Raw genomic sequence first — 57,671 nt, forward strand, 5'->3', positions numbered from 1 at the left:
TTGGCATCCACGGCAACGCCATTACCACCCGCGCCACGCCAATGTCCCCAGTTCTCGGAAAATGCCGTTGCTTCAACAACGACAACGGTCAGGAGCGTGACAACGAAGAGCAAATACTTAGGAATGAAAGGGCGAATGAGCATGGGCATGGGTTGATTGAAAAAAGGGATTCGAGCGGCTCGTACCCCGTCTGTCTGAACTGACGGGAACTATAAGCACCACCGCATAAGTCAATCAGCAAAGCACGTAGGCGAGCCTCTCCGAGGCTCGCAATATTCAACGTCTCGGAGAGACGCTGCTACGTGCGTTTAGCCAAAAAATTCATGATGGGATGCGATACCGTAAGCTACTCGCCTCGTTCGGGCGATCCGCCTGGGCGACGTCCGCGACCGCCGTCTTCAGGTCCGCCACGTCCTTCTGGGCCTCCACGCCCTTCTGGGCCCCCACGCCCCCCGAATCCGCCGCGACCTTCGGGACCACCACGACCTTCGGGTCCGCCACGACCTTCGGGACCGCCACGACCTTCGGGACCGCCACGTCCTTCGGGCGGACGGATCGAGCTGAAGTCGAAGGGCTTGCCCTTCATCTCTTCGAATTTTTCTTTTTGCTTGGGGTCGAGTTGGTCGAGTACCTTCGCTTCGACTTCTTTACGCATTTCCGTCATCTTGTCGCGGATGCCTTCGCGATCGCCCGATTGCCAAATTTCGCGCATCGAATCACGCATTTTCGTTTCTTGCTCGCTGCGAATTTGCTTTAGCTTTTCGACCTGAGTCGTCGTCAGCCCGATGCGTTCTTGAACTTCAGGTTCACCCAAGGCCATGATGCCTCTCATTTGGAGCATCAGTTGTTCGAGACGCTCCATTTGTTCTGGGAACAAAACTTCTTTGAGCATCACTTTCTGTTCTTTGGAGGCTTCTTCACGCATCGCCTGCATTTTTTTGAACATCTCGGCCCGTTCATCTTCGCTAGCGTTGCGGAAATCAAATCCTTCGGCGGGACCGCGAGGCCGTTCTTCGCCGCGTTTAGCTAGTTTTTGCAACGCCTCTTCTTGGTCAGGCATGATTTCGAGTTCTTCGCGAACTTCGGCGGAGCGGAGCAGCGCCAATTCAGGCGCACCGCCGGCACCGCCCGGACCACCCCGCATGCCGCCAGGGCCACCGGGTCCGCCTGGGCCACCGGGACCGCCGCCGAAACCGCCTCGGCCGCCAAACCCGCGATCACCACCACGACCTTCGGGCGCCGATTGGGCTCCGTCGTCACCGCGTTGTGGCCGCTGGGCGAAAGTGGAGTCGGCCTGGATCCCCGTCGCGACGCCGATCAAACACGTCAACAGGAAGGATAATTTGTTCATTGTGAAAAGCCTCAACATGCGAAAAGAGTGGGTCAGTTAGGGGTTCAAACCCAATCCAAGCCCAAAGTAGCGTCGATCGTGGAGACTTTCAGTATTTTCGAGCAACTTCGTAAACCGTATCGCTCGTGCCTCACCTTTTCGGAAAGGCTCTTAGTATCCCCAACCGCCTCGGAACATGAAGGCTTCGTTGAGGTCGCGGTCGTGGGGGGAGACTTCATAATTAAGTTCGCGGTCGAACACGACCCCTGCTTCCAAGAATGCACGCCGCTGGCCGGTGCGGATCAAGTCGCTGCGGCCCCATTCGAACCCGAAAGTCACGCCGATTTGATTGATGTCGACTCGTTCTTCGAGATTGCTCGCCCGCGTCACCGTCCAAGAATCCCCACCGTATTCGCCCGCCAAATACCACCAAACGTCTTGCGTGCCGATGGTTCGCCAATACTTTGCAAACTTGGGCTCGGGGAAGAAAATGTCGAATCGAGTGTAGGGGTCAGGCTGCCAAAGCAGGCCGCCGGCCGGCAGTAGCTTGATGCTCTGACGATCCAGGTAATAGACACCGGCTTTGAGCGTCGAAGCAGGCGTCAAACGAAACGACACCAAGCCTTTGCCCATCACGCGGATACTGTCATCGTTGAAGGTGTCGAAATCCGTGTAAGCACCGACACGAACGCCGAGTTCCCCGCCGATGATTTGATTCGGATCGGTCTGCCAACCGAAATCGATGAAGCCGGCATAGGCGTTTCCGGGCAAGTCCGCAGGACTACCGGCCGTCGTGACCGGCCCGTCGAATAGATAGAGCGAAAAAGAGGGGACGACGTACAGCGGGCGATTGCTGTAAAAAAAGTTTCCGAACGCAAACCCGATCGATGCGTCGGTTTGGTTCAGCCCGACTTCATCGTCCCCGTCCCCGCCGCTGATGTAAGTGTGTCGTAACCGCGGCCCGTGCAATAATTGGTAGCCGCCAATGCCCCCGCTCGGGAAAAGGCCGCCTGGAAAGAGGGCCCCGCCGCTGCCGAAACCACCCGCGCCGCTGATCCCGCCGGGGAACAGCGACGTGGGAGATCCCGAAGGGTAAGCCGAAGCGGGAAACGGATCGCCAACGCCGCCGCCGAACGCGTCGCCGGCATACGGACTGCCGTACGTCGCGTTTCCCACAGGAGCCCCGAAAAACCCTCCCTGGGGAGGCGCGGAACCGTAGATTGATGGTGCCGAATAGGTAGATGCCGAGGCGGACGGCGTGCCGAAGGGGACCAACGCCCCGGTCGGATAACCTGCACCTTGGTACACACCGGTCGGGTTGGAATTGCCGCGAAACCAGTTGCCCGAAAACAGCCCTCCCAAAAGGCTCCCGTTAGGATACGACGGGTTCCCGCCTACCGGCGAGCCCAAGGAAGCGGTTCCCGGTGATCCGAAATTGGATCCGGAGGGAGCGAACGTGGTCGGCCCCGAAGCATAAGGCGATGGCGCCAATGGATTGATGGACGCTCCGCCGAACATCGAACCGCCGGGCTGGACGGCGTAGGGATCGAAGGACGGATTCGTCGTCTGAGCCAAGCCGGACGGGGCCAAGCCGGACGGGGCTGTCGAGGGAAATGGGGATGCCGAGGGAAATCCGGATGCCGGATTCGAAAAACCGCCTGAATTGAACGGCGCCCCCTGATTCGTCGGACCGATCGGGGATAAGTTCGTTTGCGGGGCGGTACCATAACCGGATTGTCCCCATGTCGGTTGGGGCGTCGGAATCCAATAAAAAAACCCGACGATCCCGAAGGCGAACGCTGCGATTGACCGGCTTCCCCGACCGATCGGCAGACCGGTGGCCCGCCGACGTTGGGAAGTTCGATCTTTCGATCTGGTTGGCAAGCAATTCGCTCCGGCTCGGGAAAAGGGACCGATGATCGCCGCATCGTCGACTTGCAGACGCATCGACGTCGGACGATCGGCATCGTAACTTGAATCGATTTACTGATTTTCCCAAACTTCCGTCAAGACAAACCCAACCTTTAAATCCTCGACCGACCCAATCCCATGGAAGATCTCGACATTTCCCAGTTGGCGACGTACCTGCACGTAACGCCCGAGCAGATCAAAAAAATGGTCGACCGGGGAACCTTGCCGGGCCGCAAAGTTGGCGGTCAATGGCGGTTCAACGAAGCCGAGATCCATCATTGGCTCGAAGAGCGGATCGGATTGAGCGATGCCCAAGAGCTCGATGAAGTCCGCGCGGTATTGCACCGGCAAAGCGACACGCAGCCGCGTCCGCTGGCCGAACTGTGTACCGTCGATACGATCGCCATCCCGCTTTCGGCTCGCACCCGAGGCAGCGTGATCCGCAACATGGCTTCGCTGGCGTCGCAAACCGGGATGCTGTGGGACGCCCCGGCGATGGCCGAAGCCGTGGCCGAACGTGAGAAACTGCATCCGACGGCGCTGGATAACGGCGTCGCGCTATTGCACCCGCGTCGTCCTCAAACTTCCATCTTGGCCGATTCGGTGTTGGCCTTGGGCATTTGCCAAGCCGGTTTGCCGTTCGCCGATCGTGGCCAATTGACGGACATCTTCTTTTTAATCTGCTCTTATGACGACACGAGCCACCTGCGTATCCTTGCAAAACTCAGTCGGCTCGTGGCCAACGAAGATTTCCTCGCCGGTCTACGGGCAAGCGATTCGCCCGGAGATGCCTGGGCGATATTGAACGAAGCGGAACAGGCGATTGATGAAAACCAATCCTTCTGAACAGCCACCTCAACGAGAATCATCCGTGTTGTGGATCGGAGCGACCGATCACCCGGAAACCCTATCGGTATGGAAATGGTGCCAAGATCATGTCGACATGATTGCCGTCCGCTCGAGCATCCAAGACGCGGTGCACTCGCCGCCCCGGTCTGCGGTCGACCGAGTGTTGATCCTTTCAACGAATCGTTTCGACGTGGCTACCATGCCGACCGCAGGCAATCGCATCACTGAACTGCGACGGCAACACTCCGGCGCATCGTTTTTGTTAATCCGGGGACCATTGGTCGCACCAACGGTGGCATTGCCGCCGACCGATTCTTTTCTCTCGAGTGAATGGATCGAATCCATCTCGAGCGACGAAGCACTCGTCTATCTTGAATCATGCCGCCGCCGTCGCGAGCAGTCTTTCAGAACGAATCATCCGCCAGTGTTTCCGGTCGTGATCATCGCATCGCATTACTCGATCGCCGAAGCCTACATGGATTCGATCTGCATGTTCGATACACCGCAACCACGCTGGACAACTTGGCAGCGAAAGCTAAGCCCACAGACCTCACGTGGCGAGGCGACGATACTATGGGACGACTCGGTCGCGACGCCGGCGACCGGCGACCAATGGCGACGTCGTCTCGGTGCGTCAGGTCACCTACGTCATCTATGGGCAACCGGCATCGCCACGTCAGCGCAGCGAAGGGTCGCTAAAGAAAACGGCATTGACGAGATCATTGAAAAACCAGGGCGTTTGGAATGCTTGATCGAAGCACTCGAATCGCCGCGATAATTCAAGAGCCGAACATCCGGCGAAGGGCTTGTTCGGCGGCATCTTGAGAATCGATCGGCCCTTTGGGACGCAAGTGGCTTGGCAATTTGGCAGGTTCCCGCTTCGCTCCGTCTTCGAGTTGCTCTTCTGCGGCGTGCTCGGCGGCGGCATGCTCGAAATCGGCCCTCTCGCCTGCCGGATCTTCCTTGGGGAGTTTCAACTCGGACGACAAATTGTCCTGGCCTGATTTCGCTTCGGTCGGTGCAGCGGCGGAATTCTTGTCAACGGCTATCGCAGCCTCGGCCGCTTCCTTTAAAAGCGCGGCGTCGACGTCGCGAACGGTCATGGCCGTACGTGTGAGTGGGCTATCCTCGATGTTGATATGCAACGACGCGGCGATCGCGTCGAGTTCATCAAGCAGGTCACCTTGCAACGGGCTGTCATCATTGAAGCCGGAGTTTGCTTCGGACCGACCAACCGAATCGAGACCTGAGACGGGCGAAACGCTCGTGCCCGCTGAGTTCGTTCCACCTAAGCTTTCGGCAGATTGGCTCGGCTGCAAAAGGCTCGAGCCGGAATGTTCGATCATCCGAAACTTCCATTTCCCTACCTGCAGCTTGTCCCGATGTTTGAGTTTGACCGCCTTTTCGTTAGCGATATCGACCCCGTTGACCTTGGTGCCGTTTCGACTACCCAAGTCGCGAATGTAAATGCCTTCGGAATTGCGGACGATCATGCAGTGCTTACGGCTCACGTCGGGCGTTTGAAGCACCAGATCGCAGTCTGCACTGCGTCCGATGACGAGTCGCTTGTCACCCACCGACACCGTTTCACCACGCTGCTTACCGTTTCGATAAATCAGTTCGTAGCTAATCAAAAGATCACTTCATCGAGAGGAGTTGCTGTGGCCGCTGTTGAATTGCTCCATCGGCTCGCCGACATACGATAACCAACTGGGCGACTGTTTCTCGACATCCAGATGATTCAGTTTTCGTTGGATTTTGATGAAGATGTGGCCGTTATGGGGTCATCCGACGTATTCCGTTGCGACTTGATGAAGAGATGATGTAATCCGCTGTTTTGCTCTAGCGAACCATCCTCGCTCCTGTGAAGTTGTTATCCAAATTTGGACAGCACCTCGATGTGAGTGACAATCGAATATGGCATCTCGCGAATCGGAATCGCCCCTCTATCTGCCGCCGATTGACGGTTTGCGAATGCCGCCGGTGACGGAGGAATTGATTGAAGTTGTCGCGTTACTGTTGTGTGGAATCTCGCCGGAAGTCCGCCAACAGCCGATGAGCCAGTCGCGGACGCTATTTGAACTGCGCCAAGATCCGATGTCCCCGAAGGTGGGGCCGAGTTCTTCTCTCTTGCAGGATCATCGCTACATTCTTTCTCCGATCGTCGGAAAATCGGGTAAGCGACTCACCGAACAAGAATTTGAAGAGAAGTGGCAACAGTCCAAGAGCATCGCCGGCTCTCAACAATCGACTCAGTTGCTCAAGCTTGTTCATTGGCTCGGACGACTCGAACTGGATGATGAAGGACAAGACTTGTCCCATCCCAAATGGCAGTCACAAATGGCCGAGGCTGTGCAGCACGCGATGCCGATTCAATTTTATTTGTTTCATTCGGCGAGTCGGCGGATCGATCGCGAAGCATCTCATCGAAGAGTCGTAGAGAATGATCGTTCATTCTGGTCGAAGCTCACAGCGGCCCTCGGAATGAAGGGTGGACAGGGATCCCCCCGTGTTATTTTTCCGGAAAACGTCTCGGAGGAGGCGGAATCCTATTTAGTTGCGACACTGAATTTAGGTCGTATTCTTCGTAAGTTGAAGCAAAATTCACGTCAGAAACGAGCGTGAAACCATCTCGAAGTCCTCATTTGAGTGGTTCCCTTCGAGACGGTTTTGGCTAGTCTGTCAGGTGACAACCCAAGTTCATGATCCCGGTTTCGCGCATCGCGTGCTCTCACGACGGTGCAACGTATTTGACGAGCGATTTCTATGAATCATCCGGTGGCTCGACCTGTTCGAACGCTGCTATTGAGCGACGTGCATCTCGGATCCAAGCACACCCAAACGGCCCAGTGCTTGGATTTCTTGAAATCCTATCAACCCGAACAAGTTTATCTTGTCGGTGATTTCATCGATGGATGGCGGACAGCTCACGGGTGGCATTGGACTCCTTTATGCGATGAAGTGATGGATTACTTCGAGGACCTGATGGCCAAGGGGACCAAGGTCTTTTACACGCCTGGAAACCATGACGCGTTCTTGCGAGACATCGATGGTCACAATTTGATCATGGAGAAGTTCGCCGGCAAGTTCGCGGATGTCGAGATTGCCGACCAATTCGTTTTCGAGACCGTCCGAGGTTGGCGACTGTTGGTCACCCACGGCGATTTGTTCGACGTCGTTGAAACGCAAGCCCAGTGGGTCTCTAAAATCACTTCGATCGCGTATGACGTGATCTTAAGTTGCAATCGATTGGTGAATCATTGCGTCGGTCGACGTCACCGAAATCCTTACGGTGCCTGCGCGTGGTTGAAGTCGCAAGTCAAACGTGCGATCCGATTCTGCAGCGGGTTCGAACCCAACTTGATGCAGCACGCAAGAGCGGAAGGTTGCGAAGGGGTCATCTGCGGCCATGTTCATACGCCCAACATGATTCACCGGCCTCACCTGCTTTATTGCAACACAGGTGATTGGGTCGAGAACTGTACAGGATTGGTCGAGCACCACGATGGCCGAATCAGTTTAGATTCGATCTACGGCAAGACACGGACACTCGAGCTACCGCAGCATCATCGCGCCGGTGACTTCGGCCATGGGCCCAATGATTGGTCGGCCGATTCGAGCGAGATTTCGGCCGGTCAGCTTGTCGGTTGAATGTCTGCTTACAGATAATCGAGCAAACTTAAACTCGCGGTTTGTCCGACGAACCGCATCGAGGCTTCTAAGGCAGCTTGTCGCGCCTGCAATTCGCTGATCACGGTCGCCAAGTCGGCATCCAACTCGTCACTGAGTTGGGATTGCATCAAGACCGATTCGTCTTGGACAGCCGATTTGAGATCTTGCAAGTTGGCGCTCCACACGCCGACGCGTCCACGGGTCCGGCTGCTCGTGTCGAGGTCCTTATCCAATTTGGCTTGCAAGCGTCCGATCTCGGAAATGTCGTTGGCACGGACGGCTTTTTCCAGACGCAGCAACGTATCGATCGCGCCCCCCGCATCCCGGGGGCGATAGTCAACGCCGGTCAAGATGGCCGAACCACCGACGACGGTGCTCGTCGATTCGGTTTCGCCGAGCGGGATGAGTCCGAGTTGCGTGCCAACGTCGCTGGCACCGGGCTGTGTCACGCGGATGGGGCTCAGTCCGACCGGAGATGTCAGTTCCAATCCATTTCCGACATCATTGAGGGTCAGACGCACGCGACGCGTATCCCGATTGAGCGGATGATTGGCCACCAAATCGATCACATCTTGGATCGTTTCGGCCCCGCTCAGTTCGAGATCCAACACGACCCCGTCGGGGCGAGTGATCACCAGGTCGGGGCCGCTCGAGTTCAAAAAGATGCCGCGATCACGGTTCAAGTCGTCGAGCAACGTGTTTTCATCTGCGGTCCGGATGCCTAGCTGTGCCGCTGCATCGCCACCGTTCTCGCCGACACTATAGTCCACCCCCGAAATCAAACCACGCAGTTTGATTCGGCCGGCGGCCTCATCTAATTCCGCCTTGACTCCCGCGCCGCTGCGGTTGATCGAAATCAACACGTCGCCGATCGTTTCGGCTTCGCTTAAGTCGATGGTGAATCGCTCGTCGCCCTGATCGATCACAATACCCGCGGAGAGGTCCAAGCCGTTGCCATCGTCCAGCTCGTCGAGTGGTGTGGCGAGCGTCACCCGCGGGGACAGCCGGTCGCCAATGATCGGCGGTGCACGAAACCCCTGCGGATTGGAAATGTTCAAATCCTTGGCCATCGAACTGCCTTGCAGGTCCGCGATCGCGAGCGTTCCCGGCAAAGTGTCGGCGTACTGAATCGTGATCGAATCGTTATCCAAACGGACGCCCAAGGCGCGGCCTCCGAGCGTCACACCTCGCAAAACATCCACGACGTCACCGATGCTCGCGGTGTTGCGAAGATCAAGCTCCACGCGTTCATCGCCGTCGGACAAACTGATCACGCCGCCTCGGACACCGGCGCCCTGTCGCAAATCGACCAATCGCGTGTCTTCGTTCAGTGCCGCCTTCAGCGAAGATCCTGTATGAAAGACCGACGCGACCCCGATGGCGTCCGCACCGGTCACGGTGAAGCGTGAGTTCGTGCCACTGCCGACCTTGGTTTGCCCGACCGCGTCGGTTCCGTCAAATCGAACGGTTCCGTCTGCATGGGTCAACGCTTCGCTTGGTTGCAGTACTCCGCCGAGCAATTGATGGTCGATGAACATCGAGTTTCCCGCGGCAACGATCGAATCCATGTTTTGGCGGATTGTGATCGCCAGAGCCTCCAGTTCATCTTCCGATAGAACGCTTTGGGCTGCCTCGACCGCCACACCTCGGGCCGTGATGAGCGCCGCGTCGACCCGGTTGAGGGCCACGTCGGTGGACTGATAAAAACCTGCGGTCAGATTCGCATTACGGACGAGTTGTTCGCTGTGAGCGATCCCGCGTTGCAATCCCAAGGCCCGGGCCGCCGCAGCCGGATCGTCGCTGAGCCGCAGTACCTTCCTGCCGGTACTGAGCTGATCGTACTGCCGCTGAATCGCCAGCTGGTCGTTGTTGAGCTGAAACAACAACCGCTGATTATTCAACGGCGCACTGGTGCGATTCGTGGAGATGGGAAGAAGCGGCATCGGCCTAGTTCGTCGAAACGTTGAACGCTGAAAGCACGCCTGGGTGGAGAAATGCTGGTTTCGAGCGTGGGATTGGCGGGAGCGGACCCTCTCAGGCTGTTCAACCGGAACCCCGCTTTCACTTCTTTCGGCACAATCGTCGTTTCAACTCAAGTCATTTCGTATCCGTACTGCCCAAGCCCGCTTTTCGATCACGAATCAATAGGCTCGTCAAGTCGCTACGACGCACCGTCGCGACCAGACGATGGGGTGCCTCGTCGGTAACCACCGGAACACAATCGTCACTCGTGCGGCGAAATAGCTGCACGGCATCGCGAACGGGTTGAGACGGATGCAGCAGGACTTCAGGAGGCGTGGCCAAATCGCCCGCACAAATCAACTGGTCCGAATGCGGGTCAAAGAACGCTTGATTGAGCAAATCGAACCGGATCAACCCCACGACGCAGCGATCGTCGTCGATGACAGGATAGGTATTGTCGTGAGAATGTTCGACAAAATGAACGACTTCGTTAAAGTCCGCACTCTCGGCGATTCCCTCAACGGTCCGCCGCATCACCTGCTCGACGCGCATCCGCTCGGATAACGCCACTTTCTTGTCGAGCAAACCGGCCGATCCGGCCAGACGCGTGAACACATTTTGCAGCGCGCTGAGCGGTGTACCGAAAGTATGGTGAATCGAGTTCGCGATCGGCATTTCGCCGCTGCGAAGAACGGCAGCGCGGGTCAACAATGGTCCCAAAATTTCAAACACCACGACGGTGCCCAAGATGATCGTCTGGACTTGGCCTACGATCTCAGCGTTGCGAGATGTTGCCGTGGCGCTGAGCGAAATCGCCACACCCGCTTGCGCCAACATTGCCGGCCCCAACCACGTGCGTATTTCCGGCGAAGCTTCTGTCCGCGACGCGACGACCCAAATGCCGAGCACTTTTCCTACGCTGCGCAAGACAACGTAGGCCGTTCCCACCAATCCCACATCCATCAGTAACGCGACATTCAGTTCCGATCCGTGAACGGAAAAGAACATCACCGTGAGCAATCCGCCGATCGAATCCAATTGTGCAGTAATCTTTTGAGTGCCGCTGGATGAGTTCACCACCACCACACCCACGACGAGGAACACCAACATGTAGGGCAATTGCCATTGCTCGCTGAGCCCTAGCAACAGCGCCGCCATCCCCACCAAAAGCACCAACCATCGACGCGTGTGCATGATCTCACACGCGTAGCTCATCACCAAACCACCGACCAATCCAAGGACAAACGCACCGCCGAGGGATTGGACCAAGCGAAACAGTGTCGCAGAAATCGACAGACTATCGCCGCCGGACCCACCCGTCGCTGTGGCCAATTCGATGCCCAACCAAACCAATTCAAATACGATCACCGCGACTAAATTATTGAGCGTCACCAACGTGCCCGTCAGGCTAGTGACGGGGCCCTCCGCGTTGGTTTCTCGCAAGACGAACATCGTCGTCGCTGGAGCCGTCGCCAAGGCCAGCGTTCCTAATAGGGCCGACTGCGCCAGAGTCATTCCACATAGATAAGTACCTACCGTGACGAGTGTGGCCGTGACGGTCAATTCGCCGATCGACAGCGGAATCGCCCGTCGTGCGATTCGGCGAATTTGATCAAACGGAAACAGCGTCCCCAAATAGAACAGCACCAACGCCATCGCGAGCTTGGTCAGCGGTTCGAGAAACCGATAGTGATCGTGTGGAATCACGTCGAACGCGCTCTGTCCGAGCAACATGCCCGCGATCAAATACGCCGTCACTTTGGGTAGCCGCAACATTTCGCTGGCCAGACCCGCAAAAAGACTCGCCGCCAACAACAAACCCACCGTCGTTGCGATGTGAATCGAATCGACCGGCACCAGGTGCCCAGAATTCGCGGAGATGGACTCAGACAGTGTTTCGAGTGTGCCCGAAGCGATCGCAACCGCTTCCTCAACCGAAGTTTCAGCGAACAGGTTCATGGGCGGCGGCAATGCAAACGGGAAGGTTAAACGAAAATCAATTTCCACCGCGAGCAAGACGGCACGTTAGTCTAACCGATCGCGACGTCCACCCCCAGATGAGTCAATATCAGTTATCCCTCGCTGACGGGCGTGTTGATTTAATCGTAACCCGAAGCGTGAGCGAGGGATTCATCGCCATAAAGTCCTTTGTATGTATCCCTCGCTCACGCTTCGGGTTTCGATGAGGACTAAATCAACAGCCCGTGACGCATCAGTTACGATTGAATCAACTGCCCGTTGGCAGGAGGCGCGGACTTCAAAAGTTGCCTGCATTGCCCTCATTCCCTACGATAGGGGGACTCTGCATCCTCGTTCGCAAATGGTAGGAGTTACCGATGTGTTGTTTTGCCGGCCCCGTGCGTTCGGTCGATTCGACTCGAATCTTTGCTCGCTTGACCGACCGTGGAACACAGTGGATCGCGTACCAGATGCGATACGACTCGGCCGAACCGAACGCGATGATCTTACCGCTGCCGGTTCGCATGTCGTCCCAAGTTCGTCAGAACGACCCCGAAAGTGCGATTCGATTTGTGGACCTTTCGGGGTACGAGGATCTCTTCGCCGACTTGGATCGAGGGTTTCCTCGGCTCGAATCACCAGCCGAGGATTCGTTATCGGTTGAATCCATACCCTTGCCGATGGCCAACATTGAGGTCCACTCTGTGGGAAGCTTTGACGCCTCTTTTGTCCCTTCGATCGACCAGTTCGAACGCCTCGATCCGCGGTTCGTGATCCCTGAGAAAACTTGGGCTGCGATCCCGGAGTACCAAGATTACAGCTTCGCAGTGTTTCAGCTAAAAGAACTCCGAGGAGAAGCCCATCCGATGGCGTTTGAGTTCCAGACCCGTCTGCCCGATACCTTATTTTTTCCGACCGTGCACATTCACGACGGGGAGGTTCACGAGGTAGAGGAGTTCGATCACTCGCTCTACGGTCAACACCCCAACCTCGACGCGGCGGCGGGCGACTACACTGATAAGACTGTTGAGGCGACGGGGATGGTTCGGTCCAACCGGCCCGCTGCGGCGTTTGTCGATGTCAAGAAAAGTCAAGCAATGGTCGATGGAAATCTTTTGGTCCATCGTCGCAAACTAGGCGGCCGCTTGCCCAATCAAGATACTTGGGTTTCCACTCAACCACCACAACGTCCGACCGTTGGTACGTTCGGTTGGACGTTTCGCGGTTCGGCGGCTCTCGCAGCAATGAGTGCGGCGACCACATGGATCGTTCGTCGACGCCAAACGATCAGCCAAAAAACGTGATTGCTTGTCTTGCCAAAGAGCAGCTCTCCCACAACGAAATCCATCATGGCGGACACGCCCGTGTCCGCCGAAGGTGCGTTGCCGTCGGAATTGAACCCGGTCACTTTGGGCCGGTACGAGCTTGTCGGTGAAATCGGTCGAGGCGGGTATGGGATCGTCTTTCGGGCCGTCGACACCGCATTGGGTCGAGAGGTCGCTCTTAAAATCGCTCGTCCCGAAGTGGTCAACGATGCGGCCGGATTAGAACGTTTCAAGAAGGAAGCTCGCGCCGCCGCGACCCTCAACCACCCGGGGATCGTGCCCGTCTTTGATTGTGGCGAGATCGACTCGTTTCACTTCTATGTCATGCCGCTAATCGACGGTGAGCATTTGGGACGCTGGTTTCAAAATCAAGCACTGCCGTTGTCCGAAGACTTGGTTGCCGAATTGATCCGCGACCTGGCCGTATCGCTGCATCACGGTCATGTCAACGGAGTGGTCCATCGCGACGTTAAGCCGCCAAACATTCTGATGACGCGTCAATCGGAGACGGATCGTTGGACTCCGTTGTTGTTGGACTTTGGTTTATGTGGTGACCTGGATCGTTCGATGTGTACAACCAGCTTTCTAGCCGGAACGCCGAAATACATGTCGCCAGAGCAGGCCAGATTCGGCAAGCGTCGCATCTCGGCGGCATCGGACATCTATTCCCTCGGCGTCGTGTTGTATGAGTTATTGACCGGAACGACACCACATCAGCCGACCTCGGTTCCTGACGCGGTCATGATGTTGCACACCCGCCGCGTCACGACACCCCGGGATTATCGATCCGATCTCAGCGAAGGACTCGAGACGATCTGCCTGAAATGTCTTCGCAAGGACCCCGATCGACGGTATGAATCCGCGAAACAGCTTGCCGACGATTTATCGGGCTTTCTAGAGAATCGCCCGATCAAGGCACGTCACGAAACTTGGTGGGAACGGCTCGATTTTGAGATTCGCTACGGCGATTGGGAACCAAGGCTGGGATGGGGAGTGATCGCCTTGAATGTCACCACGTTCGCGTGGGCGGCGATCGGAGCCGCCGCGATCGCTTGGCGGTTTCCCGATTCTCAGGGTGTGACTAACGGAATCCGAGAACTCGCGACATTCTTAACTGCCGTCGCATTGCCCCTGCATCTCGGTGGCATCTACTGCGGCACGCGGATGGTCCGTCGCGCAATCGGGTTTCGTCGCCTCGCGGGGTTCGCGGCACTATCGGCCGTTTGGGCGGCCATGCAATGGAGCCAATTTTTTAGTAACCAGTCGCCGCTACAAATCTATTCCGGACAGGCGTTCGCTCAAGTGATGGTGTTCTTGATGATTTCGTCCTCGTTTACCCTGCAAACAATGATGCTCGCTTTCGGAGCACGAGCGGCATGGTGCCGCGAACAAATCACCGAGGATCCTTGATGCGTTAATTTGCGGTGTTCAATTCACTGACAGCCGCCACACCGAGGAGATCGCCACGTTGCGAACAGAACTGTTCTAGTTGATTGGCAATCTCCACGTCACCGCCGGCGACGGCGCGGCGAGCCATCACCATCATCTCTGGCATCACGCGACCGACGGGAACATCGTCCGGAAATAGCTCCATCGCCGCTCGCAAGGCTTCCCCCGGACGACCGATGCGGTCGAGCAAGTCGATATACGTTTCGATCGCACCGCTGCCGGCAACGTTGACGTCGACGGTGCGGGCTCGTTGTTCGAATAACCGCAATGCGGACTCCACATTTTGTCCGGCCAAAGCCGCGAAGAACGCGGCATGGGCCGGATAGAAATCGACAAACGGCTCTTCGCCGGGGTACTGGAAATCCGCCGGTAATTTGCGACCGTATTGGCATAACTGGATCGCCTTGTCGATCGATTCGGCATCGTCGAGCACGGTCGCGAATCGCACCGTCGAGGCAAGATGAGTCGTGTCGAGATGGTAGCCGCCACCCCCAAGAATCCATTTGTATTTCGCAATCAGATCGCCCAGCGACAAATCTCTTTCATCACGAATGATGTCGTCAGCGCTCACGCCGTTGTCGTTGGCACGGCCGGCGAAATCATTTCGCACGAGCGATGTCAACTCTGCATAAAAATGATTCAACAACACGCGTGAGGCGATCTGTCGTTGCACTCGCGGACGTTGGGCGATGGCTTGATCGTATAGCGTGATCGAATTGCAAGTGCCTTGATGCTCGATGACGGCTTGGTAACCACGTCCCAAATCAATGCCTTCGTGCAAGAGCACGTGGACCATCTCGTCGTAGTTCTCGTCGGTGATCGGGACATCGGCGAGCAGGCGTCGGACGAGTTGATTGTCGCCGACGGGCCGCAAGTACATGTAGCCTTCGCCGACCTTGCCGTTCTCGATCAACATCGCGCCGGCTTGTCGACACGCATCGAGCAATCCTTCTTCGAGCGACCGCTGCAATTCCGGGTCACCACCGGTTTGCGAATCGAGGGACTCGTCGGGCAACGCCATCATGGGCAACCCGTGTGCGAGCCGACTTTTCATCTTCAAAGCCTCGAACAATTCGACGGGCCGTTTCTCGCGGCGGAAATAAGCGATGACCTCGTCAATCCGTTTGGCCGGATCGGTACTGAGTCGTTGCAGTAAATCAGGGTCGAGTGAAGCGGATTCCACAGGCATTTTCAAAGCGAGTCTTTCAAAGGAAGTGACAGTGCCCTTTCAACATACCCCAAAACCATCGCTTTCGTAGGTAGGTAGTAGGTAGGCTGGGTGGAGAAGGCTCGGCGACGAACACCCGGCAGTTGGCAGTTGGCAGTTGGCAGTTGGCTTTTGGCTTTTGGCTGAGATGTGCTTTTGCCGGGTCTCCGCTATCGCTTCGACTCAGCCTACTTTGGGTGCGTGGGTTGTTAGCTTCGCTGCGATTTTGATGGCGTGGATGCTGGCTTGTTCTCCCGTAGGCTGGGTGAAGGCGCTTCGCCGCACACCCGGCATGCTGTTTCAATCGTCGCGTTCACGTTGGAGCTGCCGGGTCTCCGCCGAAGCGGCTGCGACCCAGCCTACGTTTGCGGAAGATGGATTTGACGGATTTTTTCGACCTCTTTTGGTGTTAGCTTGCGAATGAGTCCTCGATCCATCATCCAATCGAATCGACCTTGGCTGAGCGCATCGTATCGCTTGAGGGCATTTTCTCTTCGCACGGTTTCGAGTTGGCGTCCTTCGAGTCGGTGCAAATGCTGCTTAACCACTCGCTTTACCGGGATCGAATCGGCCAGGAACGCGGCATCGACAAACTGAGGGGCAAAGATATCAGCCAACGGCAAGTTTTCGCGCGGCGTCACGGCAGTCATGACCTCAGTGAAATCTTGGTACGGGGAGACGTTGCCGGCACCGCACGAACCCGCAACACCCGACGGATCGGCGACGAGCGAGTTCAATTCCAACAAATTGCGTTCTTCGATGCCCGACGTTCCAGGCATCTGAAACCATTCCAACAGCGCGAACGTTGTCCCGTCACCATCGAACAGCAAAACCGATGCGGATTCTTTGGCACCGATGTGATCTCCGACGGAAAATCGCAGGGGAGTGAATCCGAGATCACTCAGGTCTTCCAAGCGCGCCGCCCACCGAGACATCGGTCGCGCCGGCATGTCGGCACGAGCCAAAACGGTACTACTGCCGACCGGGCCGAAACCGGAATTCGGCAAGATGCCGCCGCCGAAAAAGCTTTTGACCCGCCAACAGGCAACGAATGTCCAAGCGATCGGCCGCGGAAGTTGTTGCGACAGAAAATTCACCATCGAGCCGAACGGAACCGCATCGAGGCACTCGCCGTAATAGGTCGGTTGCGTCGGGCTGTCTTTCGCATCCATGGACTACATCAAACCGTCAAATGTATTATCGGGGTCGACATGGTTGGCGATGACCGCAAGCGGGGGCAAACCGGCGGCGGCCAGCAGTTGATCAAGCTTCTTCGAACGTTCGTTTTCATCGAGCGGCCCGGCGACCGTCGCGCGGCCCCCGCGTTGTTTGTCACGATCCGTCATTTCACCGATCGGGCCATCGGTGAACTTCTTTTTGAAACGACGCTCGATCACTTTGAATGCGATGGTTAAACCAACGCAGACGATCGCGATCGTGATCAACGCGGCTTTCAGTTGCCCCGCGATCAGTCCGAACAGGACAACCGGAGCGGATAACAACATCGCCAAGCAACCGGTGGCCTTGATCGCGGTTCTCTTGATCGAACTTCCGACGGCACCAAAGATCGTGCTGAGATCGAATCGCTTGGTCGACAAAATCTTAGGGGTCAAGCTGGCGAGAGCTTCGGCGTCGCTCATCGGGATCCCCGACGGACCGCTCGCGGCACACTGATCGGCGTAACCACCGGTGGCCCAAGCGACTTCCCATCCCTTCCAATTACGCTGCAGCATGGGCAACAACGTATGCAATTTGGGGCCGCCCCAAACACCGATCTTTCGCTTGCCGAAATCAAACCAGATGCCTTCCCGCACGACTTTCTCGGCGGGAACCTCGGCGGAGTCGAGCTTGAGCAATCCTTCAATGGATTGCTTGCCGCCGCCGAAAAGGTCTTGAGAAATCTCGCTGAGATGTCGATGACGCACCGCGCCCCTCTCGTTGATCAAGGTGATCCAAGCACGCAGTTCGTCATTTCCGAAAAAGGCAACGTCGTCGTCGTCCCCGTCGTCGTACTCTTCCTCTTCCTCGTCCTCGTCCCCATTTTCATCCTCTTCGTCATCGTCCTCGTATCGACCGGACGCGTGGAGCACTGTCTCGGGGCGGTCGTCGAGTAGGTCCGCTAGTAAGTCTGAATCCTCGACCGTCAATGCGTGAGCGAGTTTCGTTTCGCCGGCCGCAATCACGAGATCTTGGACGCCTCGGGCAGCGTAGCGGATCTCGTAACCAGGCCAACTCACCGCCATCAATTGACGAAGCACGTTGGCGACCCGGGGGACTTCCAATGATTGATCGTCGCCGTCCCAAACCAAACGGCGCTGATCAAAGTCGACGACGACCCCGCCGCAAACGTCGTCGCTCCAGTGCTCGTCTTCGGATTCTTGATCTGGCGATTCCTGTCGCAACCATCGGTCGAGTTCCTCCGGTCCCCAAACCAAGTTGCGGTACATGAACACGTGCGCCCATGAATCGAAATAGGTTCGTCGCTCACCGTCGCGAATGATAACGAAGGAAGCGGGTTCACTCATGATCGGTTTCCGGGTTTTGAGAAGTGGGTTGTTGTTTCAAGCGGGATCGCTCTCGTCGATATTCGGCGTGAGCTCGTTCATACTCGTGCGCTTTGTTCGCGGCGCTAATCGCGTTGTAGATTCCTCCCCCGACGAAGAGCAAACCGAACAGTGGAAACAAAAACGTGCCGGGAAAGGGACTCGACGCGGTTATCCCGAACGCCATCACCGTCCAGATCAATCCGAATGCGGCGACGATCACGCCACCAACCATCGCTCCCCCTTTGGTGGGCAGACTCTTGTGACCGTGCTGGCCGGTAACCATGAAGTCCTCCTTACGTTGTTCCCACTGACGATCCAGATCCGACATTTGTTGTTGAGCCGTCAGCCGGTCGACGTGCTGCTGGAGTGCTTTGGCGGTTTGATTGAGTTGTTCGATCGACTCGGTAAACGTGACACCTTCGTCACGACGAATGTGCAATTGCGTGTGACAGTGATTGCACTTGATGTAGTTGGCAGCTTGAGGCACTTTCAGCGGAGCACCGCATGAATTGCACAGCAAAGATTCCAATGACGTCATGATGGGAAACGGCCAGAAGAGAACAGAAGCGATTCGAAGAAGTCGGCGAGCATCCGAAGCCCGACGCGAATTCTAAACGATCCACCGGCATCTTGGGGAAGGGGACGGTCGTTCGGCATCTTGTTTGCTGATGCCAGGGTTTTAGTGCTTCGTCAACATCGAATTTTGCGGTAGCGAAACTCGGTAAGAGTTTCGGCTCAGACCACCAACCACCGAAAGTCTCGGCGACTCTCGCTACGTCCCACCGTCGCGTCCCGGTGTCCAATTTGGCTGACGCAAGCTTTTCGATAGAACCAACTTCTGACTCAGTGGACATATTCCGATGGACTTGCAAGTCACCGATCGCGTTGCCGTCATTACCGGAGCCTCCTCGGGTATCGGGTTGCATACCGCTAAACAACTTCAGTTCGAGGGCGTGAAACTGTTGCTGACGGACATGCCCGGCGTGAATTGGTCCGATGCGGAATCGGTGCTCGGCGATTTTGAACTAGTCGAAGCCGATCTGACCCAACAAGATGAATGTCAATCCGTCGTCGATCGCGCCATCCATCACTTCGGTGGCTGCCACATTCTCGTTCATAGTGCTGGCATCACCGGAGAAAAAGGGCATCCACTGGAAATGTCTGACGAAGCTTGGCGAGAGGCCTGGGACATTGACTTCCTTTCCGCCGTTCGCATTAGCCGGGCAGCCATCCCAGAAATGCGAAAGGCCCAGTGGGGACGTGCCGTTTTCATCACCAGTGAAAACGCGGTTCAGCCCTATGCGGACGAAGCGGTCTACAACACGGCCAAGGCTGCACTGGGGTGCTTCGTCAAGAATCTATCCAAAGTCGAAGGAAAACACGGGGTGCTCATCAACTCGGTCGCTCCCGCGTTCATCGAGACGCCGATGACCAATTCCATGATGGAACAGCGGGCCGAAGAAATGGGGATCGATGTTGAGGAAGCGGTCGCGTCGTTCTTGGATCAAGAACGACCTGGTATCACCGCGAAGCGACGCGGTAAACCAGAAGAGGTTGCCGCCATCATCACAATGCTGTGTTCCGAGCGAGCCAGTTTCGTCAATGGCAGCAACTATCGCGTTGATTGCGGCAGCGTGATGACTGCGGATTATTGACCACCGCTCAATCGAATCCGAACAATCGTCGAATCTTCGTTTCACGATTGAAATGCCGAGCGTCATCGGGGTCGCTAACGACCGGCAAACGAACCGGCTGGGGCAAATTGCCGCGACTGATATCGGCCTGGGGCGGGGGAGCCAACGAGGCTTCGACTTCACCGGGTTCGGCTCGGATCAATTCGGACGCCGATCCCATGCCCTCGACCGCAGGGGCCAACGCGGACGTTTCCTTAAGTAATTCATTCGAAAGCGAGGCATCGACGGTGCGTTCTTGGGTCGATAGGCGTGATATCCAATCGTTTAAAGTCGCGATTAATTGAGACTCGTATTGGGCGATCGGCGGCTTGTCGGTGTTGTCATCGTGAGCCGTCGTTGCCATCCGCAACAATTCGCTGCCATCGCCGTCGCCCGGCCGACAGTACCGCAGCGTGCTTTTCAAGTTTTCAACCGTTCCCGATTGTCCGACTCGTGATCCTGGGTGAGGCATCTTCAGTTGCCAAGATCTTGATGATTTTTCGTCGTGGCATTGTCCGCATCGTGAGATCAAGATCGGTTGAATGCGAGAGGTGAATGAATGCAACTCCTGGGGGGCCGTCGTTCCATTGAGATGGGCCAGGCCGAATTCGTCGGATCGACCGCTCTCTTGATCGGCTTGTCGATCGAAACTGGCTTTACGAACATGCGTGGTTGAATCCGTCGCCTCGTTCGTTTGGATCGTACGTCGAAGTCGAGATTCCAATTGCGCTGCGACGGGGTGGTCGGGGGCGAGCTGATAAATCTGCAGCAGTAGTTTGGTGGCCTGGTCAGGCATTTGTTGATCGACGCACCATCGGGCATCGTCCAATAACTCACTAACGCTCGATTGCCAACGGCGACGTTTCATGGATTGCCGAACGTCAAACAACGATTGCAAATCATCGCGAATCGCAAACACTTGGTCGTTTCGAAGGGTGAGTTCCGACCCCGACCCCCGGCGGATCACGACCGACGATCCATGAGTCGTTACCTCGCCTCGCAGAACATGGTCGTTTCGCAACAAAACGAAGCGAGTCGCCGATTCCGGCGTCCGGTCACCGGCGTCCACGCCGGTTGGATTCACCCAGCCGATTGAAGCGGACTGCCAAAGGGTAAACAGTGCGAACAAGAGACAACCACGCTTCAGTCGACCGACCGAAACGCAGCGAATTGGAGAACGAAGATAGTTGGTGGTTCCGCCCATGCTGCCGAGGGCTACCAAAACAGGCCCCCTTGAGTCAAGGAAGCTTTGAAAACCCCGGATTGCCCTTCCGATCTCGCCCCTCCATCGGACAGACTACCTTCCTCGCTCCCGCCAAGACGCGTCCAGACCGACGTCATGTCGTATGTCGGAAGGATCACGGCGTCGTCCTTTCTCGGGAGTCCAAGACCGTCTCGTCGAAGCCCACTGTTGTCTATGAATTTCCTTCGTTCACCTCGCCCATCTAGGATTTGGCTCGTATTGGCGTTGACGCTTGGCGGCGTTGGCCTTTGGTTGACTCCCCACGCGAACGCGCAGAACGGGACCGAACCCAACAAGTCCGTTGGAGACGAACAACCGGCCAGCGGCGCGGAAACCGAAACAACCCCGCCGTCGGTCATCCCGCTGACCAACGCCGAAGCGGTCGCGACCGAGATCAAACGCGTCACCGACGACGTCACGCTGGATGAGAACATGCGTGAACGGATGCTGTCGGCCCTGAAAGAAATCGACGCGATGCTGGCAAATCAACGCCAAGCCGCCAACGAATTGGCGGCCTACAAAAAGTCTTTATCGCGAATCGCAATCGACAAAGAAATCGCTTCACGTAATGCCAACCGCGAAATCAGCCAACCGCCGGAGATCAATGGCCGGGCGTTATCGATCGAAGAACTGAAGCAATACGAGATCAAAGCCGGAGCGAACTTGGCGGCAGCCCGGGAGGACTTGCAACAAGCGGATTTGGCGATCACCAATCGCAAGCGGCGTTTAGAAAAACTGCCGGGTGAAATCGCCGCCCGACGCCGTGAACTGGAAGTCTTGGAAGCGTCCTCCATCGGTGAACTCAGCGACGATCCCGGTGGGACGTTCCGTCGAGTCCGAGAGACACTGCGTGAGAGTCAAATCGCAAGCACCCGCCAAACTCTCGATGCCTTGCAAGCCGAACAGTTACTGCTCGAATCGCAGGTCGATTTGTTACCTCTTCGCAAAGCGGCCGAAGCCAAAAATGTGATCGAGGCCGAATTGGCTTACAACCAATGGTCAGCTTTCATCCAAAAGCTACGTCAAAACCAAGTTACGAAAGAACTAAAAGAGTACCAGTCTGAGATCGAAAAATCCGGAGGCGATGTTAACGCCTCCCAAGCGCTCAAACTGAAGGACGAGTGGGTCGAAATCATTGGCGAAACCGACCAAGCCGATCGGATGCTGGCCAAGGAAGAAGTCGAGACGAAAAAATGGGCGGAGAACCTCGCTAAAACCGAGCTAGATATCGCTGAAGCGAACATTTCCGGTGAACAGCTCTCAAGCGGTGTGGGGTTGCAGTTGCAACTGATGAAGAACCGATTGCCGTCCGTTCAAGCGATCAGCCGCCAAATTGCGACCATTGACGAAAACATCGAACAACGGCGGGAATTGCAACGACAGGTTGAACTGACATTGGAAGGCATCGACGATTCGATCGCCGGGGAACTTCCGATGGAAGTTTTTTCCGAACAGGTCATTATGGGCAACCATCGCAGTCGATCCGGCCTCCCCGAAAATGAGGTTCGATTGCTCTCTAAGTTCATCGCGGACCTCGAAACGCATCTTACGAAACTAGTCGAACGACGAAAAGAACTCGAGCGTCAGCTCAAGATCGTCAACAAATTGGGCTCGGAAATCGACTCGCATATCATCTGGATTCGCAATGACGCGGTCTTTCGTTTGCGAGACATTCCGTTGGCGTGGCGAGCTTTCCGATGGATCATTCATCCCCAGCATCTCGGTCTGCTGGCGATGCGTTTGGCGACGGGTTTCTGGCAACGCCCGGAGTTGATCCTGATCGCGGTGGCGGCTTTCGCGGTCATTTTGGTCGGTGGCGCGAGGTTGCGGCGAAGGATCGTCACGCTCGGTCAACGCGCATCGAGTCGGCAATACTCGTCGTTACGTCCGACTTTCGCGACGACCTTGTTGTCGTTTGCTTTGGTCTTACCATTGGCCTTGTTGTTGTGGATCGTCGGCGACGCGTTGATCGGTTCGCGAGGAGACGAGCCGCTCGTGCGGGCGGTCGCCAAGGCGTTTCATCTAGCCGCGATGGCTATCTTTCCGATCGAATTATTACGTCAATGGCTGCGTCCTTCTGGTTTGGCGGTCGCGCATTTGGGAACCGACGAAGATTCAATCCGCGGTCTGCGACGTTGGCTTCGCGTGCTAATCGACTTGGGAGTTCCGATCTTAATTGTTTACGCAACGTCGGTGAACTTGGGACGGTATCAATTGACTCTGGCACTCGGTCGTGTGCTGTTGATTGCGGGGATGATTTTGCTGAGCGTTGTGTTGTGGCGGACGCTCGAACCGAAACGCGGGATATTCTCGGTCGCCATCCGCGACAATCCCAACGGCTGGTTGGCTCGCCTGCAGCACGTTTGGTTCTTGCCGATCGTGTGGTTGCCGATCGTGTTCGCGGGAATCGCGGTGGCGGGATACGGGAGCGCGGCGGCGGTATTGATTCGACAATTCTATTTCACGTTTTGGTTGCTGCTCGCGGCGTACTTCGTTGATGGGGTCATGCGTCGATGGTTGTTGACCCAGCGACGCAGTTTGGCGTGGGCGGTCCATCGCGAGCGTCTGGAAGAGTCCGAACGAATCGGAGGTGTCGCCGGATTGGAAGGAGTCGAAGTCGAACCGACATTAGGTTTGGAGGCTGCGGAGATCAATGCCCAAACGAGCCGATTGATCAGCACGTTTCTCTTCATCGCACTCTTGTTCGGCATCGCTTACGTGTGGTCGCCCGTGTTGCCTGCGATCGGTTATCTCGAAGCGATCCGGATCTCCGAAATCGCCGACGAGAAAGGGGAAATAAGCTACGTCACCTTGGCAGACTTGTTGAAGGCGATCCCCGTGTTGGTGCTCACTTGGGCGTCGGTTCGCAACCTTCCCGGTTTGATCGAAGCGGTTTTGTTAGAAAGATTGCCGCTGGAAAAACCGGTTCGATACGCGATCACGACGTTGGGAACGTACGCGTTGCTCTTTGTCGGCTTGACCTTTAGCGCTCACACATTCGGACTGCGATGGGACAATATTCAGTGGCTCGTCGCCGCGCTCGGGGTTGGTTTGGGTTTCGGCTTGCAGGAGATCTTTGCGAATTTTGTCAGCGGTTTGATTCTGTTATTCGAACAACCCATTCGTGTAGGTGACATCGTGACCTTAGGTGATACCACCGGGGTCGTTGCCCGCATCCGGATGCGAGCGACGACGGTCACGAATTGGGACCGCCAAGAACTCATCATCCCGAACAAAGACTTGATCACCGGACGGCTAATTAATTGGACGCTTTCCGACACGACCAATCGGGTTGTCATCAATGTCGGCGTCGCTTACGGCAGTGACACCGACAAAGCTTGCGAATTGCTGCGAGAGATCTGCCAACAGCATCCCGCAGTCAAGAAAGATCCAGCGCCTCTGGTAACGTTTGAGGGGTTTGGTGATTCGACATTGAACTTGGTACTACGATGCTATTTGTCGGATCTCGATAACCGCCTCGCCACGATTCACGATTTGCATACCGAGATCAACAAGCAGTACTACCGCGCCGGCATCGAAATCGCATTCCCGCAGCGCGACTTACATCTACGATCGTTGCCGAAAGAGCTGATTGATTCGCTGGTCGCCGGCAAACCGAGTAGCTAACCGGTGCCGTGGATCCCGCATTCGTGGATTCACCTACACGACCGGCAGTTTCAAGAAAATCGGGAAAAGCGGCAAAGTCGATGAAGTATCCCGAGCTAATGTGCCGATCCAATGGCTCTAGGGCGGATTGATTCCATCACCATTCCAGCCAGACCCATCAAGTCGAAGCGTGAAACTGGATTTGAATCCATTCGCTTCGACCGGTCGATCGCACGGTCGGCCCAACTCGTTACAAGAAGAGCGAAAGATGAACGATTCACGTTCCTATCGAACCGAGTCCCAGGCCGAGCAGACCGCATCGACGCGTCGATCACGGCGCCGTCTTTTATTGACCGCGTTGGTCGGTGGAACCGTGAGCCTATCGTCGGTCGGCTGTGCTTCACGTTCGATGTCGCTGGCTTCGATCAACCCGTTCAAAGCCAAAACGGCCGAGGCGGTAACGGCCGTTGATGAAACGCCGGGTAAGCTCGCTTCGACGACCGGCAAAGTCGCTCAAGGAACGGTGACGGCGACGAAGAACGTTTTCCAGAAGGCGTCCAGTCGTGTAACCGGGTTGTTCGCCGGTAAAGACGAAACACCTGAACAAGATGATCCACTGGCGTTGGACAATTCACCGGAAAAACTTGAGCCAGATGTGTTCGTGGCTAATGGGCAACTTTGGGAATCGACCGGCAACCTCACCAAAGCGATGGAGAGTTACCAAAAGGCTCTTTCCGCTTCACCGAATCATGAGCCGGCCTTAACCAGCATTGCTCGATTGCACTTTCGTGAATCCAACTATCCACAAGCTGCCGAGTTCTTTCAAAAATCGATCGCACAAAAACCAGATGACGCAGCGTTGTTTAATGACTTGGGCTTGACCTTGAGCAAACTCGGACAGCATGACATGGCTGCCCAAACTTTGCAGCGTGCTCTACAAATCGCACCGGGCACATCTCGTTACGCGAACAATCTCGCCAGCGTGTACTTCGAATCCAATAAGGCTGACGAAGCACTCAAGGTGTTGCAAGCGAATAACAAGCCCGCCGTCGCCCACTTCAACATGGCCTTCTTGCACTACAAGAAAGGCCAAGTAGCACAGGCTCAAGCTCAATTGAATTTGTCGCTCGCACATGAGAAGGACTCGGCAAGCGATCCGGCAACGAAACGGGCGATCAGTCGCTCCCGTGAGATGTTGGCACAAATCAGCCCCGGGTCGGCGTTGCCGAACACAGGGTTGCCCGGTGTGACACCTGCGGTATCGCCGACCGGTCCGATTGGCCCGGCCGCCGGCCCGGCAGCGACGATCGCCGCCGCCCCAGCACACCGCGCCAACCAATCGCCTCAGGTGCTCGGTCAACAAGTCATCGGTTCGATGACTCCTCAACCGAAACAACCCGGCATGCAGCCGACCGTTCCAGGTAGTACCTCACCGGTAAGCTATCAAGATCCACGCAGTTACATGAACCCACAGGTTCCAGCTGGGGCCGCACCGCCGTCGATCAGTATCCCGTCGTTCGGTCAAAACCAAACGGCCGCACCCGCAGGCGTTTCCAATACAACGTCAAGTCCGAACACCAGTTCGTTCACGATGCCTCCGGCGACTCAACCCGCTGCCACGGCAACTGCACCAGCAGCGGCAACACCGCCGAGCACGTCAGGTTTTACTTTGCCCGGTGGCTTCCAACTGCCAGCGAGCCAGTAGTCAGCACACTCGTTCCCAGGCTCTCGCCTGGGAATGCACTGTCTCGGAGGCTCTGCCTCCCGATCCCTAGTGCTTCGTCAAAACTTAATTTTAGGGTGAGCCGAACGCGCTAGCGGGCTGTTGATTTAGTCCTCATTGAAACCCGAAGCGTGAGCGAGGGATACATACAAAGGACTTAATGGCGCTCAATCCCTCGCTCACGCTTCGGGTTACGATTAAATCAACACGCCGCTAGCGTCGGGCGTCGAGCAATGCCCGCAGCTAGCGCCGTCGGCTCACTTCACTAACCCTAATTTTATATTTCGACGCAGCACTAGGTTCGCAAGTGCGTACAAAACGACGACCCTAGACCAGACGTTCCCTATTGCAATGCAGTTGGTGAGTCGTCCTCAGGCGGAATGTTCACTCGCCTGCGTCCAAGATAATGGACATGTTCTCACGGATCATGGCCGTGGCGGGCTTTCCGTCAACGGTGTATTTCACGCTCAAGAATTTCGGGCGGCCGGGGGCGGGATCGCCTCCGAACGCATCGCTGAAGTTGGACTTGTCCAACACCACCATCGGCGAGTCCGAGGCGGCTTTCTGTAACGCTTCGGTGACATCGGTTTGTTGGTCGCCGGCACCATAGCTTGCCTCGAGAATTTTCAGGTCGACTTTCGGAATCCCGAGTTGATCGAGCAACTTGGCGACCTGCGGATTGCCCGGGATCTTGCGAGCGATCGAAAGCCCAACCGACTTGGCTCGATCAGCCAACGCGGGGTCTGAACTCAGGTCAACGACCGTTTTGAGCATGAACCCGCTCGGATAGCGGCCGGCCGCATCGAGCAACAATTCTTTTTCTTCGGTTCGGTCGACGAACTCCATCGCGGCTTGAACCATCTCGTGACGCTGCGGCGGTGCCATGACGAATTGACGAACCAAACGCAAGTATCCACGGGCCGCCCGGATTCGATAGGGGTTGGTCGGCTGCTTGGCAACGGCGGCAAGCGCCGTTCCCGCGTCAACGCTCATCCAATCACCGAGCAAGCGAGTCGCGGCGTCTTTCATCGCTGTGGAACCTTCCGTGGCGACTCGTCCCAATACCGCCAGCGCGTCCGGTCCACCCATCGCTGCGACGGTTTCGAGCAAACTCAATTGGGTTTGCGGAGTCGCGCCGGCCATCGCATCGGAAAGGATCTTGGCACATGCGGCCTGATCGGGCATTCGCACGCACGCGGCGCGAAGTGCCGTCATCGCCTCGGTCGTGTCCTGTTTGGAACTGGTCGATCGTTGAATCAAAATCGGAAGCTGTTCCAAGGTGGCGACCTGTCCGAGCGCCGCAAGCGCCGCCGAACGCACCGCTTTGTCCGAATCATCGGCGGCGGCGAGCAAATAGTCGACGGCATCGATTCGCCGTGCCCCGACCAGATTAATTAGCGTGACCTGCTGTTCTCCGGTCGCTTGGGCGAGTCGACTTTGTATCGCCGCATCGATCTCGGGATGATCCAATTGGGCAAGCGTTTCCTTGGCCGCTTCGGCCACGGGGGTCACATTGTCCGCCGCGGCCGAAAGCAACGTTTCGACACAGGTCGCATCCCCGATCGTCTGCAACATGCCGATAGCGGCCAAACGCACTTCGGTCTCATTCGACTTGATCGCCGCTAACATGGTTTCAATGAAGCTCGCATCGCCCCGGTCACCCAAGGCGATCAAGAACAACGGCTTCTGAGCGGCGGGCACATTTTCGACTGCCTTTTTGAGCGCGTCGACGATCCTGTCGCCTTGGATCTGACGTGCGGCCGAAAGGGCAACGAAACGGATCCGCTCGTTGTCACTGCCCAGCTTCTCGACCAACAAAGTCACCCCGTCGGTGCCGCGTGAAATGATCGCGCCCCGAGTGGCTTCGACCATGCGAGGTGGGGGAACGTCGGCCGCTAAAATGGAATCGTAAAGCTCGCTTGCTCGAACCGCGTCGCCTTCGGACAGGCTGTGTTCGGCTGCGAGCACAAGGCCTTCGGCCACCGCCGAACGAACCGCATCGCGAGGATCATTGAGATTCGCCAGCAACGTGGTCTCGACCGCATCACCGCCGACCTTGCCGAGCGAAACAGCGGCGGAAGCGGCGACCAATTCGTCCTCACTTTTGAGTTTTTCGGCGAGAGGTTCGACGCTGGCGGGCGCACGTAACACTCCGAGCGAATTGATGATACCGACTAGCGAAAGCCCTTCGGTTTGATCTATTGCGGCGATCAAAGCGGATTGAGCGTCCGGTGTCGCGATGGCTTCGAGTGTGATCCGCGCCCAAGAGGTCAACTCGGGATCGGTCAACAATTCAGCAACTGCGGGGACGCACTGGTCGTCACCGAAAACGGCCAATCGCTTGCAAGTAATGGCTTTGTCCGCTTTGGCGGTCTCGGCAGCGGTCAACGTCGCGATCAAATCAGATTGATCAAACTTTGGTGGGCTCGATTGGCAATAACCAACGCTTGCGCTAGAGAGTACCGCCAGTAGAACGAACGATCGGGCTGTGGGGAATGAAAAATTCATGGGTAAGTACAATTGTGAGTAAATGTCAAGAAGAAAGAAGCAATCAAGGTGAACGGGGTGACCACGCGATCAGACGCGACGGTCATGCGATACTAGATTCGGTACGGCTCACGCAGCGCTTCGCCGCGGAGTCGGTTGGCTTCATCGTCGTTGACGAACTCATAGGTGGTTGGGTCCAAGGTCACCTGACGGCCCAGATACAGAGCGACGTTGGCGGCGTGACAAGTGATGTGAGCGTAACAGGCAGCTTCGGCGCTGGCCCGCGGTTCACTTCGGGTACGACAGCAATCCAAGAAGTCTCGGACGTGGAACGTGGCCGGATAACCACCGATCTCTTCGATCTCGCGACCGGCCAACAATTCCGGCGAGCTGAGGATGAACTTTCCACTGTCGCCGGTTTCGATCCAACCTTCGTCACCTTCGAATCGCACCGGGCACGATCCCAGCGGCAACCATCCGTCGTCGCGAATGACGAGCTTCACGCCGGAGGGATACTCCGCCGTCAATCTTGCGTTCTCAGGTGGACTGTAGGTGATCGCTGCCGTCGAATCGGCGCGGGCGGCCCATTGGCAAAGATCGACACAGTGCGATCCCCATTCGAGCACGCCGCCGCCGACCAAACCGCCGCCCTTTTCGAAATTGAATCCGTCCAAGAACTTCTCGTTGTAAGGGCGGTAGGCGGCCGGGCCGAGGTACGTGTTCCAATCGATCACGTCGACCGGTGGTTGTTCTTGCGGAGGCAACCAACCGCTCATCTCCGCCTTCATTCCACGCGGCTGAGCGTGAACGGTGTGCAATTTACCCAGTCGACCGGTACGGGCGAGCATGCAAGCGAACTCGAAGTGAGGCAGATTCCGACGCTGCGTGCCGGCTTGGAAGACCACTCCGGTGCGCCGCATGGTTTCAGCCAATTGCAAACTTTGGGCGATGTTCTTCGTGCACGGCTTTTCACAATAGATATCTTTACCCGCGCGGGCGGCGGCGCACGCCGCAGTGGCGTGCCAGTTCGGGCCGGTCGCGATCAACACGGCGTCGATGTCTTCGCGGCTGAGCACTTCACGGTAGTCGCGATAAGTGTCGCAGTCGGTGTTGTTGTGATGCGCATCTACTCGCGCCTTGATGGCTTCCCGTTGTGATTGTTTGACGTCGGCGACGGCGACAAACTGCACGTCGTCTTGTTCAAGAAAACAGCCCAGGTCATAGGTGCCGCGACGACCAATGCCGATCCCGCCGACAACGATCCGGTCCGAAGGGGCAACCGCTCCGGCGAGCCCGAGTGTGGATGCGGACACAAAATGGGGAATCGCCAATGAACTGGCGGCGGCAACCGTTGATGACTGCAGAAACTGGCGTCGTGAACGTGTTTTGATCGATCGGGACATGAGGCGGGATTCCGTCTGGGGGAATATTTCGAGTGGAACAAGGCGAGCTAGGCAGCCTGTATCGCCATTTTATTCGATTTTCCCACCCTTCGCGACATGCCAACGATTCCAGCCCTGTCGATTGAGTCGATCACCCCGTCAGCGCCGATTTCACCGGTCGCGACCGCCACCGTGGATTTGGCAATCAAGCCTTCAAGTACTCGCCGATATGAGAAATCGTGGGTTTGATCCAAAGCGGGAGTAAGGAACGATGTGGCGAAGTCTATTCATGGCGTTGGGAATCATGGCGATCATCATCGGCGTGGAAACGTTGCTGATCGATTCGGCGAGCATGTACGCCGCTGCGGAATCCACAGCGGCCGATTTCATCGATCCCGGTGCGACCCCAGCGCTGCGAACGGAAGTTTGGGAACCGGGCGAAAAATTCCCCTGGGCGATGCTCGCCATCGGCACCGTCATCGTGCTCTACGCGATCACGCTACCGAAACGCTGGCACAGCCACGGTGCCGGTTAGAGTTTGCCGAACACGACGCAAATCGGTGTCGGGACCGTTTGGGTTTCGCGGATGAAGGTCAGCTCGCCGGACTCCGGTTCGATTTTGAAAACGGTCGCCGTGTTGCTATCACGCCCCGCCGCGATCAACCATTGGCCGGTCGGATCGATGTTGAAGTTTCGCGGCCATCCGCCACGAATCGGTTCAACTTCGATTCGTGTTAATATCCCATCGTCTCCAACGGCAAACACACTGATGCTGTCGTGACCCCGGTTTGCGGAGTACACGTACTTGCCGCTGGGATGAACGCGAATTTCAGACGCGCTGTTGAAGGTTTCCTTCGCTTTGGTTTTGTCCGACAACGTTGCAATGGTTTGCCCCGCAGTCATGGTCCCCGATTCCGAATCGTAATCAAAAACCGTGATCGACAAGGCGAGTTCGTTGAGCACATAGATTCGCGAACCGTCTGGGCTGAACTTCATGTGTCGAGGGCCGCCACCGGGTGGGCATTGGCCGAAACCATGATGCGTGATGGCGGGCGTCGATTGATCTAGTTTCCAAATAACCACCTTGTCCATGCCGAGGTCGGGCACAAACGCAAATCGATCGTCCGGAGAAGTTCCGGTCCAGTGCGCGTGCGGTTGGTCTTGTCGGTTGCCGACAACGCCCGACCCGGCCTGAGGCAGTAGTTCGGCGTGGGATCTCACCTCGACCCGCCGTGCAATTGCTCCGTCTTCGGCAAGCTCATAAAGGGTCGTCGAGCCACCACCGTACTGTGCCGACAACAAGACCTTGCCTGCATGATCGGTTGACAAATGAGCCGCGCCACCGTCACCAGTGTCGACAGAGTTGATCAATCGCAAAGTGGCTTTGCCGGCGGTGCCTTCGACTCGATAAGCGGAAACCTCGTTACCACCACTAGCGCTACCGGTCACGTAGAGCGTCTTACCGTCCGGATGCAGCGCGAGAAAACCGGGCGAATTGACTTCGGCGGCCAATGTAGGCTTGGTGAGCTTGCCGTTCTGGGTATTCAGCGCCGCGTGATAGATCCCGCGACTATCGCCACCGCGTGGGGTCGTAGTGCCAAACCAAACGTCCACGGTTTCCGCGAAGACGGTCGATGCCATCGTGGCCGACAGAAACGACATCAAGAATACAGATCGGGCAAAGAAAATCGGTGGCATGGTGATTTCGCGAGGGTTCGAAGTGGGGAACAACCAAGTCGCGATTCTAACCCAAGTCGGCCGCCGATTCGCTAACCAAAACTGCCATGAGATAACTCTTCAAGCTATTGACGACCTGACGCACACAGGGCGCGTACCCGGCGCTGCGGCGGTCTCGATTGCGGACCGGCGTCACAGTGACGATAATTTGAGTCTGGCTGAACGAGTTGCCCTTAACCCCGCGCACCGCCTTGGTTTCGTTCAAGTGAATCTTGACGTCGAGAGTCATGTGATGATCGGCCGTGCGGCGTCCCGATCCACCCTGAACGTTGATCCGCAGCGACAACTCGCTGCCGGTCACGTTGATGATTTCGGCGCGATGGTCGGAGATAAAACCTCGCAGCTTTTCCACCGCCAAATCGGTTGGAACCGGCGTGGTTAGGTGGAAGTCTTGTTGCTTCGATTGAGAGGACGAACTGAGCCAACTGAACCATCCGCCCGTTTCGGGCTTGGTGTCCGGTTCGACCAATCCACTGCCCAGTTGCACGACGCGGTTACGACCGTTTTCTTTGGCGGTCATCAAAGCACGGTCGGCCCGCGCGATGACGGTTTCGGGGGCGTCACCGGTTTGATATTCGGTCACACCTAAACTGACCGTCACCGACTCACCGCCGAGCCCTTTAAGAGGGGTCGTTTCGATCGCCCGGCGAATCTCTTCGGCGCGACGGGTCGCCGTCGCATTATCACTATTGATGGCCAAGAACGCGAATTCCTCACCGCCATAACGAGCGACGAGATCGCTTCCCCGGGTATGATTTTGCAACACGGCGGCGAACTGAATCAGCGCTTCGTCTCCCGCTTGGTGACCGTGAACATCGTTCACCTTCTTGAAGTGATCGATGTCACACATGATCAAGCTAAACGTAACGCCTTGCTGTTTCGCTTTCGTCGTGCAATGCATCAATCGGCTATCAAACTCGGCGCGGTTGGCCGCACCGGTCAGCGGATCACTGGTGGCTTTCTTGTGTAACGATTGAATTTGATTTTGCATCTCGGCTCGGTCCGAGACATCACGCACGATGACCACTGCTCCGCCGCCGGACTTCTCGTTCACCGGGGCGACTTGAACAATGATATCGCGGCCTGCGTTTTCGGCCGGTTTGTTCTTGCTGGAGTTTTTGTCTGTTTCGCTGGAAACCTTGCCCGATCGCAAACGCATTGTCCGCGTTACCACGATCTGCCGTTCCAAACATTCCTTCACCGGACAACCGGCTTCGATCGACTTGTTTTTATCTTCAAAGTTCAGTGACTCGGAATCCCAGTGCTTACCGACACATGCCGAAGCGGCAACTCTGGTCATGAACGCCATCGTGTCGTTCCAGTAGAGGATTTGCCCCTCGCGATCGGTAAACACCACACCGTCACGGAGCTGATCACCGAGCGTCTCGTAGAACGGCAAATTCGCCGCGCCACCGACCAACTCACTCAGTACCGCAGGATCAATCGACGATGGCAAAGTGGAGTGGTGTCCCGAACCGCCGGATGTCAGGTGGCGTCCGAAGAAGCGGTTCGAAACATCGGGTGAAACCTGGAGTTGTTGCAACCAACGATCGACCACACATTCATGAAGCATCTCGGGGCGTTTTTCGAGCATGTCGACGAAGTTACGAGTTAGCTCTGGATCGAACTGAGTACCACTGCCGCGAAATAGTTCTTGTAACGCTCGCTCACGACTGAGCGCGCCTCGGTAAACCTGATCGGTCGTCATCGCATCGAAGGCCCCCGCGATCGACAGCATTCGCGCGCCGACCGGCAACGCGTCACCACGAACAAAATCTTCCTGCCGTCGTGATTCGTACCACGTGTCGCTGTGACGGACGATTTCAAGCAAGACTTGATCGTTGGTGCAACCTCGCAAGATCTCGCAACCGAGTTCGGCGCAACAATCCATCGACATTTGTTCTTCAATGGTTAGCTTGCCTGGCTTGCGAAGGATTCGATCCGGGATGCCGATCTTTCCGATGTCATGCAACAACGCCGCGACTTCGATCTGATCTCGCAAGTCCGCATCCATGCCCAGTCGCTCGCACCACGCCGAACACGACAATGCGACGCGAAGACTATGAGCCGCCGTGGGGGCGTGTTTGGTTCGCAATGCATAGAACAACGAAGTGGCCATGCCCAAGCGAACCATTGCCAAACGGTTTTCGAACTGCCGTGCGACCTGGTTCCCGTTTTCAGCGTGGGCCGCCGATTCGCTAGACGCTTGCCCACCAAGGACGGCCGACGTTTGCCCCAAACGCACGATCTCGCCGGTGGCGGCTTCGCCCAATCCAACCAGCAAATCGCTTAATCGAGAGGCCGACTCGCCACTCGACGGTGAATCGGTTTCGGCGTTGACCGCATCGTTGGCAGCCCCGTCTCGGGAAACCGAATCCCGGGCAACCGGAGGCAGCGGAACCGCGACGTCGGGCGAATGCAACGAATGGAAGTGATCGGCAACGTGGTCGTTCATGAAAGTCGCGGAAGGTTCGGCGGAGCGGGTCGACGTTGGAAAAACCTAGCTCACGCTCAGGTGAGTGGATGTGCCGAACTGAAACCTTCCCCTGACTCCGACACCCTGGGGGGCCACCCAATCGGACCATTCGCTACGATTAGAACAACCCGTTTTACCGATACTGCGACGTAAAAACTTGCTCTTAGGGACCCTGGTACTTACTATGCAAAGGTAACGATGCGGGGGCAGCCATGCTAAAAAGTCGCGTCCGCCCGTTCTCATCTACTTTCCTCGCGAGCCAATGACGTGAGCCTCTCCGACGTCGATCGCCTACTGCTTCAACGATGCCTCGATCGCGAACCGCGAGCTTGGCAAAATTTCGTTGATCGTTTCGTCGGTTTAGTGGTCCATGTAGTCCAGCGAACGACCGACGGTCGGGGGCTTCAGATCGACAGTGCCACGCGCGACGATTTTGTCGCGGAAGTTTTCTTGGTGCTGGTTCGTCACGACTTCGCCGTCCTGCGTCGATTCCGGCGACAGTGCTCGTTGGCGACCTACTTGACTGTGATCGCCCGACGGGTCGTAGTACGCCGTTTGCACGCGATGCAAAACGAAGCCGCCGGCGGACACGCTCACGCGGTCGCCTCCACCAACGGACATGCGGGCGTGCATCCGGCTAATACGCATTCGGCAATCGAACGGATCGACAACACCGAACAGATTGAATATCTGATGACTCGCCTCGATGACCGTGAAGCCATGATCGTGAAGATGTTCCATCTCGAGGGAAAATCGTATCACGAAATCAGCCAGGAAATCGGCGTCAACGAAAACACCATCGGACCGACGCTACATCGTGCCCGCCTGAAGATGAATCCCCAGTAACTTCGGCAAGTATTCCGTCACCGCATCACGTCAGCGGTTGATTGAAAATGACGCACCGAAGCCAACGCGACCCCGCGTTTGGAGGCCTCATATCGTAGGGCTCGTTCGAAAAACGGGAATGCATAGCGCGGATTGCGTCGCAATGAGTACCGTTCGATCGCGACGACTAACTCCAACGACAGTTTCTTCTCTTCGACCAGTTTCACGACGTGTCGAAGGTAACTTCGCTGCACTTCGGTGGTCGCGTGCAGCCGATTGATGAGCTGTTCTTCCAACCGAGCGACCGGGTCGATGTCCGCCGACAATGTCCGTGGCGCAGTGATCTGGGCCGACACGTTCGATGTTGCCAAAGTCGCGAGTGCCACTGCGATGACGTAGCTCAGCAATGAAAACGGTAGCGATCGAAGCATAATTCAAATTCCGGAGATTGTGTCTAGAAACTCATAATGCGGCTACGCCGCAAACCTACAAGCCCGCAAGCGAGCGAATTCGCTGGTATCGGTAAGTTTGGAGCCAATTCCATCGCTGACCGGTCTGTTGATTTAATCGTTTAACGGCAAGCCGCAGGCGACAGAGCTTGAAAACGCAGCCGCCTGCGGCTTGCCGTTAAACGAAAACGCCCAAACGTGCTCTAAATCAACACGCCGTGGCGCGTCGGGCTTGTATCAATTGCGTCCGAAAAACACCAAACGCGGCAATGACTGATGCAGGCATGGGACGCCACCGATAACGAGAGCACTGTCATACTTCAATCTTGGCATCGCGTGAACAATCAATGGTGCCGACCTTCGCTACGGTTAAAGCACTAACAAAACAGGGCACCTTCATGCAAGGTGATTTCGAACGGCGTCACGTCGTCAAAAAAAAGGAGCCGCCGGACATACCGACGACTCCTTGTTCATTGAACAGGTGATGGAGGAGACTGAGACTACTTCGATTGGCCTTTATCGCCATCCGACGATGAACCCGCCGTGACGGTCTCTTCGCTCTTCGGTTCGGGTAATCCACGCACTTCGCCTTCGAAGTTCAACCGCGTTACCTTGCCGGAATCGTTGCGATGAACGTCGATCACGATTGTATCTTTGCCTTCGAACGTTCCACGCAAGAGCTCTTCGCCGAGTGGGTCTTCGATGCGTTGTTCCAAGGCACGACGCAGTGGTCGAGCCCCGTAATCGAGGTTGCTGCCTTGTTTGATCAAGAACTCCTTGGCGTCTTCGCTCAATTCGAGTGCCAATCCACGTTCGAGCAAACGCTCGCGGACCTTTTGCAGTTCGAAGTCGATGACACCCTTGAGGTCTTGTGTCGTCAGGTGACGGAAGATGATCGTGTCGTCGAGTCGGTTGAGGAACTCGGGACGGAAGACGCGTTCGATTTGATCCATCACGCGGGTCTTCATCGACTCATAACTCGCGTCCCCGTCGGGTTTGGCGAATCCGAATGCCGCTTCGTTCTTGATCGCTTCGGCACCGGCATTGGTGGTCATGATCAAGATCGTGTTGCGGAAGTCGACGTTACGACCGAACGAGTCGGTCAATCGGCCTTCTTCCATGACTTGCAACAACATGTTGAAGACGTCCGGGTGAGCCTTTTCGATTTCGTCGAACAGCACCACCGCGTACGGACGGCGTCGAATCTTCTCGGTCAACTGACCGCCTTCTTCGTAACCGACGAACCCGGGAGGTGCCCCGATCAAGCGGCTGACGTTGTGCTTTTCCATGTACTCGGACATGTCGATATGCACCAGTGCGTCGGCGTCACCGAACATGTACTCGGCGAGTGATTTCGCGAGCAACGTTTTCCCGACACCGGTCGGACCGGCGAAGATGAACGAACCGGTCGGTCGCTTGGGATCTTTCAAACCCGAGCGGCTACGACGGACCGCCTTGGCGATCGCCGTGACGGCTTGCTCTTGGCTGACGACGCGTTTGTGCAGTTCCTCTTCCATTTGCAACAACCGCAAGCTGTCTTCGGTCGACAAACGGGTCAGCGGAATGCCGGTCATCTTGCTAACGACCTCGGCGATGATTTCCTCATCGACGACGCCATCGGTTTGTTGGCTCTTCTCACGCCATTCCTGAGTGATCTGGTCCTTCTTCTTACGAAGTTTTTCGGCCTGATCACGCAGATTGGCTGCCTTCTCGAAATCTTGGTTCGCGACGGCGTCTTCCTTTTCCTTGTTCAGGTTTTCGACTTCCTCGTCGATTTCCTTCAGATCCGGCGGACGGGTCATCGTGCGAAGACGAACGCGAGCACCGGCTTCATCGATCACGTCGATGGCCTTGTCGGGCAAGCAGCGGGCGGTGATGTAACGTTCGCTCATTTCGACCGCAGCCACGACGGCATCGTCGGTGAACTGGACGCGGTGGTGTTCTTCGTAACGTTCGCGGAGTCCCTTGAGGATCTCGATCGTTTCCTTCTTTCCGGTCGGTTCGACCATGATTTCTTGGAAACGACGGGCCAGAGCGTTGTCCTTTTCGATGTACTTACGGTACTCGTCCAGGGTCGTCGCCCCGATGCACTGGATTTCACCACGAGCCAAGGCGGGCTTGAGCACGTTGGCGGCGTCAATCGCACCTTCGGCACCACCGGCACCAACGAGCGTGTGAAGTTCGTCGATGAACAGGATCGTATTCTTAACACGGCGGACTTCGGTCATGACCGCTTTGATGCGTTCTTCGAACTGGCCGCGATACTTGGTACCGGCGACCATCATCGCGAGGTCCAACACGACGATCCGTTTGTCGGCCAGGATTTCGGGGACTTCGCCGGCGATCACGCGTTGTGCGAAACCTTCGATGATGGCGGTTTTCCCCACACCGGCTTCGCCCAACAGGACCGGGTTGTTCTTGGTACGGCGGCACAGAATTTGGATCGCGCGTTCGATTTCGCGTTCGCGTCCGATGACCGGATCGAGTTCGCCTTTCTTGGCCAATTCGGTCAGGTCGCGACCGAAACTGTCTAGGGCCGGGGTTTTGGACTTGCCGCTCTTGCTGCTCGCGCTTCCGCCGCCCGAACCGCCTTCGCTATCACCAGCGCGTCCGCCACGTTCGCCGACTTCGGCTCCTTCGAGGCCGTGGCCGAGCAGATTGAGGACTTCCTCACGGACGTCTTCAAGCTTCAGGCCCAAATTCATCAGAACCTGTGCGGCGACACCTTCCTGTTCACGCAACAAACCCAACAGGATGTGTTCGGTGCCCACGTAGGAATGATTCAGGTTGCGAGCCTCTTCCATCGAATACTCGATGACTTTCTTCGCTCGCGGGGTTTGCGGCAATTTGCCGACGGTCACCATCTCGGGACCGCTTTGGACGAGTTTTTCGACTTCGAGTCGGATTTTTCGCAAATCCACGTCGAGGTTCTTCAGCACGTTGGCGGCGACGCCACTGCCTTCTTTGACCAGCCCGAGCAGAATGTGCTCGGTGCCGATGTATTCATGATTGAATCGTTGAGCCTCTTGGTTAGCCAATTGCATGACCTTCCGGGCTCGGTCAGTAAACCGTTCGTACATGTTCTCTTCGTCCCTTCAAATGATCTGGTTCCGAACCCTGCCGCGTTAGCAATCCTTTAGCAAGACGCCCCCCGAGGGAGCAAGATCGAGCCTGCCACGGACGCGACTGGACTGTCAAAATGGCGAATCTTTCGTTTGGAAAACCCACTAACGCAAACGGTACGCCACAACTAGGGTGGAAGACCAGTGGGAGTGGCCTAAGGCTGGGAAAAACGTGAAAATAAACCGCCTAGACGGTTCCGTCCCACAATTCCCCCAACCGTTCGCATTACTCAGAGCTTAACGTCTGTACGGTTTGGGGGGGATAGGAGTTTGCCGGTTCCGGTAGGATCGCTCGGATCGTTTCGTAAAGTCGCTTTCCGGCTTTGGCACGCTTGATGTCGTCAAAGGCACCGAAGTCACGGCTGTCGTCGCGTAAACCGTATTCGAACTCACCCATCGGGCTGGCGAATGAAATCACGACGAAGTACAGCAACGTCGAGGTCGCCGATTCGCCCGGTGTTCCCATCTGCACTTCTTCAAGCCTGATCGATCCGATCGAATCCGCCGGAATGCACCAACGCTCTTTCTTGCCTTCGAAAAGCAAACGGGCCCCTTTCGGATCGACCTGCATCAGGGCGGTCTCGCGAATTTTGAAGACGAGTTTGTCGAATTGATCGGTTTCGCGAACTTCGATCTCAAAATTGCCCCGGGCATCGACGTCGATTTTGTAACCGGTCCGCTGTTTGATTTGCGTGCGAACCATTTTTCCGAGCGTACGCGAGGTCGCCGCCGTCGAGTAACGTTCAGTGATCTGAGCCATGACCATCATTACCAGGATCGTTAACACGACGACGATGATCCATTCGTAACCGACCAGTTGATTCCAATTCTGGTACAGGTACCAAATCATGTATCCGACGCTGACCGCCCAAATCAAGAAGGGTAAGCACTGTTGCACGATCGCCCAGATCATCGCCGGTGGCGCGATCAACGAAGCTTGCTCGTCTCCCAGCGTTTCGATCGACGCCGTGCGGTTAGGCCGGCCTTCGGTTCGCTGCCAAGAGTACGATTCGGCCACCGTCTTGTCCGTCGCGGGGTCCCAACCGTCGAGCCGAATGGGGATGCCCGCCTGATGAATCGCACGGGCCAATCGACGCAGTTCCGTGAGCGTTCGGCCGGGGGGATGAAGTTGGTGAGCGGTAAAGCGGTCCGTTACGCGCTGAACCAGTGGCAGCCGCTGATCGTGTTCACCGAGGATGGCGGGCTGCCGATTCACAACAACGACACCGAGCGAGATCTTCGTCGTCTGACGATCGGTCGCAAGAGCTGGTTGTTCTTGGGCAGCGAGGCGGGCGGTGAAGTGGCTGCGAGACTGTACACGCTGACCGCCAGTGCCCACCAACACAACCTGGACTTGTGGGCGTATCTGGAGGACGTGCTGCGGCGTCTTGCTGGTGGCGATTCTGACCTGGACGCGCTGCTACCGAACGCCTGGGCGAAGTCTCATCCAGACAAAGTCCGCAGCTACCGCCAAGCGGAATCGCTGGCCCGCGCCGCCCAAACCAAAGCCCGCCGAGCCCGCCGGCGGAAACCGAACCGCAAATAGTTCTGCCGAAAGCTTACTAACAAACCACTGACTATCCGGCGTCATCGTTAAAGCCGCTATTGCAAGTCGATGAACAGCGTGGAATCTTGCAACATTCGCTCAGATTGGCTGGCGAGCCGTCTCGCAGTGTGCGATAACTGTTCGTGTTAACGTAGAGGACTTCGCACTTGCTAGTGCCCCGGCTTGGCGGAGTTTCTCGATGGCGTAGGGATCGGATTGTTGCCCCAATCCGATCCCTTGCCCGCCATCGAATCTTCAGGTTGCCCTGCTTCAGCATCGCTCTTGCACGGGACGCCGCTCGAAAAATGTTGATTTTTGGGATCGGTTATTTCGGACACGGATGGGCTGGTTTGCAATGGGCTGGATGGAGTGATTTTATCGGCTAAGAAGGTGATCCGCTTCATCCGGAACGGTCGTTCTGGTGGGAACGTGTCACGAAAGTTAACGTAAATGCAAAAGCCTCCCGACGTTCCGATTCACTATCAATCGTCCTTCGACGAAGAGAAGGCGTCGATATTGGCTGCCGTGTTTGAGTGGCACCATTCCGAGCACAGCCAACCGCTGGGTCTAGATTCATTCGAGTCGATGGTCGCGATCAAGAATTTAAGTCGGGTGATCACGTTCGAAAATGCCGCCTTTCGCCGCTACATGCTGAACGAAAAATCAGCCGTCGGATCGACACTGGATAGCCACTTCCTGCCCCACCTCGTGAAGACGTCGACCGATTCCGACCGGCTCATTCTCGACGGAGTCATGAACATTGAGATTGAGCATCTCTGTCGTTGGGAAAACGGACGCACAGTTACGATGCGAACGTTCAAGCGTCGGCTCGATGAACTGAAAAGCCCCAACTACGCGATCATCGTCATCTCTCGCGCGAAGGAATACGTCGGTTCAACGGAAGCGGAAAAACGAAAAAGTTTGAACGAAGTCTTGTCGGTTCTTCTTGGAATGGACGAAACGGATCGTACGATTTGTCGCGGATACGTCATGGGTGATTCGACGAAGGAGATCGCCTCGCGCGTCGGGCTAACGACCAAGGCAGTTGAAAACCGTCGTCACAAGATCATGGACCTGATGGGCGTTCAAAAACCCATCGATATTGTGAAGCTCATGGTTCGCCTGCAGGAAAACGGTCTTATCGACGATCAGTTTTAGGCTCCTCTCAGACAGAGCGTTCGCCGTGGTTTTCCGAACCGAGCAACTCTTCAACCGCAGCCTGGATGCCCCGTCGAGGATCTCGGGAATCGGCTTTGACAACGATACCTGGAAAAGCCTTCAACGCCTCTTTGACCTTAGCAAACGCTAGTTTGCCAGCACCTGAATCACTTTCCGGGAGTAGGGCAAGCAGTTCCGACTTGCCCTCTACCCTTGCAATGACTTCATCAGCCGTCAACACTTTGCTCACCGCAGACACAACTTCGCGAAGGGGCCACTCCTGGTCCGAAGGCACTTTTAGACTGAGCAGCGTCGCAGGATGGCCGAACTTCTGGCATCGGATTTCTTCCGCGGCCGCGTATTGTTCCCATCCGGCTTGGCTGAGCGCTCCCGATTCGCGATCCACTAATCGCGAAACATCCAACCGAAGTTCGCTTCTCGCTTCGGCAGACGATTTGAGTTCTGCGACGAGGCAAGTGCTTAACAGCCGACCGATCAATTCGATCGCGTTCTGTTCCTTGATCAGCTCATCACTTTGAGGGAGTGGATCAATCGCGCACAGAGTGCCAAACAGCTCTCCATCGGCATCCTTCAACGGAATCCCAACATACGCGCCGATTTGCACTTGGGAACCTATCGGTGCTGCTGCGTACGCAGGTACATCGTCCGACCGAGGGGAGATGCAAGGTCCTCGTCCAATCACCATTTGCGAGCAGAAGGAATCAGCCCAGCGAAACACGGCACCTGGCTTGACTCCGTAACCATGGTCTTCAGCGTGCAAAACGATCCAGTCATTCTCTTCGGTACGCGTTACCATCCACAATCCGAATCCGTATCGGTTGTGCAGGTACTTCAATACATCAGCGGCCGCGAGTGCGAAGGTCGGATAGGGCTTGTGTGCGGGCATGATTTGGTTTTCGAAGTGAGACACCATGCGGGAATAAATGGGGTCAAGTATCGTCGCCGGAACGGTCCTTTAGGTGCCTGGCACAGCCATGCCCACTAACGCAAACGGTACGCCACAACTGGGGTGGAAGACCAGTGGGAGTGGCCTAAGGCCGGGAAAAACGCGAAAATAAACCGCCTAAACGGTTTCACCCCGCTTTAAACCAACCGTTCGCATTACTCAGAGCTTAACGTCTGTACGGTTTGGGGGGGATAGGAGTTTGCCGGTTCCGGTAGGATCGCTCGGATCGTTTCGTAAAGTCGCTTTCCGGCTTTGGCACGCTTGATGTCGTCAAAGGCACCGAAGTCACGGCTGTCGTCGCGTAAACCGTATTCGAACTCACCCATCGGGCTGGCAAACGAAATCAAGACGAAGTACAGCAACGTCGAGGTTGCCGATTCGCCCGGTGTTCCGACCTGCACTTCCTCGAGCCTGATCGATCCGATCGAATCTGCCGGAATGCACCAACGCTCTTTTTTGCCCTCGAAAAGCAAACGGGCTCCTTTCGCATCGACCTGCATCAAGGGTAAGCGTTCTATCTGCCCAGGCGGGTGAACCGGGGCAGTGGGCCGCGTACTAGAAGTCCGAGTCACCGTCGCCGGTTCGTTGGGCGCACTCCAGGTGCTCGCACAGTTCCACGACCGCATCGAGGCGATTCTGGGGGAGGGGGGCGTTGTGCGCGGTCGGTCAAAATCAGACTCGCAATCCGCTTCGCTGCGTTTCGCAATGGCCAAACCTCAAAACGCAGAACCGATTTCGTCCTTGGTGAATAATGCGGGATAACCACCTTACCATCGACAGATGGGTTTCAGACATCTTACCAGAAGGATTATAAACAATGGCAAGCTATGCATTCGAGATCGAGCAAGGGAAATTCTTGGACATTGCGTCTGAAAAGCAAGAAATGGACCTGCCGAATGATTGGAAGGTTGAGCGACTTTCCGTGTCGGAATTTTGTGTCAAGCTTAAATCCGGATTGCTCGATGATCCCATTCAATGGCTTCGCGAAGACTATCTGCAAGAACTAACGCGAATACTGGGAGAACTTCAATCCTACGCAGATCCTTCATCCAAAGAAATAGTTCAACACAATATATCAGAACTAAGTAATCAACTGTCCACTTATCAGCCGCTGAATCTTCTCTTGAGTAAACTTCGGACGAATCTCCCAGAAGAACGATGTGATTTCGTCTACGAGATTGCGGAGTGGCCATTTGCCGATGTTTCGCTGATCAGAACAGTAGAATGTACAGTTGATCGCCTTTGCTTCAATGTACTCAATATGATTAAGGCATCTTATGATTGTGGATGCATACCGGTTGGTTGGGTTGAGATGGATCGTGAGCACCAAAATTATCACAGCGGGACGATGGTAATTTTAGATCCGAATTCATAGTGACAGTTTAGTGTCGAAGAAAAGCACTGTCGAAGAAAAGTTGGACGCAGAAAAGGTGTCCGGTACGAATGGCACGGGCGTTAGCGATGGCAATCAAGATGTCGTTGCTCTGAGTTGCTGGATTCACTACCGGTAGTGCTAGCAAATCGTCACGTTTATTCGCCAGCATTTGCAATACCAAGATTGGTTTGAAATCACGGCGAAGCTCCGTTGAAATGGTGGTTCTCAACGTCACTACTCGCAGGAGCGTTCACCGTGAAAGATCAGTCTACCGACTCACCTCCAGATCTTCAAAGCAAATTGCGATCGGCTAAATCGCTCTGCCTTGATCTGCTCCTGCCGAAACCCGAAGTCCTCACCATGTGCGATGAGATCGGCCATGAATATCGCGATCGAATCTACAACCCGATGATTGTCGTCTGGATGTTCATCACCCAGGTACTCTCGAAGGATCACAGTTGCCAACAGGCGGTCACACGTTTCAATGCCTGGCGTGTCGCTCGCGGACTATCGAAAGTCAGTAGTGTCACGACTGCTTACTGCAAGGCACGCTGTCGATTGCCTGAGGAACTCTTTGAGCGACTGCTGGCTTGGACCTCCAGTCGATGTGAACAAGTCACCAACGAATCATGGTTGTTCCACAACCGCATCGTTGAAATGGTTGATGGCTGGACGGTGATGATGGCTGATACTGATGAGAATCAAGAGGAGTACCCTCAGATGACGAGCCAAAAGCCAGGATGCGGATTTCCGATTGCCAGAATGATCGGAGTGTTTTCCCTCGCCACGGGCGCGATCAACCATACCGCGATCGGCCCCTACAAGGGAAAGCAAACGGGTGAAACCTCACTGCTGCGAACGGCTTTAGACCGTATTTTGCCAGGCCGAATCCTACTCGCCGATCGCTACTACGCGAGCTTTTAGTTATTGGATGCCAGTGAGATGCGTGGCATCGACTTGGTCGCGCGAGTTCATCACCTTCGCAAGGTCGACTTCAGACGCGGGCTCAAGCAAGGGTATCTCGATCAACTTGTCGGTTATCGAAAACCTCAGCGTCCGAAATGGATGAGCGAAGAGGAATATGCCAAATATCCGTCGCTGGTTCTGGTTCGTCACTTGAAGTACAAGGTCGAACAGAAGGGCTTTCGAACTCGAGAGATCACGCTGGCAACTACGTTGCTTGACGCCGAAGTCTACCCGGCTGAAGAGCTAGCTTCGCTGTATGGTCGGCGTTGGAGTGTCGAACTTCATATTCGAAGTCTAAAGACTCAAATGCAGATGGATCATCTACGTTGCAAGAGTCCACAGATGGTTCGCAAAGAGATTCACTGTCACATGATCGGTTACAATTTGGTCCGTGCTGCGATGCTGGCTTCGGCTTTAAAGTTTAGGATGGATCCTTGCCAGCTGAGTTTTACCGGGGCGATGCAAGCGATTGAAGAATTCGCCTCGTCACTTCGCCTGGGTTCACGTCGTCGAGACGACCAGTGGGACAACTTGCTTGAAATCATATCCGAGTTGACCGTGGGTCACCGGCCCGGCCGACAAGAAAGAAGAGAACTCAAGCGTCGCCCGAAGAACTATCGACTCATGACTTGCCCACGCAATCCGAACCGAAACCGTTACGCCACCGCAGCTTAGGCTTACGCCCGTGCCATTCGTACCGGACACCTTTTCTTCGTTGTCCTTCGCAAGATAACGTTTGGTCATCGTAGTGAAGCGGGTGCTCATCGGATGGCGCAATTGATGAGTGTTGCAGAAACGGCTCGCCGTCACGGTCATCGCCCCAGTGACATTTATTTTGAGTTGCTAACCCGGCCTCCCGATGTGGTATTGAAACGACTCTACGCGGGGCCGCTTGCAAAAAGTCGCGGGTGAATTGAATCTGCGGCCTTGATCAAGGGTCTGGTCCGAACAGACCGCTTTTATGAAGCTCTGAGCGAAGATGCAGCCACAATTCAAATGAATTGAACTGGGCTGATTGCTGCGCCGAGACAGCGTCAACGGGTCTCTACCTCATTGATCGCTCTCCAAATGCGACGTCAATCCGGACTAGATGCCGCGACAAGGCGACTACGGCACAGCAAACCTTCCGGAACCAAAATCTGAGACGCGTGAGCGCAACCGGCGTCTCAAGCAAATTCAGGCGTTTGGGGACTAAACTGTTACGGCTTTCGTCATGCGGCGGCCATCCAGGCCGCCGCGTTCAGCGATCTATCCCTACCGGCGGCCTCCGGCCGAAACAGCCGCGACGCACTTCGTGTGCGTCGCAATGTCGCCTTAGCCTTCGATGGTAACCAACGTCCAGGCTCCACCGTACTCAGGTGCAACTGTTTGGTTACGGATTGGCTGAAAACCGAAAACCGCGTCTGACCCCGGCGCGAGCCCTCCGCCACCCAAAAAGAAGCCAGGAAATGTGGAAAAAATCAGTCCAACAATCTACCGCATCGTGCTGCCAAATGCACGCACTGAGGTTGAAGGGACATCGAATTCTCATGGAATTCAACTCCTCTAACAGCTCCGCCACCTGACTGTTCGGACAGTGGCTAGATCGAATAGGCTTTACTTCAGTTTCAGTGTCGGAAGTGTCTTCCGGATGACTGATGGGGCTTGAATTGGTTAGAATCTGAAATCTCCATCCACTATCCGCTCCGAGTAGGTACGGCCGAACGATCTGTGAAACTGCTCGTGTGCCATCGCATCGAAGTCAGAAAACAAAGTTGTCTGGCTAGGACCGTCCATCGATCGCAACCGCATGGACCTCTGCATGAAAGACGGGGGCTTTCGATCTCTTGCTCATGCCAAAAGGCTTGATCGTGATTCAAGCTGCCTGCGATTCACCATGGGCTATCAAGCAATCGCGACTCAGGATCTTTGGTCGCAATACCAAGAGCAACTTGACCAAAACACCCCTACAGTTGTCTGGGTACAACAGGGCCAAACGAGTCGATTTCTGCAGGCTTCTCGCTACCGTGGGTTGCCCAGCATGATGTACCTGATGGATGCTCAGTACAACCCTGAGCAAGTCCGGTTGGCCGCCGACCAGGGTGTCGCCATTGTCTGCCTTTCGGCTTTCCTCGCAACGCACGTTTCACGGAATGTCGGGTGTCACGCCGAAACGCTTTACCCAATCATCGATCAAACTCCACGACCGCAAATGAACGAAAGCGGTGTGGGGGCCAAGCAAAACGGATACGTGCTAATGGTCAATGCCTATGCCCAAAAGGGAGTGGGCACATTCCTTACGCTCGCTGCCCTGCTTCCCGATGTCCGCTTCCTGCTACAGGAAGCGTGGCCGTTGAGCAGTCAACAGATGTCTTGGTTACGACAACAATTGACGGGACTTCCCAACGTAACGTTTCAACGGTCAGTCATGGACATGATGCCGGTGTATGACGGCGCATCAATGCTGATTGTTCCCTCCGTGTGGCAGGAAGGCTTCGGCATGGTGGCCGTGGAGGCCCAAGCAGCCGGAAAGCCTGTCATTGCCAGTCACATCGGCGGCCTTCCTGAAAGCGTCGGTAGTGGCGGCATCCTCATTTCAGATCACGACAACCCAATCGCCTGGGCCAACGCGATCACAACACTTCGCAATGATTCAACCACATACGCACGGTTGATCCATCAAGGCTACGAGTCGCTTCAGCGTGAAGAATTCAGTGAGAAGCGAGTCGTCGAAAAGTTCGAACAGATAACGAACCAACTAATTCATCGCTGACGCCAGGCATCGTTCCTCGGCCAAGAACAAGCAACTCGCGACTTATCACCGAACAATCCCACAAGTAGCTCGGGTAGTTGCCCGGTTTCGTTTTCAGGTTTTGGCTGATCATTTCTTGGTCGACTTCTTCTTTGGGCGACCGCGGGGACGCATCGTTGACTCCAAGTCGAACGTTCTGGCAATGTGCTCCACCCATGTTTCGCTCCCGAATGGGACTCCCCGTTTAACACTCCAGTCTAGTTGTTCTCGCTCCGGTTGACTGAAATCCGTCGCGACGAGCTGAACCCAATTGGGTGTCCGACGGATCGGCCAAGCAGATATCCGCTGCGAGAATGCTTTCGTCTTCTGCTGCCAGTGACGCAAACTGCCAAACCTCCAGTCTTCGGGTCGCTTACACAGTTTCGCGGCGTAAGCATTTCGCTCGACGTACCGTGCAACGGTCAGGAAGTGTTCGTCGCTTTGGACGGGGAACGACTTGAACCGGCCCTGATACACATGCCCCATTCCGGTCGTCTTGTAGTGGGCATGATACCGCTGAGTATGAGTCAGCCCAATGTAGTGACCGAAACGCCCCATTTCCCCGTCCACACTTGGACGGACCAAAAGGTGATAGTGATTTGGCATCAAACAGTACGCGAAAAGTTCTATCTTGAATCGCTCCAAAGCCTCATCAAGGATCTTCTCAAACGCTTCGTAGTCCGCATCCTTTTCAAAGATGGTCGCACGAAGGTTCGCTCGATTGAGCATGTGATAGCAATGCCCAGCCGCATCAGCACGTTTGGGGCGTCCCATGTCAGGCATTCCAGCAAGGAAGATAAAGTTTCAAAACCCCAATTTAAGCGAAAATAGCAGGCTGGTCAACCGAAACGGTACCGGACACCTTTTCTTCGACTTGATTTCTGGGCCCCTTGGTGTGCGACGTGCTACGCTCCCGTGGCGAAGATGCAGGAAATCATGAAGCGAAACCAAGATTGGGACGGAAAAGTCGAAATGATTACCGTGTCTATCGACGAGGACCTGGATCGAGCGGTCGAGGTTGTCGCGAAGCAACATTGGAATCAAACGACGAACATGGCCACCAGCCTCGACAAGTTGAAGGACGTCGGTGTCTCCGTGGTGCCGGTAACCATCATTGTCGCTGCGGATGGAACGATTGCAACAATGGCAGGATCGCATGCCCTCGACGTTGAAAAGGAAGTCAAGGCGTTACTGGCAAGACAATTGAACAAATAGATCGTTTAGCTCAGTGTGCGAGCAATCGTCAGCGGACAGAGAATGAAATGAGACAAATCACCGTAGTAGCCATTGGAAACGGGCAGGTCTTTCTGCGAGCGACGCTTACCGGCGACAAAGCCAAACCAGAATGGAAACGCTCGCACGGCAAGTTGCAGACGCCGCTCTTCCCTGTTCAATTGTCCCGATAAAAGAAGGAATTGCATGGCTACCGCATCGTCCACAAACGATAATCTGCCGACGCTGCATCTACCAACTTCTTGGCCAACAACTTGGCGGGCGACGGTGGACCGTAGAGAAAGTTGATGTCCGTCATGCCGTCGAAATCAACATGCGGGGCAACAAGAACTAATGAGATCTGCGACGTGCTCGCTCGCGTTTTTCATCGCTGAAACTTCGCTGTTCAACGGGTGGCGGGTCGGTTCCGACGACTTCGTGCCAAATCGCTTCTCCGTAGAGTTCGGCTCGCTCCTTGCCGAGAATCCCTTTGCCAACGTGAATCGCATGCTCGTCGGTCGCTAGATAGACTTTGTAATATTGGGCATTGCCAATTTGAGTTCCCATGCGGACGTAAAGACGGCAAAAGTCGGCCCGCCGAATGTTGTAGCTGCCACAGAACAAAGTCGCACCCGAACGAAGTTGTGCCGAATCTTCCGTCACAACAATCCGGCAGCCCCACATCAACGTGTGAAGAAAACCCCAAGTGAGAAGAGCACCCAAGATGCCGACAACACCAACAAGCAACCAGGAGGCTCCTCTATGAAACAAGGCGAAGCATGCGACATCGGTTGCGATCATCGTGGCCGCCAGAACCGCCATCGGCACGAAGGACATTTGCCCACGAATCCGAAGTCGCTTGCTCCCATCGGACTTGTCGTCGAAGCGAACTCCATGAGAACGAAGTCGTTGTTGCGGCGTGAGATCACCTTGAAGAGCGGCAACGAGGCTCTCGTCGTTCTCGCGTGACAAACCACTGTCTTTGGTGATGAAGACCGGGATTTCGCATTGTGATTGGAAGCGTGGTCCACGACCGTTGCTTCGTGCGGTTATCACCCACTGGACTTTACCAGGCTGCGTTTCAGGCAAATCGTCGGGCACGAAGAAATCAAATGGAATCGCGGACCCGTCTCCACCTGCAGGCGTCAAATCGGCAGCGAGTTCTTGCTCATCAGACCAATGCATCACAGCTTGAGTTCCGGAGTGCGATTTCCTTTGATGACCAGCTTGATCGTGTTTTCGCTTTGTTTCGTCGCATCGAAGTTTGATGACGGTTACGGTTCCCGGACTTAGATCTCGCTTTGTGCATACCACGCCACTGACATGTCCGCCGATCACACCGGGCACACTGGCCAACTTCACAATCGTGGTCCCTTCGATCAACTGGCGAAACACGGCCCAGCAACAGATCAACACGATCAGAAACGTGATCGCTGGGACAATCGACAACAATATCGCAACGGCGTTTCCTGCCCTCAGTTCGCTAGGCAGCAGGATCGCCGTGGGTGCGGCAAGCAGCGCAAAGAAAAAGAACGCCGGTAGCCATCGCCAAACGGAATCGATCGGTGCCGAACAGAATTCGTTCGACAGCTGTTCGGATGTAGAGGCAGAGTTTTGAGGATCCGCATCGCGGCGCAAAACCGCCCGCCATCGGGACACCTCTGAAAGACCGATGCCACCAAAAATTCCTGCGAACACGGTAACGAGCAACATGATCGAGGGACGCATCTCACGATCGAGGACGGACTGAGCTGGATTGCTCGGATTGACAAAGCACGGACACGGCTGACGCTGCTTCTGATACTTCCTCAGCCGAGTGGCTGTATTCCGCTGCCAACCTCGAAAGCCATCATGACCCCACGTGTGAATGCCAACCCGGTCCCCAGAGTAGGCTTGGCCGCGATATTGATAGTCGTACGTCGCTTCCGCTCGATAGGAATTCGAGCCCTTTTGATTTTTTCGACTGCTGAGGTTTACCGAAGTGAGCCTTGCTGGGACCTCGTCCCAGCCACTCATCCGATAGCACGTAATGACGTTCCAATACAAAATGCCAAACGCTCCGACAGCAACCGTGCCAAACGCGATCAACGCAAGCATCCTCCACGATTGACTCAATGTGTACTCCTTGCACATACGTGTTGAAAACGAATTCGACCTCGAGCCTCCATTCTAGAGTCCGTTGGCAAAGAGTTACATCGTTCAACCCAAAGCAACAGAGGACGCCGCGAATTTCGTCGCCAAGTCCGGCTCGTGGCAAAGTATCCGCATTATAATCAGGATTTTCTGTAAGACGCATCGCGGTCGCGTTACCAACAACAATAGAACGCGAGTTTGCAACGCAGCGTAAAGGCAGTTTGTGGTTGAGGAAGATCCAAAGTTGATATTCACGCGGTGGCTCGAGGAGCATAGTTCTTCGGTCATTCAGGTCGCGCGTGCCTACACGCTGACCAGCGAAGAATGCCAGGACTTGGCTCAAGAGATCCTGCTGCAAGCTTGGCGATCGTTGCCGAAATTTGAGGGCCGCGCGAGTGCGGCGACGTGGTTTTATCGGGTGGCGCTGCACACAGCGATGAATTGGCACCGCAAGGACCAGCCGCGCCGGGTGAATCAGAAACCGTTGCTGGAGATACACGACCCTGCCTCGAATGGCACCGACGGCGTCGATCAAGTGCAACAGCGAGAGACAATCGAGCAACTATACAGCGCGATTCATCAGCTACCGAAAACGGACGCCGCGATCGTGTTGTTGTATTTGGACGAACTGAGCTATCGCGAGATGGCGGACGTGTTGGGAATTTCAGAGAGCAATGTGGGCGTGAGACTGATTCGGGCGAAGAAAGCTTTGTCCACGTTGTTGAATGGAGAGTCCGATGAATCTTGACAAATACCAACAGGCGTGGAAAGCGGACGCCGATCAGACGCGCGTCACGATTGACATGGACTTGCTCTCGCAAGAAGTTCAGCGATCTCAGCAAGGTTTCCAATCGTCGATTTTCTGGCGGGACGTTCGTGAAGCGGGAATTTCGCTAATCTTGATTCCCATTTGGTTGGTAATGGGCTACACGATGTCGTTGTCGTGGACTTGGTACCTTGGCATACCTGCCTTCATGTTCGTTGCCGGTTTCATTTTGCTGGACCGTAAGCGAAACCCCCAACGGGCGAGTGAGCCGGGGGAACCACTTGTTTTCTATGTGAATGAGTCGTTGACGCAGGTCGAGCATCAGATCTGGTTGTTGCGGAACGTGTTTTGGTGGTACTTGTTGCCATTCGGCTTGCCGTGCATGGCGTTCTTTCTTGATACTGCTTGGGCGACATCCAGCGACTGGTTGGAGTTCGTTCTCTTTGGTGGCTTCCTGAACCTGTTCCTGGTTGTGATGTATTGGGGCGTCTATCGACTGAATCAAAGCGCAGTACGTGGGCACCTAGAGCCACGACGCCAAGACCTAGTGAAGCTTGTGCAAAGTCTTGAAAGCAAAACGACCGATGACGACGCCGGTGACATCATGGAGCTCGTGTCTGCACTGGCCGATCCAGTGCGCAATGTTGGCCTGAGTCCCGGGTGGGGGCGTTGGGCGGAGAATTGGAATCGAATCGTTCCCTCGTGGCGAGAAGCAGCCTGGATCATTTTGCCGACACTGATCGGCGCTTGCTGCGGGTTCTGGTATTCGATACCTGATATGGGACCTGTGTTATTTCAAGCAGTCGTCGCCGCTGTCATCCCGTTCGAGGTTGCGCTCGGAATTGTGTGGCTACGTTCGCATCAAAAGCAGAAGCGATTGATTGCGACAGGCGACGAAGTGAATTCGCAAGACGGCTCGGTTCGTTCCGCGAAAGCGGACACGGAATTGCTTGCGACTCCCAAACGCTTGCCACGGGCTCCCGCGTTCGTGATCCTTGTCTTGACTTTGCTGATTGGGGTCATGGCATTTGTTGCTCTCTATGCATTTTTCGCCGAGATCCACGGTACGTCAACACGAGCATCTAAATTGGAAGACGTGAGTGCATTTGATGACGAGGCTATCTCGCACCTGGATGCGTGGATGCAGAGAATGTTTGACGACACGTACCCAAGTCTCAGTGCCGTAATCGTTCGCGATGGCGAGGTTGTTTATCAGGGCGTGTTTGGGTTGGAGGATATCCAGGAAAACAGGAAAGCGACTCCACAAACTCAGTACAACGTCGCATCGGTGACCAAGGCCTTCACTGCCTCGTTGGCGGTCATCCTGCATGAACGTGGCGTGATCGATCTGGATCAGCCTGTCGTAAAATACCTTCCCGCGGGCGTCTCCATCAGCACGACGCCCGAGATCGGCGCAGCAATAACGCTGCGGCAGCTCGCGACGCACACGTCGGGTTTGCCAAGAGGTGTGCCGGGCCAGGTTCAATCGGTCGAAGGCTGGTACCAATTGGAGCCCCAAAGGCTCTACGATCATCTGGCTAAGGTGACGCTTAACCAACGCGACCCTGTTGCCGACTTAATGCTGAAGCAGCAGCCTGAATACAGGGAAGAATATTCCAATCTTGGATACGGGCTTCTGGGACATGCTTTGGAACTTGCTGCGGACAAGCCACTGGACCAATTGATGCAGGAATTGATCTGCGATCCGCTGATGCTGACGCGAACGGCGATTCAGGCGGACGAAACACTGCGGCCGGCTACCAATTACCCCCACGGTTCACGAATCGCAAAGACTCACTCGTTCCAAGATCGCATGGCGGCTTCCGGGGGCTTGGTTGCTTCGATTGAGGACCTGGGGAAGTTCGTGGCGGCTCAAATGAAGCCAGGCGTATTCTCTCGTGAAATGCTCGAGCAACTTCACGCTGAGACAAAATTGCCGGATGGCTCGCCATCCGGCAGGTCACTCGGTTGGTCGGTCCGTCAGCGTGAATCGATCGGGCGCATCTTGAAAAAGAATGGAGGCCGAAGCAACTGCAGTGCGTGGATTGGATTCGCTCCCGAACATGGTGTCGGCGTTGCGGTGGTTACCAATTGTGGCGGGCCGGATGTCGATCCGATCGGCTATCGGTTGTTGGAGATATCCATTCCTCGTTCGCAGAAGAAGCTGGTAACGAAAGACAGCTTTGCGAAAGTGGCTCCATTCACGGGCATCCGCTGGGAGCAGGATACGCCGATCGTTTGCGTACGCGGCCAATGGCGGACGCTGGTCACCATCAATGAAATTCCGATCGCTCGCATCATGGAGTTTGCGAACAAGGAGTACGGAGGGAAGGCTCAAAAGAGATTCGCCGAGGACTTGGTCGAGGTGATGTCGAAGATGGGCAACCAGCCGGATTGGAAAGTGACGTTGGAACTGCGGTCAGAAGACGGGCAGGTCGAGCAGACGCAGGTGTTGATGACCAAAGAAAATCGTGAGCTTGTTCGGAAGTCGCTGCGTTCATGACGGCTGCATCGAGCTGTTGCTTTCCAACCATCAGGCTCGCTGACGGTCAGGTGACGTGAAGAAAGCTCCAGGTGGTTAGCTCGCCCCTGAACTTATCCTGCAAAACACGCGTCGGAGAAAACCCGACGAACCTCGGAGGATCGTGGAAGAAGTTGAGTCGGCGTGGAACTTATAGTTAGCGGCATTTGAAATCGATGCTGGACAAGGATGGATGCAGAGTCACGAACCCATAATTGGGGTAATCTTTTTGAGATTCCCGGTAACAATCAGTGTCGACACTCGGGTTGCTTGTAGGAGAACATTGTTTTGCAAGGTCCAGAAACACGTCCGACGTTCATTGGCAAACTCGCCAATCCTGCTTCCGAGCAAGCTTGGTGTGAATTCGTGCGTCTGTACCACGACATCATTTACCGCGTTGCACGGGCTCGTGGCCTGCAGCATGCGGACGCGGAAGACGTCACGCAGGAAGTGTTCGCGATTGTCAGTCGCAAGGTCGAATCGTTTGACTGTTCGGCAGCCGGTTCGTTTCGTGGTTGGCTACGAAAGTTGGCTCGCGATACGGCGGTCGACCGACTTCGGCAGCCCAAGCATGATGTGGGTTCAGGCGATAGTCAGTTGCGCCAAGCATTGGAACAGCGTCACGCATCCGACGACACGGCGACCCTGTGGGATGTCGAGGTCAAGCGGGAGCAGCTGTTGCGAGCATGCGACCACATTCGCGATCAGTTCTCCGAAACGGTGTGGCAGTCATTCTGGTTGACTGCCATCGAACACCTGTCCATCTCAGTGGCTGCAAAGCAACTGGGGAAATCTGAAGGTTCCGTTCGCGTCGCTCGCTGTCGCGTCATGGCCCGCTTGAAAGAAGAGGTTGATTCCGATGATCGCTCGATTTCACTATGACCGCCGTCAGTTGCAAGGTTTCCTCGAACAAGATCCGTCGGCGGAAGGCGGCGAGATCCAATCGCACGTCGAACAATGCGATCAATGTCAGGCCGAACTTGAAGTCTTAGCTGAGGCGGATTTCGACTGGGAAGAAGCCACCGAACTGCTGAGGCGGGTGCCGCTCTTTGCGACTGATTCGCCCAGCGCGAAAACCTCGACGAATGACAGCCCGCCAATCCTTCAGCCCACCGATCATCCTGGGTCGCTAGGACGCTTCGCTCGTTACGAAATCATGGAGATTCTTGGTCGCGGCGGGATGGGGATCGTGATGCGAGGGTACGACACGTCGCTTGATCGCCACTGTGCGGTGAAAGTACTGGCCCCGGAATTGGCAACCAGTGCCGCAGCGAGAAAGCGATTCTCTCGTGAAGCAAAGAGTGCCGCCGCCGTCGTACACTGTCACGTCGTGCCGATTCAGAACGTCGATGAGCATGATGGCCTTCCATATCTCGTCATGCCGGTCGTCGAAGGCAAAAGTCTGCAACAAAGGGTCGAATCCGACGGTCCTTTGTCGGTCATCGAAACCGTTCGCATCGCGATGCAAGTCGCCGAAGGCTTAGCCGCCGCACACTCGCAAGGTCTCGTTCACCGCGACATCAAACCCGCCAACATCTTGCTGAAAAACGGCGTTGAACGAGTCCAGATCACCGACTTTGGATTGGCTCGTGCAGTCGACGATGCCAGCATGACGCGCAGCGGCGTGATCGCCGGCACTCCACAATACATGTCGCCCGAACAAGCTCACGGCGACGAAATCGACCATCGCAGTGATCTGTTTTCGCTCGGCAGCGTGATGTACTTCATGCTCACCGGCCGCAGTCCGTTCCGCGCCGAAACCACGATGGGCGTACTCAATCGAATCGGCAACGACGAACCCCGTCGTCTGCAAGCGATCAACCCCGAGATTCCCGTCTGGCTGGCTGGCATCGTGACGAAGCTGCTTTCCAAATCGCCCGCAGATCGATTCGGCACCGCGCAGGAAACTGCTGAACTACTCGAAGACTGCCTCGCCCACGTCCAGCAGCCAACCACAACGCCACTCCCCGAATCCATCGCTGCTTTGGCACCTCAAAGAAACCGCCGTCCACCTATCGGCAAGTATATTGTTGCAGCAGTGTTCGGGTTCTCGCTGATCTTCGCGGGCGTTCTGGTCATCCTAGAAATGAACAAAGGCACGCTGACGATTGAGTCCGAGGCGGATGATATTCCGATTCGGATCATGCAGGACGACGACGTGATCGAAAGATTGACGGTGTCCAAGTCCGGAAAGGCCACTCGAATTGCGGCTGGGAACTACGTGGTCGAACTTGATGGTCACTTTGAGGGTCTGGAGGTCAGCAACGGGACCATCGCGTTGAACCGCGGCGGGGATACTACTGTGAAGATTACGCACCAACAGCGCGCAAGCCAGAAATCGACTGTACAAGACAAAGCACTGATCGGCTCCTGGCGAGTGATGGACGGGCCGGAGGAAGTCGAACCCGGATACGAGTTGGATTGTGACAAGATGATGACGTTCGACGAAGGTAGGGGGAGTTACCAAACTGAAGATGAGACTCCCATCCAGTTCAGCTATCGCGTGCTACCAGAAAAGATGATTCGACTCACCGTGATCAATGGAGCCTCAACTGGGAGCGCTAGAGAGTCGTTGTACCGATATAACTTGCCAGACCCGAACCATCTTGATCTTCAGCCTTATGTCGAAGGGAAGCCGACACCCGAAAAAATGACTCTAGTGCGCATGGGCGAAGCAGAGGAATTATCGACGCATGCCTCACTGACTGTTCCGGTCGACACCAGCGATACCTATGGCTGGGCAGACCACGACTTCGTGGACTACCACAGGATGCTGATTGAGAGCGAGAGTTTTCTTGGCTCTCTGACCTGGCCCAGTGAGATTGACCTGATCCCAACTGGGAAAGACAAATCGACCGAGTGGCTGAAGAAGCATTTGGATGTAAAAACGCTGAAGACCAACGTAATCGAACTTGGCATGCATGGCCACGTTCGCAACAAGGTTCAACGCGACCAGATTTTGGCGAAAGTCGCCGAGGCGTATCGAAACAGGATTGCGGATACCAAAACAGATGCAGGGCAGGAAACGATCCAGCGTCTCAGGAAGTCGCATAGTGATGTCGTTAAAGAACGCGATCTAGCGACAGCGAATCATTCCCGCCTGCTAAAGGATGCACCCACCGACACAGGCGAGCTCGCAGCATCGCTGGATGAACTCGTGCGGCTCAATGAATTGCTCACCGTGCTGTGCTATCGGCTGATAGAATACGGAGTTCCCGCCATCGCCGGCTCCACCGAGTCGAGTCTTCGGGGAAAAGCAATAGGTGCGAAAGCTGGAAAGGGTGCCAGCGACCGTGATCTTGACCGACTGCTGGCCGACGCGAT

45 protein-coding genes and 1 pseudogene (2 of these 46 cut by a window edge) are annotated in these 57,671 nt (G+C 55.8%); 22 read left to right on the top strand and 24 right to left on the bottom strand.

The features are described 5' to 3' along the window. From Pla100_RS04590 to Pla100_RS04610, 3 genes are all read right to left on the bottom strand, one after another. Positions 1–149 carry the beginning of an outer membrane protein assembly factor BamB family protein gene (locus Pla100_RS04590; protein ID WP_231602700.1) on the bottom strand. It extends 1,138 nt beyond the left edge of the window, so 149 of the gene's 1,287 nt are visible here — the first part of the coding sequence; the start codon lies at positions 147–149; its stop codon lies beyond the left edge, outside the window. 197 nt (positions 150–346) lie between these two features. Continuing rightward, positions 347–1,351 carry a hypothetical protein gene (locus Pla100_RS30335; RefSeq protein WP_197167688.1) on the bottom strand — a complete coding sequence of 335 codons (1,005 nt, stop codon included), beginning with the start codon at positions 1,349–1,351 and terminating at the stop codon, positions 347–349. A 150-nt stretch (positions 1,352–1,501) separates the two neighbouring features. After that, positions 1,502–3,277 carry a hypothetical protein gene (locus Pla100_RS04610; protein WP_231602701.1) on the bottom strand — a complete coding sequence of 592 codons (1,776 nt, stop codon included), beginning with the start codon at positions 3,275–3,277 and terminating at the stop codon, positions 1,502–1,504. Positions 3,278–3,379: 102 nt separating this feature from the next. Here Pla100_RS04610 and Pla100_RS04615 point away from each other — a divergent pair, with 102 nt between their 5' ends. Together Pla100_RS04615 and Pla100_RS04620 are read left to right on the top strand one after the other, a co-directional pair. Next, positions 3,380–4,087, top strand: coding sequence for a PTS sugar transporter subunit IIA (locus Pla100_RS04615; RefSeq protein ID WP_146576406.1), 708 nt, complete (start codon positions 3,380–3,382; stop codon positions 4,085–4,087). Further along, positions 4,068–4,868, top strand: coding sequence for a hypothetical protein (locus Pla100_RS04620; RefSeq protein ID WP_146576407.1), 801 nt, complete (start codon positions 4,068–4,070; stop codon positions 4,866–4,868). The genes Pla100_RS04615 and Pla100_RS04620 overlap by 20 nt, the downstream gene beginning before the upstream one ends. Before the next feature lies 1 nt (position 4,869). On the opposite strand, the gene Pla100_RS04625 is transcribed toward Pla100_RS04620, so the two are convergent. Next, the gene (locus Pla100_RS04625) at positions 4,870–5,724 is read right to left on the bottom strand and encodes an FHA domain-containing protein (RefSeq protein WP_146576408.1); all 855 of its coding nucleotides are present in this window, start codon (positions 5,722–5,724) and stop codon (positions 4,870–4,872) included. Positions 5,725–6,007: 283 nt separating this feature from the next. On the opposite strand from Pla100_RS04625, the gene Pla100_RS04630 reads away from it, so the two are divergent. Both Pla100_RS04630 and Pla100_RS04635 read left to right on the top strand, forming a co-directional pair. Further along, positions 6,008–6,715, top strand: coding sequence for a hypothetical protein (locus Pla100_RS04630; RefSeq protein ID WP_146576409.1), 708 nt, complete (start codon positions 6,008–6,010; stop codon positions 6,713–6,715). Between the two features lie 153 nt (positions 6,716–6,868). Then, positions 6,869–7,741: a UDP-2,3-diacylglucosamine diphosphatase gene (locus Pla100_RS04635; protein WP_231602702.1), complete on the top strand. Its 873-nt coding sequence runs from the start codon at positions 6,869–6,871 to the stop codon at positions 7,739–7,741. 8 nt (positions 7,742–7,749) lie between these two features. Here Pla100_RS04635 and Pla100_RS04640 read toward each other — a convergent pair whose 3' ends face one another. Beyond that, positions 7,750–9,705: a flagellin N-terminal helical domain-containing protein gene (locus Pla100_RS04640; protein ID WP_146576411.1), complete on the bottom strand. Its 1,956-nt coding sequence runs from the start codon at positions 9,703–9,705 to the stop codon at positions 7,750–7,752. Positions 9,706–9,859: 154 nt separating this feature from the next. Continuing rightward, positions 9,860–11,683: a cation:proton antiporter domain-containing protein gene (locus tag Pla100_RS04645; RefSeq protein WP_146576412.1), complete on the bottom strand. Its 1,824-nt coding sequence runs from the start codon at positions 11,681–11,683 to the stop codon at positions 9,860–9,862. Positions 11,684–12,060: 377 nt separating this feature from the next. On the opposite strand from Pla100_RS04645, the gene Pla100_RS04650 reads away from it, so the two are divergent. Together Pla100_RS04650 and Pla100_RS04655 are read left to right on the top strand one after the other, a co-directional pair. Continuing rightward, the gene (locus tag Pla100_RS04650; protein ID WP_146576413.1) at positions 12,061–12,987 is read left to right on the top strand and encodes a hypothetical protein; all 927 of its coding nucleotides are present in this window, start codon (positions 12,061–12,063) and stop codon (positions 12,985–12,987) included. Positions 12,988–13,032: 45 nt separating this feature from the next. After that, positions 13,033–14,418 (top strand): serine/threonine protein kinase, encoded by a 1,386-nt coding sequence (locus Pla100_RS04655; protein ID WP_146576414.1) that lies wholly within the window; start codon positions 13,033–13,035, stop codon positions 14,416–14,418. A 4-nt stretch (positions 14,419–14,422) separates the two neighbouring features. Here Pla100_RS04655 and Pla100_RS04660 read toward each other — a convergent pair whose 3' ends face one another. The 4 genes from Pla100_RS04660 to Pla100_RS04675 form a co-directional block, all read right to left on the bottom strand. Then, a complete protein-coding gene (locus tag Pla100_RS04660) occupies positions 14,423–15,640 on the bottom strand; it encodes a hypothetical protein (protein WP_231602703.1) in 1,218 nt (405 codons plus the stop codon). Between the two features lie 383 nt (positions 15,641–16,023). Continuing rightward, positions 16,024–16,836: a hypothetical protein gene (locus Pla100_RS04665; protein ID WP_146576415.1), complete on the bottom strand. Its 813-nt coding sequence runs from the start codon at positions 16,834–16,836 to the stop codon at positions 16,024–16,026. 3 nt (positions 16,837–16,839) lie between these two features. Beyond that, a complete protein-coding gene (locus Pla100_RS04670) occupies positions 16,840–18,189 on the bottom strand; it encodes a hypothetical protein (RefSeq protein WP_146576416.1) in 1,350 nt (449 codons plus the stop codon). Further along, positions 18,182–18,748 (bottom strand): zinc finger domain-containing protein, encoded by a 567-nt coding sequence (locus Pla100_RS04675; protein WP_146576417.1) that lies wholly within the window; start codon positions 18,746–18,748, stop codon positions 18,182–18,184. The genes Pla100_RS04670 and Pla100_RS04675 overlap by 8 nt, the downstream gene beginning before the upstream one ends. Before the next feature lie 322 nt (positions 18,749–19,070). On the opposite strand from Pla100_RS04675, the gene Pla100_RS04680 reads away from it, so the two are divergent. After that, positions 19,071–19,865, top strand: a complete 795-nt coding sequence (locus Pla100_RS04680) for an SDR family NAD(P)-dependent oxidoreductase (protein ID WP_146576418.1) — start codon at positions 19,071–19,073, stop codon at positions 19,863–19,865. A 7-nt stretch (positions 19,866–19,872) separates the two neighbouring features. On the opposite strand, the gene Pla100_RS04685 is transcribed toward Pla100_RS04680, so the two are convergent. Then, positions 19,873–20,967, bottom strand: a complete 1,095-nt coding sequence (locus tag Pla100_RS04685; RefSeq protein WP_146576419.1) for a hypothetical protein — start codon at positions 20,965–20,967, stop codon at positions 19,873–19,875. A gap of 378 nt (positions 20,968–21,345) precedes the next feature. Here Pla100_RS04685 and Pla100_RS04690 point away from each other — a divergent pair, with 378 nt between their 5' ends. Both Pla100_RS04690 and Pla100_RS04695 read left to right on the top strand, forming a co-directional pair. Continuing rightward, positions 21,346–24,753, top strand: a complete 3,408-nt coding sequence (locus Pla100_RS04690) for a mechanosensitive ion channel domain-containing protein (RefSeq protein WP_231602704.1) — start codon at positions 21,346–21,348, stop codon at positions 24,751–24,753. 247 nt (positions 24,754–25,000) lie between these two features. Next, a complete protein-coding gene (locus Pla100_RS04695) occupies positions 25,001–26,437 on the top strand; it encodes a tetratricopeptide repeat protein (RefSeq protein ID WP_231602705.1) in 1,437 nt (478 codons plus the stop codon). A 402-nt stretch (positions 26,438–26,839) separates the two neighbouring features. Here Pla100_RS04695 and Pla100_RS04700 read toward each other — a convergent pair whose 3' ends face one another. Next, a complete protein-coding gene (locus Pla100_RS04700) occupies positions 26,840–28,963 on the bottom strand; it encodes a HEAT repeat domain-containing protein (protein ID WP_146576421.1) in 2,124 nt (707 codons plus the stop codon). Between the two features lie 92 nt (positions 28,964–29,055). After that, on the bottom strand, positions 29,056–30,345 hold the full coding sequence (locus Pla100_RS04705; RefSeq protein ID WP_146576422.1) for a Gfo/Idh/MocA family protein: 1,290 nt from the start codon (positions 30,343–30,345) through the stop codon (positions 29,056–29,058). Positions 30,346–30,595: 250 nt separating this feature from the next. Here Pla100_RS04705 and Pla100_RS04710 point away from each other — a divergent pair, with 250 nt between their 5' ends. Then, positions 30,596–30,859 (top strand): hypothetical protein, encoded by a 264-nt coding sequence (locus tag Pla100_RS04710; protein ID WP_146576423.1) that lies wholly within the window; start codon positions 30,596–30,598, stop codon positions 30,857–30,859. On the opposite strand, the gene Pla100_RS04715 is transcribed toward Pla100_RS04710, so the two are convergent. Next, complete coding sequence (locus Pla100_RS04715; protein ID WP_231602706.1) at positions 30,856–32,022, bottom strand: lactonase family protein; 1,167 nt, start codon at positions 32,020–32,022, stop codon at positions 30,856–30,858. The genes Pla100_RS04710 and Pla100_RS04715 overlap by 4 nt on opposite strands. 46 nt (positions 32,023–32,068) lie before the next feature. After that, the gene (locus Pla100_RS04720; RefSeq protein WP_146576424.1) at positions 32,069–34,516 is read right to left on the bottom strand and encodes a sensor domain-containing diguanylate cyclase/phosphohydrolase; all 2,448 of its coding nucleotides are present in this window, start codon (positions 34,514–34,516) and stop codon (positions 32,069–32,071) included. 288 nt (positions 34,517–34,804) lie between these two features. On the opposite strand from Pla100_RS04720, the gene Pla100_RS04725 reads away from it, so the two are divergent. After that, positions 34,805–35,383 carry an RNA polymerase sigma factor gene (locus Pla100_RS04725; protein ID WP_146576425.1) on the top strand — a complete coding sequence of 193 codons (579 nt, stop codon included), beginning with the start codon at positions 34,805–34,807 and terminating at the stop codon, positions 35,381–35,383. A 17-nt stretch (positions 35,384–35,400) separates the two neighbouring features. Here the strand turns inward: Pla100_RS04725 and Pla100_RS04730 are convergent, their stop codons facing one another. The 3 genes from Pla100_RS04730 to Pla100_RS04740 all read right to left on the bottom strand — a co-directional run bounded on the left by Pla100_RS04730 (position 35,401) and on the right by Pla100_RS04740 (position 40,023). Further along, entirely contained in the window at positions 35,401–35,793 is a 393-nt protein-coding gene (locus Pla100_RS04730) for a hypothetical protein (protein WP_146576426.1), read from the bottom strand. 518 nt (positions 35,794–36,311) lie between these two features. Further along, complete coding sequence (locus Pla100_RS04735) at positions 36,312–38,891, bottom strand: ATP-dependent Clp protease ATP-binding subunit (RefSeq protein WP_146576427.1); 2,580 nt, start codon at positions 38,889–38,891, stop codon at positions 36,312–36,314. 268 nt (positions 38,892–39,159) lie between these two features. Beyond that, positions 39,160–40,023 (bottom strand): hypothetical protein, encoded by an 864-nt coding sequence (locus Pla100_RS04740; protein ID WP_146576428.1) that lies wholly within the window; start codon positions 40,021–40,023, stop codon positions 39,160–39,162. Between Pla100_RS04740 and Pla100_RS04745 the strand changes: the two genes are divergently transcribed. Next, positions 40,006–40,479, top strand: a complete 474-nt coding sequence (locus Pla100_RS04745) for an IS66 family transposase (protein WP_146576429.1) — start codon at positions 40,006–40,008, stop codon at positions 40,477–40,479. The genes Pla100_RS04740 and Pla100_RS04745 overlap by 18 nt on opposite strands. Before the next feature lie 170 nt (positions 40,480–40,649). On the opposite strand, the gene Pla100_RS04750 is transcribed toward Pla100_RS04745, so the two are convergent. Continuing rightward, positions 40,650–40,883, bottom strand: a complete 234-nt coding sequence (locus Pla100_RS04750) for a hypothetical protein (protein ID WP_146576430.1) — start codon at positions 40,881–40,883, stop codon at positions 40,650–40,652. A gap of 46 nt (positions 40,884–40,929) precedes the next feature. On the opposite strand from Pla100_RS04750, the gene Pla100_RS04755 reads away from it, so the two are divergent. After that, complete coding sequence (locus Pla100_RS04755) at positions 40,930–41,637, top strand: hypothetical protein (protein ID WP_146576431.1); 708 nt, start codon at positions 40,930–40,932, stop codon at positions 41,635–41,637. A 7-nt stretch (positions 41,638–41,644) separates the two neighbouring features. Here the strand turns inward: Pla100_RS04755 and Pla100_RS04760 are convergent, their stop codons facing one another. Both Pla100_RS04760 and Pla100_RS04765 read right to left on the bottom strand, forming a co-directional pair. Continuing rightward, positions 41,645–42,544, bottom strand: coding sequence for a GAF domain-containing protein (locus tag Pla100_RS04760; RefSeq protein ID WP_146576432.1), 900 nt, complete (start codon positions 42,542–42,544; stop codon positions 41,645–41,647). 215 nt (positions 42,545–42,759) lie between these two features. Next, positions 42,760–43,176 (bottom strand): hypothetical protein, encoded by a 417-nt coding sequence (locus Pla100_RS04765; RefSeq protein ID WP_146576433.1) that lies wholly within the window; start codon positions 43,174–43,176, stop codon positions 42,760–42,762. Positions 43,177–43,421: 245 nt separating this feature from the next. On the opposite strand from Pla100_RS04765, the gene Pla100_RS04770 reads away from it, so the two are divergent. The 4 genes from Pla100_RS04770 to Pla100_RS04780 all read left to right on the top strand — a co-directional run bounded on the left by Pla100_RS04770 (position 43,422) and on the right by Pla100_RS04780 (position 47,697). Further along, a complete protein-coding gene (locus tag Pla100_RS04770) occupies positions 43,422–43,979 on the top strand; it encodes a hypothetical protein (protein WP_146576434.1) in 558 nt (185 codons plus the stop codon). A 255-nt stretch (positions 43,980–44,234) separates the two neighbouring features. Next, a complete protein-coding gene (locus Pla100_RS31480) occupies positions 44,235–44,903 on the top strand; it encodes a hypothetical protein (RefSeq protein WP_231602707.1) in 669 nt (222 codons plus the stop codon). 18 nt (positions 44,904–44,921) lie between these two features. Next, on the top strand, positions 44,922–45,620 hold the full coding sequence (locus tag Pla100_RS31485) for a transposase (RefSeq protein ID WP_231602708.1): 699 nt from the start codon (positions 44,922–44,924) through the stop codon (positions 45,618–45,620). A 1,201-nt stretch (positions 45,621–46,821) separates the two neighbouring features. After that, positions 46,822–47,697 carry a glycosyltransferase family 4 protein gene (locus Pla100_RS04780; RefSeq protein WP_197167690.1) on the top strand — a complete coding sequence of 292 codons (876 nt, stop codon included), beginning with the start codon at positions 46,822–46,824 and terminating at the stop codon, positions 47,695–47,697. A gap of 108 nt (positions 47,698–47,805) precedes the next feature. Here the strand turns inward: Pla100_RS04780 and Pla100_RS04785 are convergent, their stop codons facing one another. Then, positions 47,806–48,489, bottom strand: a complete 684-nt coding sequence (locus Pla100_RS04785; RefSeq protein ID WP_146576436.1) for a transposase — start codon at positions 48,487–48,489, stop codon at positions 47,806–47,808. A 111-nt stretch (positions 48,490–48,600) separates the two neighbouring features. Here Pla100_RS04785 and Pla100_RS04790 point away from each other — a divergent pair. Continuing rightward, positions 48,601–48,930: pseudogene (locus Pla100_RS04790) on the top strand (TlpA family protein disulfide reductase); the annotation flags it as partial. A gap of 5 nt (positions 48,931–48,935) precedes the next feature. Here Pla100_RS04790 and Pla100_RS04795 read toward each other — a convergent pair. After that, positions 48,936–49,136 (bottom strand): hypothetical protein, encoded by a 201-nt coding sequence (locus Pla100_RS04795; RefSeq protein WP_146576438.1) that lies wholly within the window; start codon positions 49,134–49,136, stop codon positions 48,936–48,938. Between the two features lie 142 nt (positions 49,137–49,278). Continuing rightward, positions 49,279–51,024, bottom strand: coding sequence for a DUF3592 domain-containing protein (locus tag Pla100_RS04800; protein ID WP_231602709.1), 1,746 nt, complete (start codon positions 51,022–51,024; stop codon positions 49,279–49,281). A 280-nt stretch (positions 51,025–51,304) separates the two neighbouring features. Between Pla100_RS04800 and Pla100_RS04805 the strand changes: the two genes are divergently transcribed. The 4 genes from Pla100_RS04805 to Pla100_RS04820 form a co-directional block, all read left to right on the top strand. Continuing rightward, complete coding sequence (locus tag Pla100_RS04805; protein WP_231602710.1) at positions 51,305–51,808, top strand: RNA polymerase sigma factor; 504 nt, start codon at positions 51,305–51,307, stop codon at positions 51,806–51,808. Beyond that, complete coding sequence (locus Pla100_RS04810) at positions 51,798–54,329, top strand: serine hydrolase domain-containing protein (RefSeq protein ID WP_197167692.1); 2,532 nt, start codon at positions 51,798–51,800, stop codon at positions 54,327–54,329. Before Pla100_RS04805 ends, Pla100_RS04810 begins: the two co-directional genes overlap by 11 nt. A gap of 306 nt (positions 54,330–54,635) precedes the next feature. Beyond that, the gene (locus Pla100_RS04815) at positions 54,636–55,229 is read left to right on the top strand and encodes an RNA polymerase sigma factor (protein ID WP_146576442.1); all 594 of its coding nucleotides are present in this window, start codon (positions 54,636–54,638) and stop codon (positions 55,227–55,229) included. A gap of 310 nt (positions 55,230–55,539) precedes the next feature. Next, positions 55,540–57,671: the 5' portion of a serine/threonine protein kinase gene (locus tag Pla100_RS04820; RefSeq protein ID WP_231602740.1), read on the top strand. The gene runs 3,133 nt beyond the window's last position; the window shows 2,132 of its 5,265 coding nt (coding positions 1–2,132); the start codon lies at positions 55,540–55,542; its stop codon lies beyond the right edge, outside the window.

This window comes from Neorhodopirellula pilleata (assembly GCF_007859915.1).
GTDB classification, from domain to species: domain Bacteria; phylum Planctomycetota; class Planctomycetia; order Pirellulales; family Pirellulaceae; genus Rhodopirellula; species Rhodopirellula pilleata.

Coding starts and splice junctions, on each gene's coding strand:
- Pla100_RS04705 (WP_146576422.1), bottom strand. CDS start 30,345: ATGTCCCGATCGATCAAAACACGTTCACGACGCCAGTTTCTGCAGTCA.
- Pla100_RS04730 (WP_146576426.1), bottom strand. CDS start 35,793: ATGCTTCGATCGCTACCGTTTTCATTGCTGAGCTACGTCATCGCAGTG.
- Pla100_RS04750 (WP_146576430.1), bottom strand. CDS start 40,883: ATGAAGCGGATCACCTTCTTAGCCGATAAAATCACTCCATCCAGCCCA.
- Pla100_RS04670 (WP_146576416.1), bottom strand. CDS start 18,189: ATGAGTGAACCCGCTTCCTTCGTTATCATTCGCGACGGTGAGCGACGA.
- Pla100_RS04735 (WP_146576427.1), bottom strand. CDS start 38,891: ATGTACGAACGGTTTACTGACCGAGCCCGGAAGGTCATGCAATTGGCT.
- Pla100_RS31485 (WP_231602708.1), top strand. CDS start 44,922: ATGCGTGGCATCGACTTGGTCGCGCGAGTTCATCACCTTCGCAAGGTC.
- Pla100_RS04760 (WP_146576432.1), bottom strand. CDS start 42,544: ATGCCCGCACACAAGCCCTATCCGACCTTCGCACTCGCGGCCGCTGAT.
- Pla100_RS04810 (WP_197167692.1), top strand. CDS start 51,798: ATGAATCTTGACAAATACCAACAGGCGTGGAAAGCGGACGCCGATCAG.
- Pla100_RS04745 (WP_146576429.1), top strand. CDS start 40,006: ATGAATCGCACGGGCCAATCGACGCAGTTCCGTGAGCGTTCGGCCGGG.
- Pla100_RS04615 (WP_146576406.1), top strand. CDS start 3,380: ATGGAAGATCTCGACATTTCCCAGTTGGCGACGTACCTGCACGTAACG.
- Pla100_RS04710 (WP_146576423.1), top strand. CDS start 30,596: ATGTGGCGAAGTCTATTCATGGCGTTGGGAATCATGGCGATCATCATC.
- Pla100_RS04610 (WP_231602701.1), bottom strand. CDS start 3,277: ATGCGTCTGCAAGTCGACGATGCGGCGATCATCGGTCCCTTTTCCCGA.
- Pla100_RS04780 (WP_197167690.1), top strand. CDS start 46,822: ATGGGCTATCAAGCAATCGCGACTCAGGATCTTTGGTCGCAATACCAA.
- Pla100_RS04785 (WP_146576436.1), bottom strand. CDS start 48,489: ATGGGACGCCCCAAACGTGCTGATGCGGCTGGGCATTGCTATCACATG.
- Pla100_RS04620 (WP_146576407.1), top strand. CDS start 4,068: ATGAAAACCAATCCTTCTGAACAGCCACCTCAACGAGAATCATCCGTG.
- Pla100_RS04695 (WP_231602705.1), top strand. CDS start 25,001: ATGAACGATTCACGTTCCTATCGAACCGAGTCCCAGGCCGAGCAGACC.
- Pla100_RS04795 (WP_146576438.1), bottom strand. CDS start 49,136: ATGCAATTCCTTCTTTTATCGGGACAATTGAACAGGGAAGAGCGGCGT.
- Pla100_RS04755 (WP_146576431.1), top strand. CDS start 40,930: ATGCAAAAGCCTCCCGACGTTCCGATTCACTATCAATCGTCCTTCGAC.
- Pla100_RS04630 (WP_146576409.1), top strand. CDS start 6,008: ATGGCATCTCGCGAATCGGAATCGCCCCTCTATCTGCCGCCGATTGAC.
- Pla100_RS04640 (WP_146576411.1), bottom strand. CDS start 9,705: ATGCCGCTTCTTCCCATCTCCACGAATCGCACCAGTGCGCCGTTGAAT.
- Pla100_RS04680 (WP_146576418.1), top strand. CDS start 19,071: ATGGACTTGCAAGTCACCGATCGCGTTGCCGTCATTACCGGAGCCTCC.
- Pla100_RS30335 (WP_197167688.1), bottom strand. CDS start 1,351: ATGAACAAATTATCCTTCCTGTTGACGTGTTTGATCGGCGTCGCGACG.
- Pla100_RS04650 (WP_146576413.1), top strand. CDS start 12,061: ATGTGTTGTTTTGCCGGCCCCGTGCGTTCGGTCGATTCGACTCGAATC.
- Pla100_RS04800 (WP_231602709.1), bottom strand. CDS start 51,024: ATGCTTGCGTTGATCGCGTTTGGCACGGTTGCTGTCGGAGCGTTTGGC.
- Pla100_RS04770 (WP_146576434.1), top strand. CDS start 43,422: ATGGCAAGCTATGCATTCGAGATCGAGCAAGGGAAATTCTTGGACATT.
- Pla100_RS04645 (WP_146576412.1), bottom strand. CDS start 11,683: ATGAACCTGTTCGCTGAAACTTCGGTTGAGGAAGCGGTTGCGATCGCT.
- Pla100_RS04715 (WP_231602706.1), bottom strand. CDS start 32,022: ATGCCACCGATTTTCTTTGCCCGATCTGTATTCTTGATGTCGTTTCTG.
- Pla100_RS04655 (WP_146576414.1), top strand. CDS start 13,033: ATGGCGGACACGCCCGTGTCCGCCGAAGGTGCGTTGCCGTCGGAATTG.
- Pla100_RS04665 (WP_146576415.1), bottom strand. CDS start 16,836: ATGGATGCGAAAGACAGCCCGACGCAACCGACCTATTACGGCGAGTGC.
- Pla100_RS04675 (WP_146576417.1), bottom strand. CDS start 18,748: ATGACGTCATTGGAATCTTTGCTGTGCAATTCATGCGGTGCTCCGCTG.
- Pla100_RS04720 (WP_146576424.1), bottom strand. CDS start 34,516: ATGAACGACCACGTTGCCGATCACTTCCATTCGTTGCATTCGCCCGAC.
- Pla100_RS04700 (WP_146576421.1), bottom strand. CDS start 28,963: ATGAATTTTTCATTCCCCACAGCCCGATCGTTCGTTCTACTGGCGGTA.